The sequence below is a fragment of the Rhizobium sp. 10N427 genome (assembly GCF_056394605.1).
Genome location: NZ_JBFTID010000023.1, coordinates 1 through 56339 on the forward strand (window position 1 = coordinate 1; position 56339 = coordinate 56339).

Annotated in this window: 55 protein-coding genes; 32 read left to right on the forward strand and 23 right to left on the reverse strand. The window is 57.3% G+C overall.

The features are described 5' to 3' along the window. Positions 1-177: 177 nt before the first annotated feature. Positions 178-1080, reverse strand: coding sequence for a LysR family transcriptional regulator (locus tag AC1DIJ_RS28895; RefSeq protein ID WP_112390664.1), 903 nt, complete (start codon positions 1078-1080; stop codon positions 178-180). Positions 1081-1169: 89 nt separating this feature from the next. Here AC1DIJ_RS28895 and AC1DIJ_RS28900 point away from each other — a divergent pair, with 89 nt between their 5' ends. From AC1DIJ_RS28900 to AC1DIJ_RS28920, 5 genes are all read left to right on the forward strand, one after another. Further along, positions 1170-2186, forward strand: a complete 1017-nt coding sequence (locus AC1DIJ_RS28900; RefSeq protein WP_112390663.1) for an NADP-dependent oxidoreductase — start codon at positions 1170-1172, stop codon at positions 2184-2186. A 384-nt stretch (positions 2187-2570) separates the two neighbouring features. Next, the gene (locus AC1DIJ_RS28905) at positions 2571-3686 is read left to right on the forward strand and encodes a FecR family protein (protein ID WP_162698778.1); all 1116 of its coding nucleotides are present in this window, start codon (positions 2571-2573) and stop codon (positions 3684-3686) included. 80 nt (positions 3687-3766) lie between these two features. Next, complete coding sequence (locus AC1DIJ_RS28910) at positions 3767-6442, forward strand: EAL domain-containing protein (RefSeq protein WP_442208329.1); 2676 nt, start codon at positions 3767-3769, stop codon at positions 6440-6442. 95 nt (positions 6443-6537) lie between these two features. Beyond that, positions 6538-6894 (forward strand): response regulator, encoded by a 357-nt coding sequence (locus AC1DIJ_RS28915; protein ID WP_112390661.1) that lies wholly within the window; start codon positions 6538-6540, stop codon positions 6892-6894. Positions 6895-7377: 483 nt separating this feature from the next. After that, on the forward strand, positions 7378-7818 hold the full coding sequence (locus AC1DIJ_RS28920; RefSeq protein WP_442208328.1) for a hypothetical protein: 441 nt from the start codon (positions 7378-7380) through the stop codon (positions 7816-7818). Here the strand turns inward: AC1DIJ_RS28920 and AC1DIJ_RS28925 are convergent. From AC1DIJ_RS28925 to AC1DIJ_RS28935, 3 genes are all read right to left on the reverse strand, one after another. Continuing rightward, on the reverse strand, positions 7815-8438 hold the full coding sequence (locus AC1DIJ_RS28925; RefSeq protein ID WP_112390659.1) for a response regulator: 624 nt from the start codon (positions 8436-8438) through the stop codon (positions 7815-7817). The two genes, AC1DIJ_RS28920 and AC1DIJ_RS28925, sit on opposite strands and share 4 nt — an antisense overlap. Continuing rightward, the gene (locus AC1DIJ_RS28930) at positions 8435-9829 is read right to left on the reverse strand and encodes a sensor histidine kinase (protein WP_112390670.1); all 1395 of its coding nucleotides are present in this window, start codon (positions 9827-9829) and stop codon (positions 8435-8437) included. The genes AC1DIJ_RS28925 and AC1DIJ_RS28930 overlap by 4 nt, the downstream gene beginning before the upstream one ends. An 83-nt stretch (positions 9830-9912) precedes the next feature. Continuing rightward, complete coding sequence (locus AC1DIJ_RS28935) at positions 9913-10092, reverse strand: hypothetical protein (protein ID WP_112390658.1); 180 nt, start codon at positions 10090-10092, stop codon at positions 9913-9915. A 171-nt stretch (positions 10093-10263) separates the two neighbouring features. Here AC1DIJ_RS28935 and AC1DIJ_RS28940 point away from each other — a divergent pair, with 171 nt between their 5' ends. The 4 genes from AC1DIJ_RS28940 (at position 10264) to AC1DIJ_RS28955 (ending at position 11799) form a co-directional block, all read left to right on the forward strand. Then, the gene (locus tag AC1DIJ_RS28940; protein ID WP_112390657.1) at positions 10264-10662 is read left to right on the forward strand and encodes a DUF1236 domain-containing protein; all 399 of its coding nucleotides are present in this window, start codon (positions 10264-10266) and stop codon (positions 10660-10662) included. A 110-nt stretch (positions 10663-10772) separates the two neighbouring features. Beyond that, the gene (locus tag AC1DIJ_RS28945; protein WP_148194376.1) at positions 10773-10979 is read left to right on the forward strand and encodes a hypothetical protein; all 207 of its coding nucleotides are present in this window, start codon (positions 10773-10775) and stop codon (positions 10977-10979) included. Between the two features lie 44 nt (positions 10980-11023). Then, positions 11024-11188 carry a hypothetical protein gene (locus AC1DIJ_RS28950; RefSeq protein WP_162698779.1) on the forward strand — a complete coding sequence of 55 codons (165 nt, stop codon included), beginning with the start codon at positions 11024-11026 and terminating at the stop codon, positions 11186-11188. Next, positions 11185-11799 carry a BA14K family protein gene (locus AC1DIJ_RS28955; protein WP_112390655.1) on the forward strand — a complete coding sequence of 205 codons (615 nt, stop codon included), beginning with the start codon at positions 11185-11187 and terminating at the stop codon, positions 11797-11799. Before AC1DIJ_RS28950 ends, AC1DIJ_RS28955 begins: the two co-directional genes overlap by 4 nt. An 887-nt stretch (positions 11800-12686) precedes the next feature. Here AC1DIJ_RS28955 and AC1DIJ_RS28960 read toward each other — a convergent pair. Next, positions 12687-12932, reverse strand: a complete 246-nt coding sequence (locus AC1DIJ_RS28960; protein WP_148194377.1) for a hypothetical protein — start codon at positions 12930-12932, stop codon at positions 12687-12689. Positions 12933-12937: 5 nt separating this feature from the next. Then, positions 12938-13159: a hypothetical protein gene (locus AC1DIJ_RS28965; protein ID WP_112539142.1), complete on the reverse strand. Its 222-nt coding sequence runs from the start codon at positions 13157-13159 to the stop codon at positions 12938-12940. Positions 13160-13381: 222 nt separating this feature from the next. On the opposite strand from AC1DIJ_RS28965, the gene AC1DIJ_RS28970 reads away from it, so the two are divergent. From AC1DIJ_RS28970 to AC1DIJ_RS28985, 4 genes are all read left to right on the forward strand, one after another. Next, a complete protein-coding gene (locus tag AC1DIJ_RS28970) occupies positions 13382-15199 on the forward strand; it encodes a PAS domain S-box protein (RefSeq protein ID WP_112390653.1) in 1818 nt (605 codons plus the stop codon). A gap of 61 nt (positions 15200-15260) precedes the next feature. Further along, complete coding sequence (locus tag AC1DIJ_RS28975; RefSeq protein ID WP_112390652.1) at positions 15261-16388, forward strand: PAS domain-containing protein; 1128 nt, start codon at positions 15261-15263, stop codon at positions 16386-16388. After that, positions 16385-16810, forward strand: coding sequence for a response regulator (locus tag AC1DIJ_RS28980; RefSeq protein ID WP_112390651.1), 426 nt, complete (start codon positions 16385-16387; stop codon positions 16808-16810). Before AC1DIJ_RS28975 ends, AC1DIJ_RS28980 begins: the two co-directional genes overlap by 4 nt. A 48-nt stretch (positions 16811-16858) precedes the next feature. Then, positions 16859-17068, forward strand: coding sequence for a hypothetical protein (locus tag AC1DIJ_RS28985; protein WP_112390650.1), 210 nt, complete (start codon positions 16859-16861; stop codon positions 17066-17068). 41 nt (positions 17069-17109) lie between these two features. On the opposite strand, the gene tkt is transcribed toward AC1DIJ_RS28985, so the two are convergent. After that, positions 17110-19137 (reverse strand): transketolase, encoded by a 2028-nt coding sequence (tkt, locus tag AC1DIJ_RS28990; protein ID WP_112390669.1) that lies wholly within the window; start codon positions 19135-19137, stop codon positions 17110-17112. A 484-nt stretch (positions 19138-19621) separates the two neighbouring features. On the opposite strand from tkt, the gene AC1DIJ_RS28995 reads away from it, so the two are divergent. The 3 genes from AC1DIJ_RS28995 to AC1DIJ_RS29005 all read left to right on the forward strand — a co-directional run bounded on the left by AC1DIJ_RS28995 (position 19622) and on the right by AC1DIJ_RS29005 (position 21517). After that, positions 19622-20152 (forward strand): TetR/AcrR family transcriptional regulator, encoded by a 531-nt coding sequence (locus AC1DIJ_RS28995; RefSeq protein WP_310300704.1) that lies wholly within the window; start codon positions 19622-19624, stop codon positions 20150-20152. 71 nt (positions 20153-20223) lie between these two features. After that, entirely contained in the window at positions 20224-20955 is a 732-nt protein-coding gene (locus tag AC1DIJ_RS29000) for an SDR family NAD(P)-dependent oxidoreductase (RefSeq protein ID WP_112390648.1), read from the forward strand. Between the two features lie 157 nt (positions 20956-21112). Further along, the gene (locus AC1DIJ_RS29005; RefSeq protein WP_112390647.1) at positions 21113-21517 is read left to right on the forward strand and encodes a VOC family protein; all 405 of its coding nucleotides are present in this window, start codon (positions 21113-21115) and stop codon (positions 21515-21517) included. 47 nt (positions 21518-21564) lie between these two features. Here the strand turns inward: AC1DIJ_RS29005 and AC1DIJ_RS29010 are convergent, their stop codons facing one another. Continuing rightward, positions 21565-22110: a CGNR zinc finger domain-containing protein gene (locus AC1DIJ_RS29010; protein ID WP_310300772.1), complete on the reverse strand. Its 546-nt coding sequence runs from the start codon at positions 22108-22110 to the stop codon at positions 21565-21567. Between AC1DIJ_RS29010 and AC1DIJ_RS29015 the strand changes: the two genes are divergently transcribed. The 3 genes from AC1DIJ_RS29015 (at position 22009) to AC1DIJ_RS29025 (ending at position 24388) form a co-directional block, all read left to right on the forward strand. Further along, positions 22009-22230: a hypothetical protein gene (locus tag AC1DIJ_RS29015; RefSeq protein WP_442208366.1), complete on the forward strand. Its 222-nt coding sequence runs from the start codon at positions 22009-22011 to the stop codon at positions 22228-22230. The genes AC1DIJ_RS29010 and AC1DIJ_RS29015 overlap by 102 nt on opposite strands. 80 nt (positions 22231-22310) lie before the next feature. After that, positions 22311-23216: a DMT family transporter gene (locus AC1DIJ_RS29020; RefSeq protein ID WP_477831734.1), complete on the forward strand. Its 906-nt coding sequence runs from the start codon at positions 22311-22313 to the stop codon at positions 23214-23216. Positions 23217-24139: 923 nt separating this feature from the next. Beyond that, positions 24140-24388: a YMGG-like glycine zipper-containing protein gene (locus AC1DIJ_RS29025; protein ID WP_112390668.1), complete on the forward strand. Its 249-nt coding sequence runs from the start codon at positions 24140-24142 to the stop codon at positions 24386-24388. A gap of 490 nt (positions 24389-24878) precedes the next feature. On the opposite strand, the gene rpsU is transcribed toward AC1DIJ_RS29025, so the two are convergent. Together rpsU and AC1DIJ_RS29035 are read right to left on the reverse strand one after the other, a co-directional pair. Further along, on the reverse strand, positions 24879-25112 hold the full coding sequence (gene rpsU / locus AC1DIJ_RS29030; RefSeq protein ID WP_112390644.1) for a 30S ribosomal protein S21: 234 nt from the start codon (positions 25110-25112) through the stop codon (positions 24879-24881). Positions 25113-25663: 551 nt separating this feature from the next. Continuing rightward, positions 25664-26551 (reverse strand): LysR family transcriptional regulator, encoded by an 888-nt coding sequence (locus tag AC1DIJ_RS29035; RefSeq protein WP_112390643.1) that lies wholly within the window; start codon positions 26549-26551, stop codon positions 25664-25666. 121 nt (positions 26552-26672) lie between these two features. On the opposite strand from AC1DIJ_RS29035, the gene AC1DIJ_RS29040 reads away from it, so the two are divergent. The 5 genes from AC1DIJ_RS29040 (at position 26673) to AC1DIJ_RS29060 (ending at position 31236) form a co-directional block, all read left to right on the forward strand. Then, complete coding sequence (locus AC1DIJ_RS29040; protein WP_112390642.1) at positions 26673-27551, forward strand: NmrA/HSCARG family protein; 879 nt, start codon at positions 26673-26675, stop codon at positions 27549-27551. A 40-nt stretch (positions 27552-27591) separates the two neighbouring features. After that, entirely contained in the window at positions 27592-28548 is a 957-nt protein-coding gene (locus AC1DIJ_RS29045; RefSeq protein WP_112390641.1) for an alpha/beta hydrolase, read from the forward strand. A 2-nt stretch (positions 28549-28550) separates the two neighbouring features. Further along, a complete protein-coding gene (locus tag AC1DIJ_RS29050; protein WP_112390640.1) occupies positions 28551-28937 on the forward strand; it encodes a hypothetical protein in 387 nt (128 codons plus the stop codon). Positions 28938-29001: 64 nt separating this feature from the next. Continuing rightward, positions 29002-29631, forward strand: coding sequence for an NAD(P)-dependent oxidoreductase (locus tag AC1DIJ_RS29055; RefSeq protein WP_112390639.1), 630 nt, complete (start codon positions 29002-29004; stop codon positions 29629-29631). Positions 29632-30879: 1248 nt separating this feature from the next. After that, entirely contained in the window at positions 30880-31236 is a 357-nt protein-coding gene (locus AC1DIJ_RS29060) for a hypothetical protein (protein WP_112390636.1), read from the forward strand. 105 nt (positions 31237-31341) lie between these two features. Here AC1DIJ_RS29060 and AC1DIJ_RS29065 read toward each other — a convergent pair whose 3' ends face one another. Next, positions 31342-32634, reverse strand: a complete 1293-nt coding sequence (locus tag AC1DIJ_RS29065; RefSeq protein WP_112390667.1) for a TadE/TadG family type IV pilus assembly protein — start codon at positions 32632-32634, stop codon at positions 31342-31344. Positions 32635-32970: 336 nt separating this feature from the next. Between AC1DIJ_RS29065 and AC1DIJ_RS29070 the strand changes: the two genes are divergently transcribed. The 3 genes from AC1DIJ_RS29070 to AC1DIJ_RS29080 all read left to right on the forward strand — a co-directional run bounded on the left by AC1DIJ_RS29070 (position 32971) and on the right by AC1DIJ_RS29080 (position 34990). Further along, positions 32971-33165: a hypothetical protein gene (locus AC1DIJ_RS29070; protein ID WP_148194378.1), complete on the forward strand. Its 195-nt coding sequence runs from the start codon at positions 32971-32973 to the stop codon at positions 33163-33165. Positions 33166-33186: 21 nt separating this feature from the next. Next, positions 33187-33669: a pyridoxamine 5'-phosphate oxidase family protein gene (locus AC1DIJ_RS29075; protein ID WP_477831731.1), complete on the forward strand. Its 483-nt coding sequence runs from the start codon at positions 33187-33189 to the stop codon at positions 33667-33669. 580 nt (positions 33670-34249) lie between these two features. Continuing rightward, complete coding sequence (locus AC1DIJ_RS29080; protein ID WP_112390633.1) at positions 34250-34990, forward strand: outer membrane protein; 741 nt, start codon at positions 34250-34252, stop codon at positions 34988-34990. A gap of 753 nt (positions 34991-35743) precedes the next feature. On the opposite strand, the gene AC1DIJ_RS29085 is transcribed toward AC1DIJ_RS29080, so the two are convergent. Next, positions 35744-35911, reverse strand: coding sequence for a Thivi_2564 family membrane protein (locus tag AC1DIJ_RS29085; RefSeq protein ID WP_112390632.1), 168 nt, complete (start codon positions 35909-35911; stop codon positions 35744-35746). Between the two features lie 901 nt (positions 35912-36812). On the opposite strand from AC1DIJ_RS29085, the gene AC1DIJ_RS29090 reads away from it, so the two are divergent. Further along, positions 36813-37346 (forward strand): DUF992 domain-containing protein, encoded by a 534-nt coding sequence (locus AC1DIJ_RS29090; protein ID WP_112390631.1) that lies wholly within the window; start codon positions 36813-36815, stop codon positions 37344-37346. A 610-nt stretch (positions 37347-37956) separates the two neighbouring features. Here AC1DIJ_RS29090 and AC1DIJ_RS29095 read toward each other — a convergent pair. The 4 genes from AC1DIJ_RS29095 to folE form a co-directional block, all read right to left on the reverse strand. Further along, positions 37957-38502: a response regulator transcription factor gene (locus AC1DIJ_RS29095; protein WP_112390630.1), complete on the reverse strand. Its 546-nt coding sequence runs from the start codon at positions 38500-38502 to the stop codon at positions 37957-37959. A 64-nt stretch (positions 38503-38566) separates the two neighbouring features. After that, positions 38567-39259, reverse strand: coding sequence for an SDR family NAD(P)-dependent oxidoreductase (locus tag AC1DIJ_RS29100; protein WP_112390629.1), 693 nt, complete (start codon positions 39257-39259; stop codon positions 38567-38569). A gap of 21 nt (positions 39260-39280) precedes the next feature. Further along, entirely contained in the window at positions 39281-40828 is a 1548-nt protein-coding gene (locus AC1DIJ_RS29105) for a cryptochrome/photolyase family protein (protein ID WP_112390628.1), read from the reverse strand. 4 nt (positions 40829-40832) lie between these two features. After that, on the reverse strand, positions 40833-41435 hold the full coding sequence (gene folE / locus AC1DIJ_RS29110) for a GTP cyclohydrolase I FolE (protein WP_112390627.1): 603 nt from the start codon (positions 41433-41435) through the stop codon (positions 40833-40835). 236 nt (positions 41436-41671) lie between these two features. On the opposite strand from folE, the gene AC1DIJ_RS29115 reads away from it, so the two are divergent. From AC1DIJ_RS29115 to AC1DIJ_RS29125, 3 genes are all read left to right on the forward strand, one after another. Then, entirely contained in the window at positions 41672-42193 is a 522-nt protein-coding gene (locus tag AC1DIJ_RS29115; protein ID WP_442208325.1) for a sigma-70 family RNA polymerase sigma factor, read from the forward strand. Further along, complete coding sequence (locus tag AC1DIJ_RS29120) at positions 42166-42852, forward strand: ChrR family anti-sigma-E factor (RefSeq protein ID WP_442208324.1); 687 nt, start codon at positions 42166-42168, stop codon at positions 42850-42852. The genes AC1DIJ_RS29115 and AC1DIJ_RS29120 overlap by 28 nt, the downstream gene beginning before the upstream one ends. A 135-nt stretch (positions 42853-42987) precedes the next feature. Then, positions 42988-43542 carry a fasciclin domain-containing protein gene (locus tag AC1DIJ_RS29125; RefSeq protein WP_112390625.1) on the forward strand — a complete coding sequence of 185 codons (555 nt, stop codon included), beginning with the start codon at positions 42988-42990 and terminating at the stop codon, positions 43540-43542. Between the two features lie 531 nt (positions 43543-44073). On the opposite strand, the gene AC1DIJ_RS29130 is transcribed toward AC1DIJ_RS29125, so the two are convergent. After that, entirely contained in the window at positions 44074-47178 is a 3105-nt protein-coding gene (locus AC1DIJ_RS29130) for a response regulator (RefSeq protein WP_112390665.1), read from the reverse strand. Positions 47179-47340: 162 nt separating this feature from the next. Between AC1DIJ_RS29130 and AC1DIJ_RS29135 the strand changes: the two genes are divergently transcribed. After that, on the forward strand, positions 47341-48342 hold the full coding sequence (locus tag AC1DIJ_RS29135) for a sensor histidine kinase (protein WP_112390624.1): 1002 nt from the start codon (positions 47341-47343) through the stop codon (positions 48340-48342). Between the two features lie 17 nt (positions 48343-48359). On the opposite strand, the gene AC1DIJ_RS29140 is transcribed toward AC1DIJ_RS29135, so the two are convergent. The 6 genes from AC1DIJ_RS29140 to AC1DIJ_RS29165 form a co-directional block, all read right to left on the reverse strand. Then, positions 48360-49520 (reverse strand): GAF domain-containing protein, encoded by a 1161-nt coding sequence (locus tag AC1DIJ_RS29140; RefSeq protein WP_162698780.1) that lies wholly within the window; start codon positions 49518-49520, stop codon positions 48360-48362. Positions 49521-49715: 195 nt separating this feature from the next. Continuing rightward, the gene (locus tag AC1DIJ_RS29145) at positions 49716-50618 is read right to left on the reverse strand and encodes a PhnA-like protein (protein WP_112390622.1); all 903 of its coding nucleotides are present in this window, start codon (positions 50616-50618) and stop codon (positions 49716-49718) included. A gap of 64 nt (positions 50619-50682) precedes the next feature. Continuing rightward, the gene (locus AC1DIJ_RS29150) at positions 50683-50898 is read right to left on the reverse strand and encodes a CsbD family protein (protein ID WP_112390621.1); all 216 of its coding nucleotides are present in this window, start codon (positions 50896-50898) and stop codon (positions 50683-50685) included. A gap of 123 nt (positions 50899-51021) precedes the next feature. Next, complete coding sequence (locus AC1DIJ_RS29155; protein WP_112390620.1) at positions 51022-51285, reverse strand: BON domain-containing protein; 264 nt, start codon at positions 51283-51285, stop codon at positions 51022-51024. Positions 51286-51574: 289 nt separating this feature from the next. Next, a complete protein-coding gene (locus tag AC1DIJ_RS29160) occupies positions 51575-53083 on the reverse strand; it encodes a helix-turn-helix transcriptional regulator (RefSeq protein WP_112390619.1) in 1509 nt (502 codons plus the stop codon). Positions 53084-53121: 38 nt separating this feature from the next. Further along, the gene (locus AC1DIJ_RS29165; RefSeq protein WP_477831732.1) at positions 53122-56235 is read right to left on the reverse strand and encodes a type II toxin-antitoxin system ParD family antitoxin; all 3114 of its coding nucleotides are present in this window, start codon (positions 56233-56235) and stop codon (positions 53122-53124) included. Positions 56236-56339 lie beyond the last annotated feature (104 nt).

Here is a 56339-nt window from a genome sequence, read left to right on the forward strand (position 1 = left end):
TATAAATTGTTTCGCCATCCACAACCGAGTTACACACATTTAGCCTCCTAGAAAGGCATTACGATATCTCGGCGGGCGTTCGTGTCACGGACGCTAATTTCTAAGGGGATAGATGAGATGCTCACCACCAATAGTTTTTCAACAGTATCCGCCAGTAGCGGGCATTCACTGCCAGTGTCACGACAACTCCACTAAGGTATCGACGAAAGCGCGCACGGCCGGGTTCGACCTTCGGCTTTCTGGCCACAGCGCCGTGATATCGTGCCGGTTCACTGCATAGTTGGCCAGAACCGGAACAAGCGCCCCACGGCTCACCCAGGCGCTGGCCATAAAACTGGTTGCCATTCCTATGCCGGCACCCGCCGCAATCGCGGCAATCACGGCTTCACTTGCGTCCACGATGATGGCGCAGGAAGGCACAATCTCCACCTCCCTGTCCCCGACGCGGAAAGGCCAGCGGAACAGCTGGCCGCTGCTCTGGTAGCGCAGGTTGACCGTCTGGTGCTCTTCCAATTGGTCCGGATGGGTCGGCGGGCTGCGCCGCGCCACATATTCGGGTGAGGCATAGCAGCACAAACGATGCGGTAGGAGGCGGCGCGAGAGCAGGCGCGAGTCTGACAGATCGCCGATGCGCACCGCCAGATCGAAGCCGCCTTCGATGAGATCCACTATGTGATCGCTCAAACGCAGATCGATGTTCACCTTGGGATAGAGACTGCGAAAACGAGGAAGCAGGGGCGCGATGATATGCAGACCGATCGGCAGTGAGGCAGCAATCCGCAATGTGCCGGCGGGCTCGGTGCGCACTGCTTTTGCCGCCTGTTCGATGTCTTCGGCGTCGTGCAGCAGCCTTAGCGCACGCTCATGCAGATCGTGCCCTTCTGCCGTCAGCGTCAGGGAACGCGTCGTGCGCGCAAAGAGCGAGACGCCAAGCTGCTTCTCCAGCCGCTGAATGCTTTTACTGACCGCCGATGGTGAGATGGACAAGGAACGTGCGGCAGCGGTGTAGCTTCCGAGCGATCCGGCGCGGGCGAACGCGATCAGCCCTGTCAGCCGATCAATTCCTATTTGTTCCTTCATGGCACTATTAAAGCGAATAATCTCACCATTATCAATGCAGCCAACTAGTCATATCTTCAGTCATGGAAACGACATCCAAAGAGGTAGCGATGACTGACATGATGAAAGCCGTGCGTTTGCACGAATTCGGAGGACCAGATGTCCTTCGCTATGAGGATGCACCCCGACCGGAAATCTCGGCGGACGACGTGCTCGTTCGCGTCCATGCCGCGAGCCTCAACCCGCCGGATCTCTATCTGCGCGACGGCTATCGGGTTCTGCCGCCAGAGTGGCACCCCAGTCCACGCTTTCCGCTGATCCTTGGCACCGACGTTTCCGGCGAGATCTCGGCTGTCGGTGAAAACGTGACGCAGTTCAAGGTCGGCGACGAGGTCTATGCGATGGTCCGGTTCCCGCATGACTTGATGACGGGAAGCAACGCCTATGCAGAATACGTTCGCGTTCCCACATCGGATTTGGCACTGAAACCTTCGGGGGTCGATCATATCCAAGCGGCCGGCGCGCCGATGTCGCTTCTGACCGCCTGGCAATTCTTGGTCGATCTGGGACATGATGAGCCGAACCCGTTCCAGATCTTCGCGCATGCGCCGGAACCGCTCGACGGCAAGACGGTGCTGGTGAACGGCGCGGGCGGCGGGGTTGGCCATCTCGCAGTCCAGATCGCGAAATGGCAAGGCGCAAAGGTGATTGCCGTTGCTTCCAGCAAGCATGAGGCGCTTCTCAATGATCTCGGTGCCGATATTATCCTCGACTACACGAAGGCGGCTGCCGAAACCGTGGCGAAGGATGTTGATCTGGTGCTCGATGCCGTCGGTGGCGCGGGCATGGAACGATTTCTCCCCTGCATCAGGCAGCATGGCGCCCTGTTTCTTGTAAACCCGCTGGGCTTTTCAGGCCATCATGAAGCTGCCCGACGAAAGATCACCGTCTCGACGACGCAGGTGCGTTCGAACGGAGCGCAACTGGCGGAGGCTGGCCGTCTGCTCGATAATGGCTCCGTTCGGGTAGTGATCGACAGTACCTATCCGCTGGCCCAGGCGTCGGCCGCTCATCGTCGGGCTTCCGAAGGGAGCATCCAGGGTAAAATCGTGCTGGACGTCGCCTGATTACAACGTGACCAGTCAAAGCTCAGGCCGCCGCGAACAGGCGGTTGAAGCGCTGATTCGGGAATATCCTATGTTGATCATAACGGGGCAACATCCACGTCGATCTGGCCGACCTGGCAAGTTCATGAAAGAACTGAATGCGCTGGCCCCACAACGCGGCAGCGTCCGGGAAGCGTCCGATACTGCCGTGGACGACCCACAATCCAGGATGATCGCTTCATCCATCGTGAGTTCCGGGATCAGATCTTGGTCCGGGGTGTCCGCAGCATTGAAAACCTAGTCGCCAGGCCAAAGCCTCAATTGGACAACGTCGTTGTATTGGGAGAGCTGTCCACTCGATCGGCGTAACCCGATGTTGGACTGAATTGGCAAGAGCATGCCAACATGGCATTGACGAATTCCTCGATAATTGACCGTCGCGAGAATTTAGCCGGTTTTTTAAAACCATTCTTAAGTGAGAAATGCATTAATGACCCCAAACCAAATGGGGCATCAATGCGCGTTCTTCTTCATCTTTTCGCTCTCGTCACACTTCTTCTTCCTTTGACCGCCTATGCCTCTGGTGACGATGATTGGCATGTTGCCAAGGCGAGCAGCCAGGTACGCTATACGACCGACCAGTCAATGTGGAAGGACTTGCAGACAGGCGACGTCGTTCCAAACAGCGCCTGGATCTCGACGGGCCCTCGCGGAAGGGTACAGCTTGTGCGCGGTGTTGAAAGTATCGGCTTCCAGCCAAGCACCCTGGCTGCAATAACAACGAAGTCGGGCGGACTGTTCAGCGCGCGCAAGACCAACATCCTCCAGCAGATCGGCGAACTCGATCTTGAGATCGAAAAGCGCAGCCAGCCTCATACAACCGTGCAGACACCTTATCTGGCTGCTGTTGTGAAGGGCACAATTTTCCATGTCAGCGTCGGCAAGACAAACGCTTCAGTGTCCGTTGATCGTGGCCTGGTACAGGTAACCTCATTCGCGAGCGGCCAGCTGGCCAATGTCGGCCCCCGTCAGCGTGCCACCGTCGACCGGAAGTCGGGAATGAAGGTATCTGGCGCGAACTCGCGGCCCACAATTAGCCCGGTTGCGCCGTCTGTTGCAGTTGTGCCTGCCGTGGGGACGACAGCGCTCGCAGGTCAGGCTGAAGTCACGACAGATGACAAGGGCAAGTCGTCCAAGGCGAGCAATGATGCAAACGCGAAGAACGCCGCGCAAAGCAACGGGAAGTCCGGCAAGGGCAGCTCCGGAAGCAACGACAGTGGAAAGAGCGGCAACGGCAACAACGGTAACGGGGGTGGCAACGGCAGCAGCAACGGCAACTCTGGAAGCAACGGGAATGGAGGCAGTTCCGGTGCCGGAAGCAGCGGCAATAACGGCAATGGGAACAGCGGAAACGGTGGCGGAAACAGCGGAAACGCTGGGGGCAACGGCAAAGGCAACAACGGTAACGGGGGTGGCAATGGCGGCGGCAAGGGCAATAGCGGCAAGGGCAACAACAAGTGACGAGCTTTGGCTCTTCCCTGCGGAGAATGTGCTCCGCAATTGCCGGGCCGATCGCCTTGCGTGGGGGGCTCATAGCCGCGATGCTCGCGCTTCCGGTCGTCGCGCCTGCGCTCAACGCAATCACCGCTCTTAATGACGGCCTGATTGCCCAACGCTTCGAGTGGGCGCCACGAGAAGCCTCGGGAAAAATCGTCTTCATTGCCATCGACAAGAAAACGCTTGACGAGGTCGGCGTCTGGCCTTGGCCACGCGGCATCTATGCAAAGCTTCTAGCAAAGCTTATCGCGGCGGATGCAGCAGATATCTTTTTGGATATCGATTTCTCAACGCCATCAAACGCGGCCGAAGATGGCGCGCTCTCATCTGCCCTCGAACAAGCCGGCAGCGGGGTCTTGCTGCCGGTCTTTCGCCAGCAAATCGCTGCGGCATCGATTAACACCAGCGTCACCAAGCCGATTCCCAGTCTGCTATCCAATGCCTGGCCAGTCTTTGCCAACGTCACCACGGATGCCGATGGCGTTGTGCGCAAGTTCGACTTCGGCAGCGAATTCAATGGCGCAGCAACGCCGTCTGCCGCTTCCGCCCTTGCCAGAAGCGCTGAGACTTCAGGACGACGGCTGATTGATTTTTCCATCAAACCCACCAGCGTGCCGACCTATTCTATGGCGGATGTAATTTCCGGGAAGGTTGCGGCCGGCCAACTTTCAGGGCGTTCGGTCGTGGTCGGTGCGTCTGCGACCGAGCTTAAAGATATCTTCCCGGTACCGGTGAATGCAGCACTGGCTGGTCCGCTCATTCATGTGCTTGCAGCGGAGACACTGATCCAAGACCGTCTTCTGACAGCGTTTAATCAGACGCCGCTGGAGCTACTCCTTGCGGCCGCGCTCATCGTCGCCATCTTGTTATCGCGTTCGGTAGGCCTGGCGAATCTTTGCCTTCTCGCCGTTGCCGCGGGAATGGCCGGCGAAGTCGCTGCTTTCATTCTCCAGAAGGATTTTGCAATCATCACCGGGACGGTAGTGCCGTGGCTGCAGCTTATTCTGGCAGGCGGTCTGGCGCTGACCGAGCGGATCGATCTCGGCCAGATGCTGGCCGCCCTTGCTAATATTGAAGCACGCAATACCCGCCGCCTGATGCGGCGGATTATCGCCGACAGCTCGGATGGGATTGTTGCCTTCACCAGCGACATGGTCATCGCTGAAATCAGTGAATCTGCCAAATCGATTCTGCGCGTGGGCGCCGGAGCACATCTGCTGGCAAGTTCAGAGCATTCCGTTGCTGCCGCAGTTCGTGGTCTTACAGCTCTATACAATTGCGAGCCAGGCAGGATCCACAGCACCGTCATCGAGTTCGTCAGGCATAAAGATGACTGCAATTCGATAACCTACGAAGTGGCCATCACCCTTTCACCAGTCGAGGAACAGGGGAGGCTAGGTAGAGGCTCATTCGGTGGCTGCATGATTATCCGCGACGTTACGTCTCGCAGGGCGTACGAGGCAAAGCTCAAGCGGATGGCAGAGCGCGATGAACTTACGGGGCTTCTGAACCGGCGTGAATTCCTTGCACGTTTCGAAGGGCGCAACGGCGTAGTGGCCGTCCTGAACATTGAGCGCTTCTCGGACATCTGCGCGACACTGGGTCGCGATGTCGGCGACACCTTTCTAAAGGCTGTCGCTACACGGCTCTCCGCCACTTTTCCCTGTGAATTGCTTGCGCGCATAGATGGTGACCTGTTCGCTGTCCTCAGTGCCGGGGAAGATGCCAACCCGGCTCTTCATGCGGGCTTGCTCCTCGCCGCCTTCGAATCGCCTGTTGTATTCGACGAGATATCAGCGTCGGTGGCTGTTCGCGTCGGTGTCGCAAGGGTTGGTCTGGAAAGTGCCGAGAGTTCATTACGGGCTGCCGAGTCCGCGCTCGACGGTGCGAAAAAAACGTCGGAGCGATGGTCGATGTACGATCCGGCGGTGGCACTGCAGCAGGTGCGCTCCAGACGTCTCGAAGCCGACATGAGCAATGCGCTGCGAGACGGACAGTTTTTTCTTCTTTACCAGCCGCAGGTCGATCTCGTGACTGGCCGCTTCGTGGGTGCAGAAGCGCTGCTGCGCTGGCGCCATTCGGAGCTTGGGCTCATCGCACCAACGGAATTTATTCCCATTGCAGAATCTTCGGGAATGATCTGCGATATCGGACGATGGGTTATGATGGAGGCCTGCGCGGAGGCCATGCTGTGGCCGGAAGGGATCGTGTCGGTCAATGTGTCGCCGATTCAGTTCGAAAGAGCGGATGTCGAGGCGGACGTACGTCGAGCGCTTTTTGCAAGCGGGTTGCCCCCGTCCCGACTCTGCGTCGAGCTTACGGAATCTGTATTCCTAAGCGATGGTGGCCGGTCGATATCGACGATGGCTGCCGTTAGCGCGACCGGCGTATCACTTGCGCTAGACGATTTCGGCACTGGCTATTCCTCGATGAGCTACCTGGCCGACCTGCCGCTCAACAAACTCAAAATTGATCAATCCTTCGTTCGAAGGATGACCGAGGATCAGAACGTTTTCGAGATCGTAAAAGCGATCGTCTTGCTTGCCCATGGCCTGAATCTTGAGATCGTCGCAGAGGGGGTCGAGGGTCCTGCCGAACACGTACTCCTTCGCAAACTACAGTGCGAGACGGGACAGGGATATCTATTCGGTAGACCACAGCACGGTGCCGAAATGCTGGCAAGCCTTGCAGGGAATGAGGCATCAATATTCGTTGCATAGCAATGAAAATCCTTCAGTCATAAGACCTTGTGCCGTGGTGCGACGCTGCTTGCTGGTGTTAGGATCCAAAGTCTGGTCACAGTCTGGAGTCTCGTATGCGCGTACTTATTGTCGAGGATGAGCCGGATGTGGCTCTTGTCATCGAAGACATTGCTCTGGCTGAAGGATTTGAAGTCGTCGGTATCGCGACAAGAGCGACCGAGGCTATGGAGCTGGCCCGTGAAGCGGATTTGGCAATCGTTGATGTCCGACTTGCGGATGGTCTATCAGGCCCGAAAATTGCCCGTTCCCTTGCGACAGGGTTCGACGTTGCAGTCGTGTTTCTCACTGGCAACCCGGAGCTGGTCGATGGGCTCCCTGATATTCATATCGTCGATAAGAAGGACGGTGCCGAGGGTATTGCTGAGGCGTTGCGGTTGGCTGCGAGGTCTCGTACGAAACGCTCGGTATAAGTTCGGCGCTTAAAACAGTGGCGGTTGTTGGTGGTGCCCTATTAGTGTCGATCCTGGATCATCTGCCGGTCGACCCGGGAACAGCAGCGTCGTCGTCATACGTCGCGTGCGATCTTCTTTTCTCACTTGGGGCGAGATCCAAGATCGGAGGCCATCAATTCCAATGGCGCGTTGCTCAATGCGTGATCAAGAGCCTTACGCAATCAATTGAATGAAGAGAGCGTGCATGTGTCTCGGCGATCATAGTGTGTCATGACCGGTTTCGTTACGCGTCAGCCGGGGCTAACATTAGCGCTTGAGGAAACCGAAGATGGGTCAACGGCGTCGAGACCTTTCGATGTCCGTCGCAATCCTGGTCCGTGTTTGGCGCCGAAATTGTCTAGCCGGCTTGGATTTTTTCGGAGGAGGCAGAAATCTCATAAGTCCTGTCCTGCGTAGTATCCTGAGAAGGAGGCTCAAATTATGAGTTGCTCGAGACGAAACATGTTGAAAATCGTTGCTGGTGCGGGATTGGCCAGCGCTTTTTTTCCGCTTGAAGGCGCGTCCTTACTCACGCTCGATGCCTTCGCAAAGAGCGGCAACAATGGAAATGGCGGCGGTAACGGCAAGGGCGGTGGGAACAGCGGCGGAAATGGAAATTCCAGCGCGGGCAGCGGGAATGGCAATGGCAATAGCGGGAATGGCAAGGGTAATGGCGGTCCGGCAACTTCAGCTGAGCCCGCTGACGGGGGGATGACCAGTGCGGCTAATGGTGTGCAGGCAACACGCAGCGCGGATGGCTCAATCCGGATTCGACACCGAAACGGAATTATCGAGACCATTGTGTCGAACCGTTATGTCATGAAAGATCCGAAGGGTCGGACGATCAGCAACAGGATCGCGACGCAGGCAGATGTTACGCGCCTCTCGCGTTTTCTTCACTAGGCTAGATCCCGCCATTTAATGGCGGCCTCTGTTCGATTTGTGACACCGAGCTTCAGCAGGATTTGCGTCATGTGATGCTTAACGGTTTTTTCCTGCAGATCGAGCCGCAATCCAATATGCTTGTTGGAAAGACCTTCAGCGACGAGTCCCATTACTTCGCGCTCACGCGGCGTCAGCGAGGCCTTGGGCGAGGAATGCGCTCCAAGGGAGCGCTCTATCACTTTGGCAGACATTACGGGTGAGACGAACTTCGACCCGCGCATCACCACCCGGATCGCTTCGGCAAGTCCGCGCGATCCAATTCCCTTCAGTACATATCCGGCCGCGCCGCGCTGCAAGGCTGCAGAAAGCGTCTCGACTTCCTCGGATGCTGTTAGCATCAGCACCCGCGTTTCCGGACTTCGTGACAAAACCGAACTGATTGTCTGCAGGCCACCACCGGGCATCGAAACGTCGAGTAGGAGCACGCAGGGGCGATCCGAGGCCGCCAGCCTGATCGCGTCATCGCTGCTCGCGCCTTCGCCGATCACCACAAAATCAGCGACCTCCGAAAGGCTACGGCTGACGCCCTCGCGGAACAGCGGGTGATCGTCCACGATCCCGATTGTGATAGCCGTCATCTTACCGCCTCCAATTCCATCAACCGAAGCGTCATCGACACGACAGTGCCTGCGCTGCCCGTCTTGATATCGAAATCGCCCCCCAGACTGTCGACGCGTTCGCGAAGTCCCGCAAGCCCGAGACTTGTCGGCCGCACCTCATTCGGATCGAAGCCATCCCCTTGATCGCGGACTTCGATCCGGACCTCGCTGCCACGCGCTTGTGCGGTTACCGATTGTTCGATGCCGCCGCCGTGACGATAGGCATTGTTGAGGGCTTCTTGTACGAAGCGATAGACACAGATCTTCACGGCGGCCGATAAGTCTGAATGATCATCCTCGACGTTGCGCGCAACCGCGCTGGCTGTTCTTGTTTCGTGGGCAGAGACAACCCGCTCGATGATTTCTTCGAACGAGACACCTTCGATCTCCGGCAGGACGAGACCGCGACAGATCGTGCGGATCTCCCTCATGGCCTCGGCGAGGCTCGAACGGATCCAGGCCAGTTCCTTTTCTCGCATAGCAGGGTCTGTTGTGGCGTCGACCAGCATTTCGCTGTCGAGCCGCAAGGAGGCATAGGCTATATGCTGAGCGGGTCCATCATGAAGGTCGGCGCCGACGCTTCGGAGGTAGGTTTCGTTGAGGGTTGCCGCCCGCAAGGAAGATCGCTGCAAGCGACGCTGTAGCGCGAGCTTCTCGGAGAGCAACGCGGAGAGCTCCTTTACCTTGTTCCGGAGATCGGTCCGCTGTGCCTCAATCAGCCGGCTACCACGGAAAACGAGCGCCGAAAGCGTTAAAAAGAAGATTGCCGTCAGCCCAGCGACCGATGCCCAGCTCCATCGTCTTGCGCGAGCGATGCTGTCCGCAAGTCCCTGAGCCGTTTCATAGAACTCGACGACTGCGACGGGCTGACCGGACCATGGCTGCAGCACCGGATTGTAGATTTCCATCAGCGGCTTGCCGAGCTGCCGCTCCTTTTCGCTCTCCGGATCGCTCGCGACCTCGTATCGGGCGACGAGCAAACCTGAAAATGCCTGGCGAAGCTTGTCGCTGACCGGGAATTTGTGGCCGATCAGCTCCGGTTCGTTGGAATAGAGGATAGTGCCGTCGCTGCTCCAGAGCTTGAACGAGACGAGGCGCTTTCCGAGCGCGCCTTGCGACAGCGTCTCGTTTAGTGCCTGGGCGCTTCCTTCGTCGAGAAGCGTTTCTGTTTGCATGTCTGGAAGAAGTGGAGCAACGACGCTATCGACATAAAGCGCGGTCGCTGCCCCGGAATTGTGGATCACCGCATCCTCGATCAGCCGTGTCAGCAGAATGCCAATCAGCAGCATCGCCATGATCGACACAACGCCCCCGGTTATGAAAAACTGGGAGGCTAACGAGCGGGCATTCCAACGGCTGAGCCAATGCATCTGCGACCTGTCGACTGCGTGTCCGACAGACATGGTACTACCCTAGAAGAATTCCAGATAGCTGCGTGACATCTCGGGTGCCTTTAGTTCGGAACATCGCGTGTATCGATGATGTCCGCGCCGACAACACTCCTGGTGATCTGCGTATCGCCCGACATGGCCGCGCCGAAGAAGTAGAGTGCGCCGCACAGGAATGCAACAAAGGCGACGACTGACGCATTGATCGCGACCGGGCCGGCGGAGGGTCTATGGATGATGCTCATAATTGCACTCCTTCATCGCTGTAGCAACGAGGCAAAATGGTCGCGGTTCCCGACCCCCGACTATGGTCCGTGTTGCCCCGGACTGAGGTCCGATATCGGGAACAAGCGATACCTTTGGCGGATTGTGGGGCCGCGGTCATAAGGGCCGCTCAGCGACAAGGAGAAATAAAAATGCTCTCTAAGGTTATGGTAGGCGTGGCTACGGCCGCGACCCTCATGTCGGGCGTCGCACTCGCTCAGTCGTCCACCGTCAATGGCGCTGCAGGCGGAGCCGTAACCGGCGCGATCGTCGGCGGACCTGTCGGCGCTGCAGTCGGTGGTGTGGCCGGTGCCGTCGTTGGAACGGTTATCGATCCGCCGCCGCAGAAGGTCGTAACCTATGTGCGGGAAGCACCGGCACCTTCAGCTACAGTCGTCGTTAAGGAAAGGGTGGTTGTCGGCCAGCCGCTTCCCGAGACCGTCGTTGTAACGCCGGTCCCCGAAAATCCGAAATATGCCTATGCGGTCGTGAATGATGAGCGCGTCATCGTAGAGCCGACGTCCCGCAAGGTGATCCAGGTCATCAACTGACCTGATCCCGGACGCGGCTGATGCCGCGTCCTTTCTTGGTCAATACGAAACGAAATCCAGCCGCACTTGTGAGGTATGGCCGCGTGCGGCCTGAACCCAGAGAGATGGTCATGAAAAAGAAGTCCCTTGCCATGCTGGTGGCGGCGCTGTCGATCGGTGTTTCGTCTATGGGCCTCATGTCCGCCACTGCCAAGGATGCCGCGATCATCAAAAAGAAGGGTGCAGCCCAGACCGATCAGTCCGGTGGTTCTGCGCAGCAACAGCCGCACGCCAGTGGCGCCCAAGTGGCGCAGCCTGAAGCCGGTACCGTAACCTAAGCTGGTGGCGTTCGCTCCACCGTTTTTTTCTTATGGAGAGACAGATGAACTACGGGGAAACGAAATCGGCAAGCGTCGTTCTTCCGATCGTCGCAATACTAATGGCAATGGCCGGCTGCATCCTCGTTCTGCTTTCAAATGTCGATCGCGGTGACGAAAAGCAGGGCAGGGTATTCGTTCCAATCGAGCAGCGGGAGCCTGGCAAATGAACGCGGTCGCATCACTGACATTCGGTATCGTGACGTCCGTCGCCGTCTGTGTCGTGCCGGCATCTCTGGCCTCCATCGTCATGGCGAAATCGGAAACGCGTCAGCTCGCCGATCTTTCCGCGCCCGACCTTTGGACGACAGGTCTGGTTCGCGTCGATCCGGGTAAACAGAATTATCAGCGAATCGCGCCAGCTTATTCGAGTTACGTGACCGGTGCGCCGAAGGTCATCGTGGCCGCGCGCACGCAGGATCCAGAACCTGTCGCGGATTCTGCGGCAGAACCGGCCATTCCGGCAGAGCACCTCGCTTGGTGCTCGCATCGCTACCGCTCCTACAATCCCTCCACCAATAACTACCGCGCCTTCAGCGGCGAGATGCGCAGTTGCACCTCACCCTTTGCAGAGCAGGCTGGCAGCAGCCGCGAAGAGGTTGCCACACAAAATGCAATGGCCGGTGCTGGTCGTGCAGGAGGAAATGAAACCGCATCAGGTTGGTGTGTCGAACACTACCAGTCCTACCGTGCGCAAGACAACAGCTATCAGCCTTTCGAAGGACCACGCAGGCAGTGTGAAGCACCGTCGCGGGATGTCCTCGTTACGGCCTCGTATTAATCGGCGTTCGAATAAAACACTCGATTTTGACGTCACGCCTGACCATCGTGAATTTTATTCCTTTTGGCTCAAGGCGCACATTCCGCCAAGTGCGCCCACTTTTGTGGGAGTGCGGGACCAAATTCCGCAGGCTATTGCGGTCCATCCTACTCGATGAGGTCAAAAGCGCGAGGAACGCGATATTCGCCAGCAGGTCTGGTGTTCCGGCAACCGCTTGGCGAGTGACTTTTTGGGTCCAGGACGAATTATCCACTCGCTGTTGGTCGCGAGACCATCTCTAGAAAGTCGAATTCTTCAAGCATTGAATGTGCTTCGTTGCCGAAACGAGCGACGGTCCAATATTCCCGCTCCTTGCCGAATACTGTGGAGACGTAAACGACTTCGACAATGGCATCAGGGGTTGTCTTAATTGCCCAGTAGTGCTGTTCTGGCTCGATTAGCGACGGATCCAACACGATTTAACCTCTTCTAAGTACTGCATTGGATTAGCCCGGAAGGTTCCTGGAAGGATACCCCGGACCTTGGTCCAATATGTGCTGGAATCGAAGTGCGTCCGCCCATTCGCTCTAAGTGACAATAACGGGTACAACACCGATGGGGGCTAGCCCTCGGCGTCGTGTTCGACGCTATGTCAGACTAAGGTCTGAGCAATGTCGGACTGAAGTCCGACCTCGGAACCTGGAGCAATTAGAGCCGTTTTTCATCTCAATGAAGAAGGAATGATTATGCCTTTCACAGTTCCTGTGGCTGCGCTCGCAGCCGGACCCTTCGCGTTTAATAAACCATGCTACATCTGCGAGATCATGTAAGTGGACTATGCTTCACCACTGAACGCTTCACGCAATGTCGCTGACTTGAGCAGTCAAACGCGGCGGCGCTTTGACCCATTATTCTTCCTGCAAGAGATCGACATAATTGCCGATGATCTTGCCAAGCTGCCCCCATCGATCGATAGAACTGTAGTTGAGCTTCGCCTTGCCCAAATGCGGCAAGCAGTTGAATTTTGTTCGCAAAATGCAGGCTTCTGTTGTCTTGCTGAACAATGGACCTGAAACAGCGATGACGAAAGACGCGCCGTCACCAAGCCGTTTGAAACGTTCAATGTTCTCAAACCTAAAGTTGCACAAGAGCATTGGCGCTAACCGGCAAGATCACTCAGCCCGCGATGCTTAGACATGGCCATCTCCAGAGCCGACTGGGTATCGTGGCCCTCCCGATAAAGGGTGATTATGATCGCTGCGGCGAGCTCGGCTTCCGGGCTGCCTTTTAGGACTTGGTGCGCGTCCAGCCAATTTTGGAAAGCCTCATCAATTGTCTCGAGCTCCATTGGTCCGAATGCTGTTTCCAGAAACGCGCGCATAGCCTTCCCCCTTCTTTGCGGCGCCCATATGGGAAATGGGGCGTGCGGGGTCAAGACCAATCAGAGTTGGTAAACGGACGAGAAACCTTACGCCTAAGCTGGCATCTCACGCTGATTTCATTGAGGAAAGGCCTTGCAGGGAATTGGTTGCGCCATAAATCTGCCAGCTGGAAGATCGGAAACAAGGTGCGGTGGCGCAATGGGAATGTAGAGCGGATACCAATGAGGAGCGAAGCGGGGAAGATTTTCGAAGGGACCGACGAGATCTCTCGCCTTATCGAGAGCGGAAACTGGGACGATTCCATCCTGGGGCCGCCGTCAAAATGGTCTGTCTGCCTCAAATCCACCGTCGACATCATGCTGCCAGCGATGGCTCAGATCGTGATGTTCTGGGGACCCGGCCTTGTCGCGCTTTACAACGAACCCTACGCTCCGACGATTGGCCAACGGCACCCCAAGGCGTTTGGCCGGCCCGCACGAGAGAACTGGGCCGAACTTTGGGATGATCTTGAGCCACTTTTGCGCCGGGTCTTGGAGACCGGAGAAACGGTGGCTGCAAAGGATCGTCCCTTCTACATCGAGCGGCACGGCTACCCGGAAACGGTCTATTTCGACATCTCCTATTCGGCCATTCGCGATGAACACGGCACAGTTTGCGGGGTCTTCTGCATCGTCAACGAAACAACTGATCGCGTCCGCGCTGACCAGGCGTTGCAGGCAAGCGAGGAACGGCTCCGGGCGGTTGTCTCCCAATCTACAGCCGGTATTGGTCAGGGCAGCCTGGAAGGCAAGATCCTGCACGTCAACCGCCGGTTCTGTGAGATCGTCGGATATGAAGAGGAGGAACTCGTCGGGAAGGACACCGCCGACATCACCTTTGCCGCTGACATGCCCGAGCAAACCCGTTTGTTCAACCGGCTTGCCGAGACCGGCCAAAGCTTCGACATGGAGAAGCGCTATGTTCGTAAGGACGGTAGCCTCGTCTGGGTGAACAATACGGTTTCCGCTTTGCGGGATGACGAGGGGAAGATCCATCAGGTTGCCGTTGTCTCGGTTGATATCACGGAACGCAAGCAGGCTCAGGAAGCCGAGCGGCGCCTGGCCTCTATCATTGCATCCTCTAACGACGCGATCCTTGCGATCGACTTGGACATGACGATTACGGCCTGGAACCGTGGTGCCGAGCAGCTTTACGGCTACACTGCTGAGGAGATTGTGGGTCAGTCTGTCCTGGTGCTTGTACCAAAAGACAGGCGTGACGAAGAGCCGGGCTTGCTCCAGCAGATCAAAGCCGGTTTCGTGATAGAGGCCTACGAAACACAGCGTCGCCGCAAGGACGGCCATCTGGTTGACATTTTGCTCAGTGTCTCACCGGTCTATGGCCCGGCTGGCAAGATCATTGGTGCCTCGAAAATTGCCCATGATATCTCCGCAAAAATAGAAGCCGCCCGGCTTCAGGCGGTTCTGATCGGTGAGTTGCATCACCGCGTGAAGAATGTTTTAGCAACGGTGATTGCCATTGCGCGTCAGACCGTCGCGCAGGCGACTGACATACAAGCTGCGATCGCTGCGTTCGAAGCGCGCCTCTCGGCAATGGCCCACGCTCATGATCTGCTTGCCGAAGGTGACTGGCAGAGCGCGGACCTCGTCGCGGTGGTCGAGCAGGCCACTGCGCCTTACCCGCCGAAGCGATTCACCGTTTCCGGTCCATCCGTTCTCCTGCCTCAAAAGGCAGTTGCGACATTGTCGCTCGCCTTGCACGAGCTCGGAACGAATGCCGCCAAATATGGAGCCCTATCTACTCCAACCGGACGGGTGTCGATCATCTGGAGCTATGACCCCGAAACCTCGGCTCTCAGCCACCGCTGGCAGGAAAAGGGCGGGCCGACGGTCGCTCAACCGAACAAGAAGGGCTTTGGATCCCGCCTGGTCGAGCGCTTGCTGGCGGCGGAGCTCAACGGAACGTCGGCAATCATTTATGACGCTGCCGGTGTCGTGTGTGAGATCGGGGCGGTGTTGCTACCGCACCCTATAAAATGACTGGCAGGAACGAATTCATCCGCCGCGACTTCTGTTGTCGGTTAACACAATCAGGATCACAATGCAGGAAAAGGATCAAAATCGGCGGGATGCGCGCAGCGCCGGAGACCGCCTGGTCGCCGGGCACGTCAGCGAAGACCCGTTTGCGGCGGCGTTCAAGGCTACGCGCATGCCAATGATCGTCACGGATCCCAGCCAGCCTGATAATCCGATCATCTTCTGCAACGATGCATTCAGGAAGCTGACCGGTTACAGCGACGACGAAATCATCGGCCGGAATTGTCGCTTTCTGCAAGGGTCGGAAACGGACCGGGAGACAGTCGCAAAAATCCGCGACAGCATCGTGGCGGGTCGGGATGTGGCTGTCGACATTCTGAACTATCGAAAGGATGGCAGCACGTTCTGGAACGCCGTCTTCATCAGCCCTGTGCGGGATGAGGCTGGGACAATCATCTATTTCTTCGCCTCCCAGCTGGATTTCACAACGGTCAAGAGCCGCGAGGCGGACTTGGCGGCGGCTCGTCACGAGGCCGAGGCGGAGGTTGCAAAACACACGGCCAATCTTCGCGCAGCCTTGGAGGCCCGTACCCTGCTCGTTCACGAGGTCGACCACCGGGTGAAGAACAACCTCTTGACCATGGCCTCGATCGTCAAGATGCAGGCGCGTATAGCGACGGACGATCGGCAGAGGAAAACGCTTATGTCGGTCCTTAACCGCATCGAGGCTCTCAGCACGGTCCAACGCAAGCTATTCACGCTCGACGACGTCTCGAAATTCGACATGTCGGAGTTCACCCGTGAGCTGGTGACCGATCTGGTCGATGCAACCGGTCGAAAGGACATTCGTCTATCTCTGGATCTCTCCCCGCTCCTCGTGCCGGCTGTGAAGGCGACGCCGCTGTCCCTGATCGTCAACGAGCTGGTCGGGGACGCCGTTCGCCGTGGTTTGAGCGACGGTGGCGGAGATATTCATGTTGTCGTCCGGCGCCTAAACGGTCATTTCCTGATCCGCGTCGAAGACACGTCGGAACCGGTCGAGCCGGATCGTGAGAGCGCTCAGCTCGGAAAACTGTTGCTGGAAGCATCAGCCTTGCAGCTGGGCGCTGAGATCCAACGGAAACAGGACGGCCGCAAAACGGTCGTCGATGTGGTGCTGCTTGTCGGCGACCATCAGGAGAGTGCGCATTGAAAGTCATGATCGTGGAAGATGAGATGTTGCTCGCCATGGAGCTCGAAAGCGAAGTGGAGATGGCGGGTCACCAGGTCACGGGGCTCGCCATGAGCAGCGCCCAGGCCCGAGACCAGATCGGCAAGGCGAAGCCAGATTTCGCTTTCGTCGACATTCACCTGATGGATGGGCCAACCGGAATTGATGTTGGGCGCGAGCTGGCGGCGGCCGGCATCCCCTACGTCTTCGTCAGCGGCAACATCAAGCGAATCCCACCAGACTTTGCCGGTGCCCTTGGAGCAATCGAAAAGCCTTACACGATGAACGGCATGAAGAATGCGCTGGTCTATGTCTCGGCAATCATCCAAGGGGACGACAGCGGTGCACCGCCAGCGAGCCTGGTCCTGGCGGAGGATGCGAATGCCGGAAAGAGCTTTGGCTAAGATGCTGAGAAGTATCTGCTAAATGCCGATAGCACGTGGGAGGAAACAATGAGCCAAAATCAAAACATTTTAAAAGAGGTCAAGCCAAAGCTTCTTGCTCTGGTCGAGGAGCTCGTCGCCAAGGGCGCCGAGCGATCCGCGGTGATCTACATGATCGAAAAGGAATCCACCCAGCTTCGTGATCCTGTGGACGACAGGTCCGATCGTCAGATCGACGAGCCCTCGGACGATTGGCCGGCGGCAGGCAGGTCCCAGTAGGTCTTGCCTGCCATTCAACCTCGGCGTTGTGGCCTGGACAGTCAGACGCGGGCCAATGTTTTCCTGGCTGCGCGTATGACGGCATCTGTGGTGATATCGAACTTCTTGTAGACGTCGCCGATTTTGCCCGATGCGCCGAACTCATGCATGCCGACAAATTCGCCATCAAGGCCAAGATAGCGGTCCCAGGAATCGCGGACAGCCGCTTCGACCGCGACACGCGCTCGCGTCACGCCAAGGACTTGATGCTGATAACTCGGATCTTGTCGCTCGAACACGAGACGGCAGGGCATCGAAACGACAGCTGTCCTTATCCCGTCTTTTTGCAGGACTTCCCTTGCCTCGACCGCCAAATGAAGCTCGGACCCTGTTGCGAAAATTGTCAGCTGCCGCTGTCCACCTTCCGCCTCAAGCAGGACGTAACCGCCCTTCACCGCATGGTTTTGTGAGGACGGGTCCCGCCGCAGGAGGGGCATAGGCTGGCGCGAGAGTGCGATCAGCGCCGCTTCGCGCGGCGTATCGAGGATTGCCTCCCAGCATTCTGCCGTTTCGATCGGATCTCCTGGTCGATAGACGGCAAGCCGCGGGATCGCCCTGAGTGCGCTGAGATGCTCGATCGGCTGATGGGTCGGCCCGTCCTCGCCAAGCCCGATAGAATCGTGGGTCATGACGAAGATCGAACGGATTTCCATCATCGCAGCCAAGCGGATCGAAGGACGGCAATAGTCGGAAAATGTCAGAAACGTCCCGCCATACGGGATGAGACCGCCATGGAGCGCCAAACCATTCATTGCGGCCGCCATGCCGTGCTCGCGTACGCCGTAATGAATATATGAACCATCGAAATTGCCGGGCGTGATTTCCGCCTGGTTTTTTGCCCTGGTGTTGTTGGATGGGGTAAGATCCGCCGAACCGCCAAGCAGTTCAGGAATCGCATCGAACAGGTGGTTCAACACAATCCCGCTTGCCTGGCGGGTTGCCAGATCTTTCTCGGATGCGACGAGCTCATCCTTGGCGGCGGAGATGGCCGAGCGCCAATTCTGCGATAGTTCGCCCTTCATCCGCCGCTCAAAATCGCGGTTTGCACTTTCCTCAACCCGCTTTGCCCAGGCCGCCCGCTCCGTGCGACCCTTCGCACCGATCTTGCGCCAGGCGGCGAGCAAACCGTTAGGGATCTGGAAAGGCGGCGCTTTCCAGCCGAGAATGTCGCGGGCGCCGGCGATCTCCTCTTCACCGGGTGCGTCGCTATGGGCCTTCTGGGTGCCTGCCTTGGTGGGAAACCCGAACCCGATGACGGTCTTGCAGGCAATCAGCGACGGGCGGTCTTTCACTTTCTGTGCCTCAATGATCGCGGCGCGAATGGCATCGGTATCATGACCGTCGATCTCCTGGACATGCCAGTTGGCTGCCCGAAAGCGTGCTGGCTGGTTTTCGGATTCGGCAAGGCTTGTCGCACCATCGATCGATATGGAGTTGTCGTCCCAGAAAGCGATGAGCTTACCGAGCTTCAGATGACCGGCCAGCGATATCGCCTCATGGCTGATCCCTTCCATCAGGCAGCCATCACCCACAAAAACATAAGTGTTGTGGTCAACAAGATCGTCGCCGAAAGTAGCGTTCAGGAGCCGCTCGCCAAGCGCCAGTCCAACCGAATTGGCTAGCCCTTGGCCAAGCGGTCCGGTCGTGGTCTCGATACCGGTCGCATGATGATACTCCGGGTGGCCAGCGGTCCGACTATCGATCTGACGGAAGCGCCTGATCTCCTCGATCTTCATATCTTCATAGCCTGTCAGGTAGAGCAGACTGTAAAGCAGCATCGACCCATGGCCGTTGGAGATGAGAAAGCGATCCCGGTCGAACCAATGCGGATCGGCGGCGTCAAACTTCAAGAAATCGGAAAACAGCACCGTTGCGATATCCGCCATGCCCATCGGCATGCCGGGGTGACCGCTCTTGGCCGCCTGAACCGCATCCATCGACAGAAAGCGGATGCAATCGGCCATATCGCGCAAATGCTGATCTTTGGGTGCGGGGACGGTTTTGCGGGACTGGTCAGTGATGTCTGACATGATCATTCCTCTTGCGTGCCTGTCCCTGCAAGCGTGCGAGCCGCAGTTCAAAGGCATCTTTTTTGGAAGGGTTTTGACGGTACGTGTCGGAAAACGACCGGATAAGCGGCAAGTTCCATGACCAATAGGGCTGCCCCGCACACCAGCCAGCGCTAATGGTCTATATCAGGTTACGGTTGTGCGGTTCGAAGCTTTAACGTCCATGTTGAGCGCGATTGGCATTCACTGCCGGTCCGACGTCGGCTTTCGCGAATTCCCCTTCCAGCGAAATGGATTCGGGCGGGTTCGCCTCATGGCAAGCGGGCGCTACTTGTGCGCGCTGACAGGCCAGCCGTTTGCAATCCTGGTCGGATGGCATTGCTGGAGACTGAAGACAAGCGGCGATCCTGCAGTAGTGTTATTGACAGGGTAGTCCATAATAGCTAATTATCACGCCATGGCGAGACCTAGAGAATTTGACCGCGACGCGGCATTAGAAAAAGCAATGCAGGTGTTTTGGGCGAAGGGGTTCGCTTCAACGTCCACCGACGATCTACGTGAAGCGATGGGCATTGGCAGGCAGAGCCTATATGGCGCGTTTGGTGATAAGCGGACACTTTACCTTGAAGCGTTCGATTCCTACCTGGAGCGGATAGGGTCGGCTCATTTGATCAGGCTTTCCTACGGCAGTCCGATTGAAGGAATAGAAAATCTCTTGGCAGGTCTTGCGCCAGAAGACGATCGGGAACGGGCGCTGGGCTGCATGGGCGTAGGATCAGTGGGTGAATTTGGAACAACGGATCCAGACCTCAACCTTCGTCGGAAGGCGTCGGGCGAAATGCTCATGAGACATGTCGCGCAGAGGATTGTCGAAGGCCAAGAGCGCGGGGAGATTGCTCGCAAGCTCGATCCCGCCGAGACGTCCGCCTTCGTTGTTATGACAATGACGGGATTGCAGATTGCCGCGCGTGGCGGTGCATCGGCAAAGGAGTTAAAAGCGATGGCGCGGTTCGCAACCTACCGACTGATGCCATAAGACCCGCTTTGTAATCGGAGCGGGTACTTTTCCGGATAATTATGGACTGATCTATCAAAAATGGAGAACCTATGACGGTCAACGAACCCAGATCCGCTCTCGTCTTCGGAGGCGCGCGCGGAATAGGTGCTGCTTCGGCCCGCAAACTTGCCAAGGATGGCTTTGACGTTGCCTTTACCTATGTGTCGCGGCCAGACACCGCCTCAGAACTCGTTTCGGAGATCGAAGCGGACGGACACCGTGCCATCGCGATCCAGGCGGACAGTGCGGACCCACAGGCCATTGAAGCAGCGGTACGTACTACCGTGGAAAGGCTGGGCGCTATTGACGCCGTCGTTGTGAACGCTGGCATTCTTCGCACTAACACGGTCCACAAAGTTTCGCTTGAGGAGCTTGATCTCATGATCGATGTCAATATCCGCGGGGTGTTTCTCGCCATCCAGGCCGCGGCGGCGAGAATGAAGGATGGTGGCCGGATTATTACGATCGGCTCCAATACCGCCGAGCGGACCGGTATGCAGGGAACAAGCGTGTACCAGTTCACAAAGGCGGCTGTCGCGGCAATGGTCAAAGGATTGGCGCTTGATCTCGCACCGCGACGCATCACCGTGAACAACGTGCAGCCCGGCCCGACCGACACTGACATGAATGCTGGCGCTTTGGAGTACCTGTCCGAGCGTAGCCCCATGAAGCGCGTTGCTCATCCGTCCGAAATCGCGGAGCTCGTAGCCTATCTCGCCGGCCCTGGCTCCTCCTACATGACCGGTTCCAGCTTGACGATAGATGGCGGCTGGGTGCTCTAGCGCGACACCTACGATGGGGGCGATGCAGCCAGGTGGCAGCATCGCCATGCCTTACCAGAGCCACTCAGCCGCCAAGGCATCCGCCAGCTCTGGGGAACCGTCAAAGGATTTAAGGCTTACCACTTAGTATTTGATTTGCGGTCGCGGGAGAATTGCGATGTATCATTTGGGTCGGGTAATCGATCATATTCATCTTCGGGTCTCAGATCTCCAGGCCAGCCGGAGGTTCTATCGCGCGATCTGTGATGCGCTTCATCTTGAGGGCGTTTTCGGGGAGGGGGCAGACCACTTTGTGATCGATGAAATCTATGTGGATGCTGCCGACGATTTCGTGTCGCGAATCCACCTGGCGTTTCAGGCTCGCTCGCGAGAAGACGTCGAAGCGTTTCACCGGCTGGCGCTCGAAGCCGGCGGGCGTTCCAATGGAGGGCCCGGTCTGCGGCCATACCACGACAGATACTATGCAGCTTTCGTGCTCGATCCAGATGGGAACAACATTGAAGCCGTCTGTGATGCCCCAAGTTTGCGCAGCGCAGATTCCGTCGTGGTCGAACGAATATAATCGGTCAACGGCCAACAGCTTCAGCTGCCAGTTAATGGCGTGGCTCGTTAATCGACGCGCTCTGCCCGGAATTTCCGCACTCTGGCAGCCGAGCCACAAGTCTTGTCCGAACACCACCGCCGGTGACCGCCGCGAGACTGATCTAGAAATAGCCAACCGCAGTTTCTTCCCTGACATATCCGTACCGCGCGGCGCTGCTGCCGCGATATCAGGAGATCCGCTGCCAAAGGCGCGATCCGCTCTGCGATGGCAGTCATCGACATGGCAGGTGCGTTGCTCCAGATAACGCCGTCCTTCCCTTTTCGCAGGCTTCGTTGCCCGGCTGCGAGTCGACAAGCGGAGCTCAGGTGGTCGAGATCGTGTTGATCACAAGGCGTCTCCTGGGCCTCCGCGCTGAATATACGGTGAAGGGATTCCCTTAGGACTTTGGCTTTCTCAAGTTCTGCGTCCGCCACACCAGGGTTGTTTGCCGCCTTGTCTAGCAAGACATTATGTTCAGATCGATCCACCAGACCGGCGCGAAGAGCCCAACCGACCAGATCCCCGAACGACGTGAGAAAATCTGGGCCCCACCTCTCGCCGCGACTGTCTATCGTATTGACGAAGTCGAGCGCTGCGTGGCCGCCGAGCAGACTGATGTCGTCAATGGTTTTCAACGTCTCCATAGCGCTAATATCGTATCGGGGAACGATTTGGGCAAGGGCGTGTTGTAACGGTATAAAAAGCTTTTAACCGTTACAGGTGAGGACGCGCGATGGTCGCCGGTCTAGACACGAACAAGGTCCGATTCCTTATGCTCTGCCTCATTTGGGGGAGTACTTGGATTGGTATGAAAGCTGGTATCGAGGTCGTGCCGCCGCTGGTGTTTGCGGGGACACGCTTTACCGCGGCTGGTGGTTTGCTCCTCATTTATGCTCTGGCAAAAGGCGAAGGCGCCCTTGTCCGGAGCAAGGACTTTATTCGGCTTTTCGCGGTGAGCATCTTTATGATTACCCTATGCTACGGGCCACTGTTCTGGGGCATGCAGTATATAGATACAGGCACTGCAGCGGTCTTGGAAATGTCACTTACGCCAATTGCCCTTCTGTGCTTTGCCCTGTTTCTTCGTGAAGAGGCTCTGAGTGTACGGCGCATCATCGCCCTAGGGCTGGGAGTTGCCGGCCTACTCGTCCTGTTCTGGCCATCCACCACAGTTGCTGCATTGCCTGAGCCGGAGGCCTTTCCAGGCGCAAATCTGTTAGGTGGCATGGGGGTGGCGTCGGCGGCGTTCACCTACGGCTATGGATCGGTCCTCGCCCGCCCGCTCCTGCGCGCCTATCCAGCGTTGTTGATCGCAGGGATCACGACATTTGTTGGGGGGCTGGGCCTCGTCGTCATGGCGCTGATCTTTGAAACCGGTGCATTGGGGGCGCTCTCAGGAGATTGGGGCTCGGTCGCCTGGATGAGCTGGCTTCTCCTAGTCGTCTTTGGTTCGCTGATTGGTTATACCACCTACATGCGGCTGTTAAGGGATGTCGGAGCTTCAAGGGCAGGAAGCTATGCGTTTGTCTCGCCTGTTATCGCCGTGGCGCTTTCAGCGATATTGTTCGCCGAGGAGGTTACACTGCTAGATATCATTGGTATCATGGTGATGCTCAGCGGCGCCTATCTCGCTATGGCGGACGCACCTACCGCGGTCGCAAAAACTTGCACCGAATAATTGGCCGTTTCTGTCATGGAGGCTGCTCAGCCATGTCGAATACGACGGCGTTGTCCTGAATCTCTCAAGCCTTCATAGGTTACATGGCTAAAGTTGCCGTTGTCCGTCCACCCAGGAAACGGCGCAAAAGGATCGCGCCTGCGAGCATGGATGGATAGCCGCGTTCGCCAGGAATTTTCAGAGCGGGTTATACCGATCGATGGTGCTATCGCTACGCGTTGTGCCCACCTATATAATCCTGATCGCAATGAGGCTGATGCGATCACTGCCGCCACGGCGTGCGTTCACGGATTCGCAGTTGTGACGCGCGAGATTCAGAATTTCAGGGAACCGGTGTTATCCTTGCGGATCCATGTCAGTCCTGAGGTCGATACCGTCCGGAGCGAATGGCCAAGTGTGACACGTCATCACATACAGCCCTATGGTGTTTACATTATATAGATTGTGACAGAGGCGCGTTAGAGCAAATGGTCGTGAGGGCGGGCGATTGGGTCGCATAGCTGACGGAGAGCTTGATCCGAAAAGGCCCCGGCAGCCAACTGGGGGAGGCGCACCGGAGCCCTAGATCGCAGCGTGCATGATGAGGCGCTGCAGCTGACAAACCGTTCGGCGGTCAAGTTGTTCCGCTTGGAGGAAGAAGCCGCGCGAGCTGCTGGAGAAACGCTCCCATAAGAAAGTGAGATTTATAGAAGGATGGCAGTGAGCCGCTCCTATGTTCCGGTTGCCAATCTGACGGCTTGCAGGCCGCAGCCGTTATGGCTGCCGCGGGCCGCTCGCAGACCCGCAAGTGCAGGTGATGACGCTTTATTTCTCATGAAATTGGAACAAATGCCGAGCGAGAATCTTTTCGAGGGACTTCGACCTTTTCGATTTCCTTCAAAGGCGAAGCAACAGGGGAGTTCAGAATGTCCAGAGCGATCTCAATGGCTGTTATTGCCATTTCATCGGCATCTATGCTCGCAGCGTGCACGCCAACCGAAAGAGGCACGGCAATCGGCGCCGGAACCGGAGCAATCATCGGCGGTGCAGTCACCAACAGTTGGGGAGGCGCGGCAGTGGGTGCTGTAGCTGGCGGCGTCGCCGGCGCGCTCATAGGACGGTCGACGGAGCGCCGCGGCTACTGCATCTATCGTGATCAGTACGGCCGCAAATACGAAGCAAGGTGCCGTTAAGCCGCATAAGCCCAAAGCGATGCTTCCGACAGAAGTCTGACCTTCAGGGCCGGTTCTTTGAGCCGGCCTGTTGGCGGATATGCGTCGCGACAATCTCGGACATTGTGCGGACCGTGCGAAAACAGGCCCTTGATCACCGCAGCCGGAAGGCCCTTGCGGATACCTGCCCGTTTCGCGGTTAGTACAAAGCCCGCTTCGGCGGCGAAGCCGCTACTTGCTCTGAAGGCAGCGAATGGTCAGCTTGACGGTACAAAGTCGCTGGCTAACGCGTCTTCCAACGCGCTGTAGCGACCGAGCGGTTTTGCGCGTGGTCACCGCATCATTACACCGCCCGTCACCTAAACCATGTGTGTCCAGGCAGAATCTGGTGAGGCGGGAGATATACGAGTAGAAACTAGCGCTGCTTCGCGGTTTACTGGAAGTCAGTGCCGGAAGGTTGATATTTGCTGATCAGCGCCTGTAGATTCCGCTCCACATAGCGCACTTGCGACTATTTAGCAGGCCGCTTCTTCACTGGTACAACGCCCATTTCTCGATCCAGCTTTTTCTTGGCGAGCTTGCGCGAGCGACGGACACCTTCCGCCTTTTCACGGGCGCGCTTGACCGATGGCTTCTCATAATGTTCCCGTTGGCGCATTTCGCGAAGGATACCTTCCCGCTGCAGCTTCTTTTTGAGAAGGCGAAGCGCCTGATCGACATTGTTGTCGCGGACAAGTATTTGCACGGATATCCCTCAAGACAGGAGAATGTGGTTGGCGCGAGGCTTTGCCTGATTGTCGCCGGCTTGGCAAGACGACTCATGGCCGCGCGCGAGGATTTTGTCTTCGCTCGATGAATGATGCGATCCTGCCCGAGCTGCTTTGACGAACGATAGAGAGACCTATGATTGCATCATTGCTGGAGTCGCTAGTTCCAGTGAAATTGATTCACGAATTTCGCTTGTAGGGCCGCTTCAGCAGATGTTGAAGCCGATTGAAAATGAAGGCGAGACTTGAGAGTCTTGCTGCCGCAGCTTTTTTCTTATGGCTGCCTTTTTTGCCGAAGTCGCACTTGATGACAGCGTGACACCTGTCGGCAAATTACGGTTCACACATGTCGGGCCACGGCAGTATTCGACCTTCACCTGTGCCTCCGTTTGGATCGAGAATTCTCGCAGATTCGCCATCCAACCAGATTTATCACTTGAAACCGGCCCTTTTCACAGGTCAGTCCGTCCCGGCAACGTGCGCGACGCATTGGCGGTAGTGGATTGAAACACGATACCCGCTTCGCCGCTCAGACGAAGATCTTCTCCGGAAATGCGCTCCCGACCACCTCGAGAAATGCCCGCACCTTGGCGCCGATCAGGCGGCGGGAACTCTGGAGCGCCCAGATCTCCACAGGCGGCCCGGTGCGCGTTCCCCAATAGGCAAGCCTTCCGGCTTCGATGTCTTCGGCAACGAGAAGTTTGGGCAGCAAAGCAGCACCGGCACCCGCCAGCACGGCATCGCGCACCATTAGCAAGGAAGAGAGGCGAAGAACCGGGTCCGGCCGCAAGACGATGTCGGCGTCTGTTTCGGAGCCTATCGGCCAGAGGATCCCGGGCGGTGTTGCGGAGAGCAGAACGGCCCTCACGATAGTTTCCTCGCCATCCGCACCGGCAACAGGGCGCGGCATGCCGGGCGGCGCCACGATCAGGCGTTCATCGTTGAGGAAGCGGCGGCCGACGAGGCGTTCGTCCGGAGACGGGTCGATCCGGATGATCAGATCGTAACCATCCTCGACCGGATCGACCTTGCGGTCCTCGGCGACGATTTCGAGCTGGACTTCTGGATAGGCCAAGGCGAACCGCACGCCGATCCGGGGCAGAGCGACATGAGCAAAGACCACCGGCGCGCTCACCCGTAGCCTGCCTCTCGGCGTGGATGCGCCAAGCACGACAGCCTCACCGGCTTCCGCGATTTCACTCAGCAGTCCATGCGTGCGCTCATGCAGCGCCCGTCCTTCATCCGTCAGTCGCAAAGTCTGCGACCCGCGCTCGATCAGCCTTACGCCGAGGCTTTCCTCCAGTTCGGCGACCCGCCGCGACAGCGTGGCTTTGGAGCGACCGGAAACGCGAGAGGCGCGGCCGAACCCGCCGTTGGTAGCGACGAGGTCGAAGTCCGACAAGGCTTGAAGATCCATAGACGTGTTCCGTATTCGAGACAGAGGATCTCGATATTGGCATCTTCTGCACGGCAATGAAACGGCTATCTTCTTCACAGACGTAACGCACACCAACCTGACGAACAAGGAGATTTTCGACATGAGCATTCTCGTTACAGGCAGCACAGGAACTATCGGGGCGCAGGTCCTGGCCCATCTTCAAACGCGCGACGTCGATGTTCGCGCCCTGACACGTTCGCCCGAGACCGCGCAGCTTCCCGCCGGCGTGACGGCAGTTCGCGGTGATCTCGCCGATCCGGACTCGGTGCGCACGGCACTCGAAGGCGTCAGCACGCTGTTCGTGCTCGCCCCGAATGTCGCCGATGAACTGACCCAGGCAATGTTGACGCTTTCGGTCGCCCGTGAGGCGGGCGTCAAGGGCATCGTCTATCTCTCGGTCTTCGGCGGCGACGCCTATGCCGACGTGCCGCATTTTGCCGGCAAGTACACGGTCGAGCGCATGATTGAGGCGCATGATCTCCCCGTGACGGTTCTGCGTCCCGCCTATTTCATCCAGAACGATCTTCGTCAGAAAGACGGACTTTTGAAAGCCGGCGTCTATGCCTCTCCAATCGGCGGCAATGGCGTGTCGATGGTCGATATCCGCGACATCGGCGAGGCCGCGGCGATCGAGCTGGTCCGCCGTGAACAGGCCCCGACCCCGCTTGGCCGCGAGACCTATGCTCTGGTCGGTCCGGACAGTCTAACCGGCGAAGGGATCGCCACCATCTGGAGCGAGGCGCTCGGCCGCACGATCCGTTACGGCGGCGACGATCTCGTCACCATGGAGCAGCGCGCAAAGGCCATGCTGCCCGCCTGGCACGCGCTTGACCTGCGCCTGATGTTCAGCCGCTATCAGACAGAAGGTGCGGTGGCGACAACTGATGATCTGGCACGCCTTAGCAAGCTGCTCGGCCGCGCTCCTCGCTCGTATTCCGCCTTTGCCAGGGATGCCGCTGCCCAGTGGGCGAAGGGATAATCCCGGATCGCACTCCATAATCGAACGAAGGAGACCAGCCATGATGACGATCCACCCCCTTGCGCCTGAAGATGCTCCAGCTGTCGCGGCAATGCGACAGGCCGCCTCCGCCCATAAGGGCGAGCCGCTTGGGCCCGAGGCGCGGCCGATGTTCGACGCCATGTTTGCCGCAACACCTGCTGCGGCAGATGTCCGGGTAGAGGCCGCGACAGTCGGCGGCATCGCCGGCTTCTGGCTCCGCGTGCCAAACGCACGGCAAGGTGCGCGCATCCTCTATCTCCACGGTGGCGGCTATGTGCTCGGCTCGGCTCAGGCGCTGAGCAATTTTGCAAGCCAGATCGCCGCCCGCGTTGGCGCCGATGCCTTCCTCCCCGACTACCGGCTTGCGCCCGAGCATCCGTTTCCGGCCGCCATCAACGATGCGGTTGCCGTCCATCGCGGCCTCGTCGCCGAGGGTGGCGAACGGATCGTGCTTGCGGGCGACTCGGCCGGCGGCGGTCTGGCGCTTGCTCTGCTGTCGATCCTCGCCTCTGACACGACCGAGGGCATGGTGCTACCAGTCGGCGCAGCAGTGATGTCGCCGTGGACTGACCTGGCGTTGACCGGCGAGAGCTTCAAAACCAGGGCCGAGGCAGACCCTATCTTTACGCGCGGCGTACTCCAGGGTTTCGCAGATATGTATCTTCAAGGCCAGGATGCTAAGAACCCCGGGGCATCGCCGATCTATGCAAGGCTCGACGGTCTGCCGCCTGTTCGCATCGATGTCGGTGACGATGAGGCGCTATTCTCCGATTCCATCCGCTACACCGAGCGGGCGCAAGCGGCAGGCGGGGAGGTCACTCTGTCGGTTTGGAAGGGCATGCCGCATGTCTTCCAATCCTCCCTGGGCCAGTTTCGTTCAGCCGAGATATCTCTGAACGCCATCGCTGGTTTCCTCATCATGCGGCTCGACGCCCCCGTCGATACTATCTTCTCTAACTCACCCCATGGAGCTTGATCATGACACGCGTATTGTTTGTAGGCCAAAAGCCGGAAACGGTCGACTTTTCCGATCCCTCCCTGCCACCGGGATTTGACGCCAAGCAAATCCAGGCAGGCATCGATATTGCCGAGGCGACCATGACCGACCGCGGTTGGGATGCCGATATCTGCATGATCGCGCCGGATGACGGCGGCATCGAAACACTGGCGGCGCAACTGGCAAATGTGGATTACGATTGCGTCGTGATCGGTGGTGGCATGCGCATTCCGCCCAAGGGGTTGCCGTTCTTCGAGAAGGTCGTCAACGCGATCCACCAAAATGCACCGAGGGCAGCGATCGCATTCAACACCCGTCCAGAGGATACGGCGGAGGCTGCGGCGCGGTGGATCGCCGAACACGATTAGTAACTTCCCTCATCAGTGGCGCGTGGATGCGTCCCATCGATCAGCACAACTTCGGAGGTTTAATATGAAAATTCTGGTATTGGGCGCAACAGGCGCCACGGGCCGGCTGATCGTCGGCAGGGCCCTTGCAAAGGGATACGAGGTCGTCGCCCTCGTTCGCTCCAAGGAAAAGGCCTCGGGCCTGAAGGGCGCAGAGCTGATCGAAGGGGATGCCCGCGATCCCGGGGTGCTATCCCGCGCCATTGCTGGCTGTGATGCGGTCGTCAGTTCGCTGGGCACGGCCATGAGCCCGTTCAAGGAAGTCACCCTCCTCTCGACGGCGACCCGCGCGCTGGTCGCCGTGATGGAGCAGCAAAAGGTCCGTCGTCTGGTCTGCATCACTGGGCTGGGTGCCGGCGACAGCCGCGGTCATGGCGGTTTTTTCTTCGACCGGCTACTGCTGCCGCTTATGCTGCGCAAGGTCTATGAAGACAAGGATCGCCAGGAAGATGCGATCCGCGCAACCACACTCGACTGGACCATCGTTCGGCCGACGGTGCTCAACGACAAGCCAGCACGCGGCGGCATCAAGGCGTTGACCGACCTGTCCGGCATCCATGGTGGCACTATTGCCCGATCCGATGTGGCCGARTTCGTCGTGCAGCAACTCGCCGTAGATAGCTGGCTGCGCAAGGCACCACTGATTACGTGGTAGCCTTGGGACGAGTTAGAGACATGGTTTGGGACTATAACGTTACCACTTAGCATCTGCCGGCTGAAGGAGCGCATGCCAGAGCGCTACCAATTCTTTGTCACCAGCCTCACCTGTCGGCTTCAGTCGGGCGGCGGTGTGCACCAAGACGAGGTGGGTTGCCGCATATCTAAAAATGCGCAGTCCTTCAACGCCTTCCATGACGAACGTTCGCTGTGGTGCAGCCATCAGCCAGACCAGATAGCCGGAGCCTCAGGGATGTGTGCCTTGGTCGATGGCTAAAGGCGAGCCAGCCGTCACCGGCTGTGTGGCGTCGAGCGCCCATTGCGTTGGCACGATTTGCTTGTCATTCCAAGTCCCGGTGGTCGAGGAGACGAATTTGTCTATTGGCTCAGATCGCCTCCCCTGACACGGCCGCTCCACTCACATCAAGTAGAGGGACAAACTTCTCTTTTGAATTAATGGTGCGTCGGTAGCTGCGTTAGCGCGAGCTATTGGTACACCACAGCTTATCTCTACATAAGCAATTCGCGTACAACCACTGCCGCCCAATGGCCATCGGAACGGTGATTATCCTGATTAGTCCCCAGAGCTCAAACCCAGCACCCGGGCCATTAAATGCAAAGGCATGCCAGAGAGCCGGATTCGGATCCTCCATGGCATCCGCGGCTGCAGCCTCGGCCACAACATCCTGAGCATGATCAGTGAAATGGAGGCCGTCATTTTCAATATCTGCCTTCATCACCATGTGAAATGTGATGGCACCGGATATCCGGAGAGGCGATCTCGACTGTGGCCAGACTTGCAGATTGATGTTTAGATCTGTCGTAACGCGGAGATATTTCAATGAGTTCGATCAGTGTTTTCTATCTCGCGACCGGCAAGCAAGTAAAGAAGCACTAGCCCGAAAATTAGCATGAAGCGGTAGTGTTGCGCAGCAAAACCGCGCTCTCTTGGTGCTATGCTCTGAAGACGTTTATCGTTGCAAGCCATACGGCGGAACTTTTGCGGAAGTCCTAGCTGTGGGGGTGAGAGAACGTCGCGGGACCGAACAACCCTTGGCCCTAGGCAGGTGAGCCAAGTCCATCTGTCGTGATTTTAGGATGTTCGGAAGCGGTCGTGATGTCATTCTGACAGATCTCTTAACAGGGCGTTCAGCCGACATTCAGCGCATAATGCCATAATGCCATTCATTCCGGAATGACCATCGCACTGAGCTTGGGTCCGACCCGGTCTATGGAGAGCAGATCAATGTTCAGGAAAGTTATCGTCTCGACACTTCTCCTCGCCGCGATAACCGCTCCCGTGTCGCTGGCTGCTGGGACAGCGGGGGCACAGGAGTACTACGGGCGGGGCTGGCATGACGATCGAGATTGGGGAGGTCCACCGCCGGAGCGGCACCGCCATCATCACCATCGCGACTACGGCGGACTGATTGCGGGCGGTATTGCTGCAGGCCTTGTCGGTGGCCTCATCGGCAGCGCAATCGATAATGACGTGCCACGCTACTATTCACCGCCGCCGCCACAGTGCTGGTATCAGCGCCAGTCTGTCCCGGACAGCTATGACGACGGGTACCACACCGAGAGCGTACGCGTCTGCCGTTGAAGCGCAGGACATCGGAATGTGGCGCGTAGCCTGACGCTGCCACTCCTACCTACTGGCAGCGCGGTGGCGGATCGGCATCGGCTTGTCGATGAAGTGTGGCAGGTTCTAAGATGTCAGACGCGGTTGCTTAACGACCCTTAGGAACAAAGCCTTCATCGCATCCGCGATACCGTCAGTCGGCGTCACTTCGAAGTAAAGTCCGGGTGAGGCGCATTCCGCCATCTTGGTGGAAATCTGGGTTTGGAAGGGGGAAATCCAAGTATTGTACCAGCTGTTCTTTGGAAGCGGCAAGTAGGTCGTGTAGAGGACGGCGATCTTCACACCGCGTGCCTTCAACGGAGCGCAGAAACTCGTATCGATAGGTTCCTGGCAGCGGCCACCGGTCGTTTTCTTCGTGCAAGTGGATGGCTTGTAGCTGTCACCGACGCCATCGGCTACGAAGAACAGGATCTTCTGGGGGTCCGCAGAGGTGTTCCCGCTCCCCGGGAGCGTGATGATCGTGTTCATCTGCGTCAGGGCACTGTCGAAGCTCGTAGTTTGGTCGCTGTTGTATCCCTGGCTCGGGATAGTCATGAGGTCAACAGCATCGGTGTAGGATCGAACTTGATCCAGATCGTAGGTCGGGTTCGAAATGGTGGTGAGTTTAGCATCCTCGGCTTTAGTGCCAAATGTGTAGACACCCATTCGGAATTGGTTACTGGCAACGCGTGTGCTCTTTGCGGTTGTTGTCAACTGCTGGGTCGCCTGGCGAACAGTGTCTATACGCATCGTTACCCCGAGTGTCTTCGCGAGATTGTAATAGCTCTTGTTGCCGCTCGCGATATCGTGACAGGCGAATGCGCAGCTGTCGGTCGTGTTGGCTTGCATCTTGGCGACATCAGCCGCGGTGGCGCCAACACCCATCGACGGAGTGTTGTCGATAAGGATATAGAAATCCATAAATGATGCCGTCTGATATTCCGCGCTAGCGGTCCCCGAGATGTCGATGCTCGTTTTACCAAACATGGCCATGAAGGACGTGGGTATCGACGTCTTGAAGGCTATGTTTGAGGTCACCTTATTCAGATTGCGCGTCACCGTCACAGACAGATCCATTGGAAGCGTAGCAGCCTCCCCAGACATCTGGCCGGCGAAAAGTTTGCGTGCTTCGCTTTCGCCAACCGATATGGAGCCGTCAGCCGGCATCGCCATGGCTTGGGTGACCGCCAGGGATTTCTCCGCTACCGCTCCGACGGCAGCCGCGTCGGCCGCGTCAAAGAGTTGCGTGCGGATTTCCAACGCATGCGAGAAGTCGATAGCCATCCCCGCCGCGCCGACCAGGGGAATGAAAAGAACTGCCGTGAGCAACCCGAAATTGCCGGAGCGGCATGAAAGAATGCGCTTGATTGTCGTTATCATGCCGGACGGTACCAAGAGGAACATGTGCGAGTTTTAGCAGTCGCCTTTTAAGCTCTAGCTAACTAGCTTGGTAAAACAAAATCAAATGCTTACAGCTAAAACGCGAGCGATAGGCGTTGCTCAGCCCATGATGGTAGTTGTTTTCGGCGTCGCTGGGGCATGTGTAGGCATGCTTCGATGCCGATCGCGGTATGTTGTCTGGCGATGATCCAGCCGACGACTACGAGTGTATCAACCTTCGCCCAAGGATAAATTGCGGGCCGGATTTCAGCCGCTTTTTGAGAGAACATGGTTCGCTACAGTTGAACCCGCAGGGATGTTCCATTGCGGATAAAGGTGGTCGAAGACCACGATATTCTCGGATCGGCTTTTTTGAAAAAGGCGCTTGAGAAGGTCGCCCTGGTGGCCTTGTCAGATAGCGATTACGACGCGCTTGTGTTCATTTCAATCGCTTGCCCGTCATCGTGCATCGATCGGATGAACGCAAAAGCGCACGGTGTGGAACTTCACCCGGTATCGGCCGTTTTCTAAGACCGTTTAGGAGAAACACGCATGGYGAATATCGAACACGACAACGAGAAGGTATGGGACCTCGCCGAAAAAATCGGCTTCTGCATGCTGACGACACAATCCGGCGCTGACTTAAAGGCGAGGCCGATGTCAGCCCATGGCGAGCGAGTTGAAAACGCCTTCTACTTCCTAACTGATGTCGAGAGCCACAAGGACGAGGAAGTCGAGCAGCACCCTGATGTCTGCTTGGCATTTGCTGACGCAAAGGGGCAGAAATATGTGTCTATCTCCGGGGTCGCCCGGGTGCTGAACGATCGCGACAAGATCCATGACCTGTGGTCGACGCCCGCGAAGGCATGGTGGGATAGTGCTGACGATCCGTCGATCCGCATCCTGAAGGTCACGCCTAGCTCGGCTGAGTACTGGGATAGTCCAGGGACTTTGATTAGCTATATCAAGATGGCGGCTGCAGCCATTAGCAATACCAGACCTGATCTGGGTGACCACAACAAAGTGGAGATGTAAGCGCATATGGCGGGCCAAAGCCCGCCATTTTTCTGCTCTACCAGAGCATCGAGGGTTACTCAGGCCCGGAACGTTCAAACCGACATCTGCAGTTGCAGAGCAGGCGGCGAAAGGGTTGAAGCTCCGCGAAAAATTCAAGCCAGTCGGAACAAATTGGCGTGGCGCGGTAGGCTATCATTGTGGGGCTGCAGTTGTTGCCCCTCCATAAGCTCTCAGATCGCAAGGGCCATCCTATTAGCTTGCACTACTGCTGCAACTGTGAGGAGGGCGCTGTCGCAGCCTCAGTAGCCAGCGGCCGACAGCAATGTCTCCCTCTGTCATCCTCAGCGTGGACATCGCTCCCCGACCAGGCCATCGAGATTCAGCCGGCGGGATCGTTTGGGTATCGTTGCAGTGGTCTTCCTGCACAAAAGTGCGGCAGAGAACGTCGCGTCCCGGCGTATTCAGCGTTGCCTTTTTGTCACGGCCACTTCCGAAGGACGAACACTTAACCTCGGTGATCTGGTCGGGGACCGCGTCTCACCTAGTTGTTGCGTCAGGAGCTATCGATTTTTTCGATGGCATGGAGCGCAGGTCTACCATGAAATTTTCAGCCGCACTTTTCGCCGTTATGGTTTCTTCAACGTCTTCGGTTTTCGCTGCGGATTTGGTTGCGCCCGCTGAGCAGGCCGTTTCGGTTCAGTCGACCTCTGGATTTTACATCGGTTCGCTGAGTTCCGTGAATTTTCTGGACGACACAAGTTTCGATTTCGCCGGCGGGACGGTCAGAACGGACTACGATGTTGGCTATTACAGCGCACTTCGTGCAGGCTATGACTTCGGATCTTATGGTTTTGTATCCCCCCGACTCGAGCTTGAACTAGGTTATGGCACTGCCAGCGTCGACGAACATAGCGTCGGCGGCGTCGGGTTGGGTGGCATCAACTCATACGGCGATGCAAGGACATTTCAGGGTTATGTCAACGGGTACATCGATGTTCCGCTCGCTACCGACGGGGCTTTGAGCGCTTTTACCCCATATGTCGGCGGCGGCGTCGGCTTCATAAACCTGGATCTGCGCAAGCAAGGCGTCGGGGGTGTCGGAACATTGATGGATGACAGCGACACGGCCTTTGCATATCACCTCGATGCCGGGGTTGGCATCAATTTGCAGGGACTTGGCTTGTTTTCGAACGTCTCGCTATTCGACAACACGACGCTCGATATCGGGTACAGGTTCACGGCTGCGGACAACTTCGACTTCACAGCTCGAGATGGAACGTCTTCCACTACCGATTTCCGGAGCGATGCTGTTACGTTCGGTTTCCGGAAGAGCTTCTAAGCCAGCCAAGCCACCCTGTACCGGAGAAAACTCCCGCTCACGCCACTGCACGAGTGTTTACATTTGGTGTGGGCGGCATCCACCACAGCTGCGAGATCGTTGATGAATGCGCGGGTCGATGGACGATCAAAGCGTGAAAGATATACGTCGTGTCGAGCAGATGCAGCTCACGATGACATCGCGGACCTTCGACTGACGGCTGGCCCGCTTTGCGTAAGTAGCGATGCAGTTTACACCGTGCAGAGGGCGTGCCAGGACCTGGTTCCAGCCGACACCACTAGTGAACTATGTGCTCGGGGAGAAATATAAACGAGGTTGAGGCGCTTTGTCTCAAGCTCCCCGCGTCCCGAAAACGGGCGCTTACCGTCTAGCCGTCAGCTGGACTGTTGTTGCGTTCCAACGCGATAGACGGCGAGGACAACGGACAACGCTGCTAGCGGGTGCGCGTAGAGCTCCGCGCCTCGGTCTTCCCAAGGAATTGAGGCAAATAGTTCTCTTGCTTCTCCGTATGCCTTTGCGATGCCGGCATGATGTTTTCCAAACATGACACCTAGAGTGAAGACGATTGTTTCCATGAGTTGCCTAGCTTCGTCAGCTTAATTGACGATGCAGTTCGTCCGAAGTGGATTTGAGAAATTAAAAGCCCGCCGACGCGAGATCGACGAGCTGATGCCTGATGGGCCAGCGGTATATGGCTACGAGACCGTTAGATAGAGATAACCATATGCATCATGTTGACAACGATTCCCGGCGCTACCAGACCGCGAGGTACTTCAGGAGCGATACGATGCCGATAATGATAACGATGATCTGAACGATTTGGCGCATTCGGCCGTCTATGCGCAAACGCTGGACCAGGTACAGTACGAGAATAATAACAAGAAACGTGATCCGAATTCCGATTAAAACAGATGCACCCATTTAACGGCGCCATTCATCGATGTCAGCTTCCAGGAATCCCCTTAGCAGCTTGGTTGATCGACGAACTGAGGGTGAGGGAGGACATCACTGGCACCATGTACAATCATGCACTTGGCATGCCTCACGATTGGCATTTCGCCTTGATAGCGATCGACGACTAGAACGTGTCATCTCACGCGTTGGGCGTCAAGCTGAGGCCCGATGGCGCGCCCGTATTGAGGAGTGTTTCGAAGAGAGAGCTCGGTGTCGCTCATGGTGCCTGAGTGACTTCGGTTTGTACAGCCTGCGAGTGCCACCACGATTAGCAAGAAGACCAAATTCAACTTCATGAGGATCATCCGAATAGGAGCACCCCAGCGTAAGGGAGAACGAGGGGGTCAGTAGATGCACCACTTGATGGATGCGTTTGAAACTGAATRACCAACGTCAACGATCTTGGTTCCCACTGGATGTCGGAATTCGGTCAGGGAAACGGGCGCTCAATTTCAAAGCCTTGACTGCCTCATCTCACGGTCAACACTCAAGACGGCCATCATTGCCTGCGACGCCGGTCTAATCGAGTGCGAGGATGAGACGACGAAGCCAATGTGTAAGCTTACGTCAGCAGGGCTGGGGTACCGCCGCGCCCGCGGTCTCAGGTTCCAGGTTTGGGATGGAAGTAGCGTCGAAATGCAACCCACAAAGAAGCCATGGGGAAGGACCTTTTGCACCTGCACACTGCGGCCAAAGATGAGCTAGGAACGTGCGCTCAACTCGGAAGCTGAACGCCAAGGCTGCGAGAGATCACAGCTGTCTCACCTGGCTCATCCTGAATATATCTTTGGGTGCGCGCCAAAACATTGAACTATTGCGCATTCGGCGCGTTACGGCGCTGATAGATCAAAATCCACAGGAGCTTTAGATGAAACGTACTCTCGCAACGTTCGCCGCATTTACATTGGCTTTCGCAGGATCCGCGGGAGCGGTCACCAAGCATCATGCGCCGCAACACTCAAAGCAGCTTGTCGCGCAGGAGCCCAAAGAGCGGTTGGGGACACTCTCCTGCGAAGTCGCCGGCGCGGTCGGCCTCGTCATCGGATCAAGCCGTACGCTTGAGTGCTCGTTCAAGCAACGTACCGGAAAGGTCGAGCGCTACACTGGATCGATCGGCAGGCTCGGGATCGATGTTGGTATCACCGGCAAGCGCTACATGAGTTGGCTGGTTGTTAATACGGCCCCGACCCGCATCGGCGATGGTGCCCTTGCCGGAACTTACGTCGGCGCCTCTGCCAGCGCGTCTGTAGGATTGGGTCTTGGCGCAAATGCGCTCGTCGGTGGCAATGCCAAAAACTTTGCGCTTCAGCCGCTGAGCGCCGAAGCTGGCACCGGACTGAACGTCGCCGCCGGAATTTCGCAGTTGAAGCTGCGCAAGGCTACGAGAAACACCCGAGGCTGACATAACCTTACTGACCCGAAAGGCGCTTTCAAATGATCATACACTTCGACGCATTCGACAGTCGGCATTCCGGTTCCCACGGTGCTGGTCTTTCGAGCCTCAGTACCAAAGCGTCTGTAGAGGCTGCGATCTCGGCGGATCGGCGAATTTCCGGCGCGCGGATCACAGCGTCTATTCTCGGACCTTATGTCGTCCTCGAAGGATGCGTGTCGACTCGCGCCGACGAGGGCGTCGCGCTGGAGCTCGCCCGCTCAATCGCATCCGGTTGCCAGGTCATATCCAGAATGATGCTCCGCCCGGCATCGTGAAGCTGCTTGATCCCGGCTCATGACATGCCGGAATAATCGAAAAATGTCGCGTTTGTGTGTACGCTTGACGGACACCATAACTGATAACTCGAAAATTGCGCCGTGGATACGTTGAGACATATAGTCTGAACATCAGACGCCGGCCGCTCCGAGAAGAGATGCGGCCGGCTATGCCTTGACATAAAGCTCCACGTCGTTTCAGTGCGAGCCCGCCGCTAGCGGCTCGCAGGCCATCGTTCTGCGATTAATCTGGCGCTCGGATCAGCCTCATCTCACAGCAATCCCATTATCTCAACTGCGCTTCATGTTTTCGGCTTTCCCCGAATAAGGAGACGCTGCAGAGTGCGCCGATGCATATTGAGCTGCCGTGCTGTTTTCGAGACGTTCTTCCCCGTCGATTCATATACGCTCACGATGTGGTGCCAGCGCATCATATCCGGAGAAGAGAATGTCGCATCTCCTTCATCGCGTTTGCGTTCAAGAAGGCCTAGTACCTCGAGTATTTCATCAGTGTCCGCTGGTTTGCTCAGAAACTCAGTTGCGCCGAGTTTCACGGCGCTCACCGCGACCGGAACACTGCCGTACCCGGTAAGCACTAGGATCTTTGACTGCGGGAATTTACGCTGCATGGCCTTGACGAGTTCAAGACCACTGTCGTCGGCGATGCGCAAGTCGGTTATCAGCACGTCAAATCTTCCGGTTGCTAGTGCGGCGTACGCAGTCTTTAAGGTGGTTGCAGTTTCTGTTTGGAAACCTCGTGTTGACAATGCGAGTGCAAGCCTTCGCGCAAAGATTTCGTCATCGTCGACGATGAGAAAGTGAGCTGACGTGTCGGGCTTAAAGTCCATGGAAGACCTCGCTGATTTTGGTCGATGCGTAGCACGCCTGCACCCTTCCCCATGCCGATTGCTGCTACCAGACGATCTCGCTGCCGTCGTAGGCGATGAATGATCCACTCTGTTCGGCTGAAAGGTTATCTACGGTCCTGAGGATAAGGCGCGATACTTGCCATGGCTCAAACGGCTGGTGTCCGTTACGGAAGGGAGCTGAAAGCGCTGTAGCCACTGTGCCCGGGTGAACCGCGACGATCACACACTTCGGATGTGTCCTAGCAAGCTCGATCGACGTGGTCTTCACGATCTGATTCAACGCTGCTTTAGAACTGCGGTAGGAGATCCATCCGCCCAGGCGGTTGTCGCCTATCGATCCGACCCTTGCAGATAGAATGACGAAGAGCGAGCGGTCTTTCCTATCAAGCAGTGGAACGAAGTGCTTGAGTATCAGCGCGGGTCCGACCGCGTTGGTCGAGAACTGTTTCAGCATGGCGTCGCGATCGATTTGCCTGATGGTTTTTTCCGGTCCCCGAGTGTCGATTGTCAATGCCCCAGTAGCGCACACGATCATGTTAAAGGACTTGCCTGTCAGTCTTGTCGCGTGCGCATGCAGCGTCCATTCCTTTTCCAGCTCCAGTCCGTCAACCGATCGAGATAGGCCAACCACCTCGCCAGCTCTCGTATCATGTCTCAGAGCCTCAACCAGACTTTCGCCAATGCCGCCCGATGCACCGATGACGAGGCCTCGATATCCAGCAGGAAGGGATTTCATAGATGTCACGACCATCCTCCCTCAGTAACCTTGGAGAGCCGCTAAAAACCGGGCGGCGGTTTCCACGATGTCGCGGCGCACGGCGCCGTCCATCCGGTCCCAGGTCGCATACTGTCTCGCGAGACGCCTATTGCCCGCCAGCAATCTACGGTTGCGCGAGAGAAAGTCCCAGTAGAGGTGATTGAACGGACAGGCGGCAGGCCCCGTCCGCTCTTTGACATTGAAGCCGCAGCCGTCGCAGTAGTCCGACATTCTTGAAATGTAATTTCCGGAGGCGGCGTACGGCTTCGTGCCTACAATGCCGCCGTCGGCAAACTGGCTCATTCCTATGACGTTGGGCATCTCGACCCATTCATAGGCGTCTGCATAGACCTCGAGATACCATTGATGCACCTGCTTCGGATCGATACCGGCGATCAGCGCGAAGTTGCCAGTGACCATCAGACGCTGGATGTGATGCGCGTAAGCGTTCGACCTGGTTTCCCCGACGACCGTCGCGACGCAATTCATATCTGTCATCCCCGTCCAGTAGAAGTCGGGAAGCGGTCGTGTATTGCCAAAGAAGTTGGCATCGCCGTATCCGGGCATCTTCAACCAATAGATTCCGCGCATATATTCGCGCCAACCTATGATCTGTCTGATGAAACCCTCCACCGCGTTCAGCGGCGCGTTGCCCTCAAAGTATGCCCTTTCTGCCCGTCGGCAAACGTCAAGCGGGTCGACCAGCCCCACATTGATGTAGAAGGACAGGAGCGAGTGATTGAGAACCGGATCTCCTGACAGCATAGCGTCCTGGGTCGCACCAAATTTTGAAAGGTGGACGTCTACGAAATCGTCCGCAATGCGTGACGCGTCTTCAGAGCTAACCGCAAAGCGGAAGTCGCGCAGTTCGCCAAAATTATCGGGAAAGAGCTTGCCGACGAGCTCGATGACCTCGCAAGTTATTGCGTCATTTTCAATCGCACGGCGTTCTGCGCGAAACATGTCCGGGCGCGCGGGCTTTCTGTTTTCTGCATCGAAGTTCCAGCGTCCTCCGACAGGCTGGTCCCGATTCATCAATAGTCCAGTCTTGCGCCGCATCTCGCGGTAGAAGAACTCCATGACGAGGTCCTCGCGCCCTGCAGCCCAGTCGGCGAATTCCGATCGACTGCATATAAACCTGCTATCATCGATCACCTCGATTGGCGCTTCGACAGAGGATTGCGATCGGCTGACCATTTCCAGCACGCGCCATTCGCCAGGCTCGGTCAGTCGAACTCTTGTCGGAGAGAGGTCTGCTATCGCCCGTCGGAGCTCGCCGTCAAATGACCCCGTGTTGCGCGGATCGTCGATCGTGACGTATCGAACGCGGAAACCCTTGTTTTGCAGTTCCTGAGCGAAGTGCCGCATTGCACTGAAAATGAATGCTATCTTCTTCTTGTGATGGCGTACGTATGTTGCCTCGTCCATCACCTCGCACATGAGGATCACATCAGTGTCCGGATCAAACACTTCCAGGCTGGAGATCGAGTGAGACAGCTGGTCGCCGAGAATGAAGACCATCGTGTCGACAGAGGGAGCTTCTCCCATGGCGCTAGCCCCTCAGGTCACTGAAAAAGCGCGCCTGGAGTGATGTGTCCGTTCGCAAAACTCCCCTGAACGTTGTTGTAAGAGTCTTCGATCCGCTTTTTGCGATGCCGCGCATCGACATGCACATGTGCTCAGCCTCGACAAAGACGGCGACACCCTGCGGCTGCAGCCGCTCTTGCGGCGCGTCCGCGATCTGACTGGTCATGCGTTCCTGGATCTGCAGGCGCCGGGCATACAGCTCGACAAGGCGGGCAATTTTGGAAAGACCGACGACACAGTTGCTTGGCACATATGCCACATGCGCGACGCCGCGGAATGGCAGCATGTGATGCTCGCAAAGCGAGTAGAACGGAATATCACGCATGAGCACGGCATCGCTGTAACCACCGACCTCTTCGAATGTCGTACTGGGGAAACTGCCTGGCTGTTCCCGGTACCCGGCGAAGAGTTCCCGGTACGCTCGTGCAACACGCGCAGGGGTGTCGTGAAGGCCTTCCCTTTTGTGGTCGTCGCCTGCCCATGCGAGAAGGATTCGGACCGCATTTTGAGCGTCGTCCACAATCTGAAGATGTGCGTCCTGCCCGGGTGCCATCTCGATCTGATCCATTTTCATATCTCCTTACGCCCGCTGCTACGCGAAGAACTGCCAGTTGGATCGACCGGAGAGTCCGAGATTTTATTGATCCAATGGAGATTGGCGCCGTAACAACCGCAAAAAACGTCCAGAGAGTGGCGACCATGCTTGCAGTAGCGGTTAGGAAGCAATTGCCTCGCGTGCATGCGGGGAATCAGATGATGGAAAAGGCGAGGCCTAAAACAGTTCAGATTAGGATGACAAGACTAATGGCCGCCGTCGCAGAGTTGCGCGACGCGGACGCCTTCGAGGAAATCTACGCTTACATTTTCCCGCGGCTCAGATCGCACATGAGGAAAATGACGAGAGATCCAACGATGGCTGACGAACTGTCGCAGGAGGTGATGCTGTTGGTCTGGCGTAAGGCCTACCAGTACGATCCCAATCGGGCGCAGGTCTCAACATGGATTTTCAGGATTGCTCGAAATCTTTACATCGACTCACTGCGCCGACGCATGCCAGAGTTTGACGAAAATGATCCGGCATTTGTTCGGGAAGCGGACCTCCCTGCAGATCGTCTGCTGGTCAATGCGCAGGACGCAGCGGCACTGACACGCGCTCTTGGTGAGTTGAAGGAAGAGCATCTCGAAGTCTTGCGTCTGTCATATTTCGAGGAAATGCCACATTCGGCGATAGCCTCTGCACTAGGGATCCCGTTGGGGACAGTTAAGTCAAGAATTCGAATGGCCTGTGAGAAATTAAGATGGGTATTGCAGCATACAACCCGATGATCCGACATCATATCGACGATGAGATGCTGATGCGATATGCAGCTGGCAAGCTTAGCGAAGGGTGGAGCGTCGCCGTCGCGACCCATCTCGCTTTGTGCCCTTCATGCCGTAACAGTCTGGGCGTCTATGAAGCGATAGGCGGCCATTTTCTGGAAAGCGAGAAGCCGGACAGCGATGTCGAGGTGGCGCCGAGTTGGGACCAGCTGAAAGCGCGGATTGATGCCGGAGAAAGCGATAAGGTCATCCCGTTCAGGCAGTCTGCTGGTGCTGGAGATACCCTGTTACCGGAACCACTCAGATCCTATGTCGATCACGCGGGTGGACTAGTGTGGCGTCGGCTTGGAGCTGGTGGTGCAGCCCAGATGATCGTTGCTACGGGAGACGAGACGACGACCATGCGGCTGTTGCGAATTCCGAAGGGACAACCTGTGCCAGAGCACACACACACGGGTGTGGAGCTTACGCTAGTGCTTGCTGGTTCGTTCTCCGACGAGATTTCCACATTCCGCCGTGGAGACGTCGAGATGGCGGACACGGAAATTCTTCACACACCCCGCGCCGGGGATGATGAGAATTGTATTTGTCTCGCTGTCACAGATGCGCCGCTGAGATTTTCCAGCAAGCTTATGCGGTTTCTCCAGCCTTTGTTGAAAATCTGACGGCGCGGAACAGTTACGGGCGGCCATCACGCAACGGTTTTTATTCCGCTTGTGTGGCAACTATTTTCGATCCAGCCGGATTCCGCCTCGTAAACGTTGATGCCTGTAACGGCATCATTATCAGAGGAGAAACCCATGGAGAGCACGACCAAAGCACTGTTCGTCGGCGCGTCACTGATCCTTGCCGCTGGCGTAGCACAGGCTAAGAACCCCGAGGTCGGCGGGGCGGCCATGTACGAAAACAAGAACATCGTTGAAAACGCGGCTAACTCCAAGGACCATACGACCTTGGTGGCTGCTGTCAAAGCGGCTGGGCTGGTAAAGACGTTGGAAGGCAAGGGGCCGTTCACGGTTTTCGCTCCCACCAATGAAGCGTTTGACGCACTTCCGAAAGGTACAGTTGACACTCTGCTGAAGCCCGAAAACAAGGACAAGCTTGCGAAGATCTTGACCTGTCACGTCGTCGCCGCCGACGTTATGTCGAAGGCGCTGTCTGAAATGATCAAGAAGGACGGCGGCGAGCACGATATCAAGACAGTAGGAGGATGCGTTCTTAAGGCAAAGGCTTCAATGGGCAAGATCACGCTCACAGACGAGTCGGGAGGCGTTGCTGACGTCACGATTGCTGACGTAAAGCAGTCGAACGGTGTCATCCACGTCGTGGACAAGGTACTGCTCCCCAAAAGCTGAGCAGAGCGCGAGGGCGCATTGGAAGGCGCCCTCGCAACCTTTTATCGCTGTGACTGAGCGAGATTCCGGTCCGCCCTTTGCTGGGAGGCTTTAGACGCTACAGCCTTGGCGTGTTTCAAGGACGATCGCGCTGATCGACGCAGGTTTCAACGTGATCAAGGCTGGATATGTACTGGAGGCGGTTCGTACCCTCGGTGTGACGCCGTACATCAGGGAAGTGTTCACGGATGCCGATATGCCGGGCTCTGAAGACAGCCTTGATCTTGCCAGACATATGCGAGCGGGTGGCCACCGGTCGCAATCCTAGTCACGTCAGGCGATCGGCGAGTTTCGCAAAGTGACTTGCCAACTGATGGCCGATTTCTCATGAAACCTTACAGCTCAGCGGAAGCTCTAGCCAATCTGACTGAAGTAAGAAATGATGGCACCATACCGTCGCACGGACACCGCCTTCGTGTCGGGCCGACTACGCGATTTTGATTTGATCCTACATAGGTGCAAACTCGTATGCCACCAAGCAGTATAAGGTTGTCATTTCCGAGAGCGCGCCTGGGCGAGAATAGCCTTCAGTTGCTCCAGTGCGAACGGTTTGGGCAGCTGAAGCGCGTCCTCCAAGCCCGAAATGGACTTCGCATTGCTATCGCCGCTGGCAAAAACGATCTGCACTTCCGGCCGACGCTCCCGTATCGTTCGGGCCAAGTCGGTACCCGACATACCCGGCAATCCGACATCGGTAAATAGGACATCGATCGTTTCTGTTTCAAATATCGAAAGCGCAACTTCCGCCGAACTTGCCTCAAGGACCGTGTAGCCCAGTTCTTCGACCATATCGACCGTCGACATCAGGATGAGCGGCTCATCCTCAACCACGAGGACCGTCCCGGTTTCGCTAGCTATCGGTTCGCTAGCCTGATCTTGACGGTTAAGACGCTCCAACGCGATCCGGTGTTGCTGTGCATTGGCGAGGACATGCCGCACTTTGCGCGCCAGTGCCTCGCGCGTGTACGGCTTGGACAGGAGCTCGACTCCGGCGTCCAGCCTGCCGCCGTGGACGATCGAATTCTCTGTATAGCCCGAGGTGTAGAGGACTGCCATACCCGGAAGAAGCGCCTTTGCCTTTCGGGCGAGCTCTACGCTGCGCATGGGTCCTGGCATCACTACATCGGTAAACAAAAGGTCGATTTTCATGCCGGTGTTCACAATAGCGAACGCCGACTGTGCGTCATGGGCCTTGAGGACGCGGTACCCCAGGTCGCTAAGCAGCGCCACCGAAGTATCACGAACACCGTCGTCATCTTCGACGACAAGAACGGTCTCCGTGCCTCCGGTAGGCGGGATTGCGCTCGCATCTGTCAGCGTGTCCTCGACTTGCATCGTGCGTGGCATATAGAGCTTCATAGTGGTCCCATGGCCCACTTCGCTGTAGATTTTCAAATGCCCCCCGGACTGCTTCAAAAAGCCATAGACCATTGAAAGTCCCAGACCGGTCCGCTTGCCGTCCGACTTCGTGCTGAAAAATGGTTCGAGCACATGATCTATTATCTCGGGCGAAATGCCGGATCCGGTATCGGTTACCGCAACCAGGACGTACTGTCCTGGCCGCACGTCATCGTGTGCGCGCGCGTAGTCCTCATCGAGGACGGAGTTTGCCGTCTCGATCGTCAAACGCCCTCGGCCACCCATTGCGTCTCGTGCGTTGATCGCCAGGTTTAGTATTGCATTCTCCAGCTGGCTGGGATCGATCAGACTGTTCCAAAGGCCGCCTGAGACAATTGTTTCGAGTTCGATTTCTTCACCCAGCGCCCTCCGCAGCATGTCGTCCATGTTCTGAACCAATCTGCGAACATTGATAACCTTCGGCTCCAGCGGCTGTCGCCGGCCAAATGCGAGAAGCTGCGACGCAAGTTTTGCGCCTCGCTCGACACCGGCCAGCGCATTTTCGAGCCGCTGTAAAGCACGAGGATTGCCGTCTACATCCTTCGACAGCAGCTGGAGATTGCCACTCACGACTTGGAGAAGATTGTTGAAATCATGTGCGACGCCGCCTGTGAGATTGCCCAGCGCCTCCATTTTCTGTGCCTGTCTCAACGCGACCTGTGCATTCTCGCGTTCGACCGTTTCTTTTTCGAGATCGAGAAGAGCGGTCCTCAGCTCCTGGGTGCGCTGCTCAACCCTTTGCTCAAGGGTGTTATTGAGGCTGTGGAGCTGCTCCTCGGCGCGTTTCTGGTGCGTGACATCGAAGCCATCGACAAAAATTCCGGTGACCAGCCCGTCGTGATCGAATATTGGCTGGTAGATCAGGTTCATGAACCGCTGGTCCGGTTTCTCGCCCTCACGCTGTAGCAAGACCGGGAGATAACGGCCGATGTACGGCCTCCCTGTCTTGTAAACACCGTCTAGTAATTCGAAAAAGCCTTGACCGGCAACTTCCGGCAAGGCGTCTCTCACCTTTAAGCCCACGAGCGGTCTGTGTCCTACGAGTTGTAGGTAGGCATCGTTGGCGAGCTCGAATACGTGATCAGGGCCGCTCAAAATACACATGAAGCTCGGGGCTTGCTGAAACAAACCGCGCATGCGATCCCGTTCAGTGGTGCGAAGTTCGACTTCCGAGGCAAGCTGGCGGTTCAGCTGTTCAAGGGCAGCGGCCGCCCTTTCCCGCATTTCTGCCGCTTCGGCCAAAGCCGCCGCCCGCCGCCGCTCTGTTTCGAAAGCTTCCGCACTCGCCAAGCGAGACGTTATCTGGCCGGCGATCAATTTCAAGAAGTCGAGATATTCGTCGGTTGCAATTCGATGCGGATTAAGTCCGCTGATCAGGATCCCCTTTGGACCGTTGTTGCCCTGTCCGATCAGCGGCAGGACCATGGCCTGAGACGGCGGCTTGTGCCATGGTCCAGAGGGGACATTGCTGATCGCCGAAAGGTCCACCATCTCGGCGACCTGTTTCGTCCAGGCTTGCTCAGGGTTCCAGATGTCACTGCCGCGATTTATACACGCGGGCAAAAGACCGTCGCCGTCGGTCGTGCCACAAACCCATTGCCGTATCGCATTTCCATCTGCGTCGAAAATATAAAGCGCGCTGAAAGGGAGGTCACGCAGGTTCTCCGATAGGGTGCAATGCGAGGCCGTGAAGACCTCATCTTGCGTGTTCGCAGCCGCAAGCCCGGAAGCGAGTGCACGCATTGTCGACATACGACGTTCGCTGATAACCCTCTCGGTCTCTTCCGTAACAGCGCAAAAGACGCCCTCCACCTTGCCGCTATCGCCAATGAGCGGACTGTAGGAGAATGTGTGGTAGGTCTCCTCGGTGTAGCCGTTGCGCTCCAGCAGGAGAGGAAGCGCCTTGTCCCATGTTGACTGGCCGTCCTTGTAAACTGTGTCGAGGCGTCCTTCGATATCGTTCCAGATTTCCGACCAGAGGATCTTTGTCGGGACGGCGAGTGCATTCGGATGCTTGTTCCCAAGTGTCGGCCGGTAGGCATCGTTGTAGAAGAATGCGATGTCTGGCCCCCATCCGAGCCACATTTCAAACTTGGATGTCAGCAGGAGCCGTATGGCGACCTTGAGCGCTTCCGGCCATTTGTCCGGCAGGCCGAGTGAGCTGCTCGCCCAGTCGTGACGACGCATCATCTGGGCCATCTCGCCGTTGCCAACGAAAATATCGTGCAATTGATTGGAGGCTTGTACGTTCATAGCATTTCCATCGCAGGGTCGCAGACGCCACTTAGGCTATTGATAACACTTGTCCAGCCCGCTAGTTCTGGATCGGGGCGAGTTTTTGCATCTGGTGGAAAATTTACGATGAGCCAAGCGAAATCACAGCCAGATTGGAGCGCCGACGAGCTTAGGCGCGCTGTCAAGTCTGCCGGCGTGGCGCTGTGGACCTGGATTGTCGATGACGACGCATTCTTCATGGACGCGAAGGCATACGAGCTGTGGGATATCCCTGTCGAGGAAGACCTGACCTTCGAGCATCTATCCGCTAAGGTGCATCCTGCGGATCGGGACCGGGTAAGGGCGGCGTTCGTCGCGACCCGAGCCATTGATGGTGCCTTCGAGATCGATTTCCGTATCCTGACCGGTGGATCGGATGTCAGGTGGATTTCCGCGCGAGGCCAGGGCAATGAAGGGGATGCAGCGACCAACAAGATGACCGGAATTTTCCTCGACGTGACAGGCCGCAAACAGGCGGAGGAAGGTCACGAACTGCTCGCTGGAGAGATGAGCCATCGCGTCAAAAACCTGTTGGCGCTGGCGGCAGGTCTTACAAACATCACGTCCCGCTCGACGGAAACGAAGGAGGAAATGGTTCTGCAGTTGATGCAGCGCCTGACGGCACTCGGCCGGGCCCATGAACTCGTGCGCCCGCTAGCGGACGGGCAGGGGAGCGCCGCCTTGCTGGGCGATCTGTTCACTGTGCTGCTCGCGCCTTATGACGACGTAGGTGCCTTTGCCGGTCGCATCCGCGTGGCGGTGCCGCGTATGGGGTTGGGGGAAAGGGCGGCGACAAGCCTCGCCCTCGTCATCCATGAACTGGCGACAAATTCGCTGAAGTACGGCGCATTGTCGAATGACACGGGGTTGCTCGATATCTCCGGGACGCTGAGTGAGGAAGATCTCGAGATCGTCTGGAGCGAGCATCGGGAGAGTGGGGTCAACACTGGTTCGACCACAGAAGGATATGGCAGCAAGCTTTTACAGCGCACCATCTCTGGACAGCTGGGCGGTGCGATCGACTACGAATGGGTTGAACACGGTTTGGTGGTGACGTTGCGCCTCAAGGCAAGCCGACTTGCCGGGTGAGTTCGCCTGCCCAGAAACTACCTGCCGATGGCCGATAGCGGAATTTCGAGGGCGACCAACAAACCATCGCTCGCGAAATCTCGCGTGATCGTTCCCATGAGCTGCGCTTCCACGGTCCGGGCCACCATTCTGGTCCCGAAACCTTTCCTCGACGGGTTTTGCGTGATCGGTGGCCCGCCGATTTCCCGCCAAGTGATCTTTAACGTGTCACCTAAGCTGTTACATTCCAAATGGATGTAGCCATCGCCAGTCGATAGTGCGCCATACTTGGCTGCATTAGTTGCAAGTTCGTGGATTACCAATGCGAGGGCAGCCGCGGTCTTCTCGCCGACGGTGATGCTCTGGCAAGAGACGATAGCCTGCTTTTCATCTCGTTTGAAAGGCGCTAGCAAGGCTTCCATCAAGCCCGCGAGACCGCATGCAACACCGGTCCCATCAGGCCTCGAATCGATGATGAAATCGTTGGCTCTGCTCAGCGCCTGTATCCGTCCAGTGACGCTGCGCACAAATCCATCTAGATTGCTCTCGGTCCTCGACGAGACGAGGAGCAGGCTGGATATGACCGAGAAGATATTCTTGATACGATGCGCCAACTCGCCCTGGATCAGAAGACGCTGCTCATCGAACTGCGCCAGTCTTGCGACGCGTTCTCGCAGGGAAATTTGCTCTTCCACCAGTTTGGCAAAATCAGCGAGTATCTCTTGCTCACGAGCCGTCCATTTGTGCGGCTCGGCATCAATGGCGCAAAGCGAACCCAGGACATGACCATCTTGGTCCAGAAGCGGGATGCCAAGGTACGCGCGCACGTTCAGATCCGGAATAGCAAGATTGTCGCAAACAAGAGGGTCGAGTGTTGAATCTTCGATAACGAGGGGAGCAGCTCTTGCAACGACATGCTGGCAAAACGAATGTGTCAGAGGTGTTTCTCGATCGGTCTTCCAGGGTTCAGGAAGACCAAACGAACTCTTGAAGAACTGCCTCTTTGTGTCGACCAATGAAACGAGCGCCACCGGGACCGACAAGGTCGCAGCAACGAGCCGTGTCAAGCGATCGAAGCGTTCCTCTGGCCCACTGTCCATCAATTCGGTCTGATAGAGCGCGTTAAGTCGGTCTGGTCCGATGTCCAACGAGGTTGGGACGGTATCGTGGTTTGACAGGGTGTCGTGAGTTCGGGTCAAGTCGCATCCTTGCATCGTCGAAACCGATGGTCACCGTATTGAAGACAGGTTCTTCAGTTCCTGTAGCCAACTAGACACCCCTCACGTCGGAAGCAAGTCAAAAGGCTGGAAACGAAGTCGGACAGCTTGGTAAAATGCTGAATGGCGCCGATCGATTTCAAGCTGGCGCCATTCTCATAGCTTACTGATCTGAGTTTACCGGTGCTCGATTGCCGCACGCAAAGTTGTTTTCTGAGTTCCTGCGGACCCGCCGATCCAGGCGGCCGCTGCGCCGAGCAGTAACGCAATGAATGCCAGTATCGCGCCGGCGGATACGACCGTGGCTGTCTTCTGCGCCGCTTCGCTCGCCTTCTGCTTTGCCGTGTCCACCGACTGCTTGTACTGCGCCTCATACTGCGCAATCTCGGTCTTTGCCTGATCGACAGGAATGCTCTGCGCCCGCGCTAGAGCCTCGGCAGCCCTATTACGCGCGTTGTCGGCTTTGGCATGGTCGCCTGAAACAACAGCCTGAACGGCGCTCACTGCCGCATCGCGCAGAGCCTGAGGATCGTTGCCGCCCGTTGTGGATCGGATCTGCTGCTCAATGTCCGCGAACGGGTTGCTTGCATTTGCAACAACCGGGGTAGCAGCGGTCACGGCCGTCGTCGCAGTCTGTCCGACGCCGCCGATCAACGACCCAATCCCACTGAATGCGCCGCCGATAACAGCACCAACCGACGTGGTAAGAAGGTATAGTACAACAATTGTCGTGGCCGCCCACGTCGTCAGACCATGATACCCACCTGTAGATCTACTCGGGCGGCCGGAGAGCCGGCTAGACACATATCCACCCACAAAGGATGCGAAGATTCCGGCTGCGACGAACCAGATTGCACTGACAATCGAAAATGTGCTCGCAGCCGGATTGTCAGAGGTTGTGGGGTCTATCACGGCGGCGCCGATCCCGACGCCCAGAAGGTTGAGAAGAAACTGCATCGCGAGTGCAAGAGCGATGCCGGCAAAAATAGCGCCCCACGAAATCTTGTTGAAATAGGCGCCATCAGCAGCGTCGGCATAAGGAATGACTTCGCGGTGGGACACACCAACGGGTTCGATCATCACGATTTTCCTGTGCGGGAAGTGGGAGGGACACAGCCGTCACGGCTGTGTCCTCGTTGGGATGCTAGAGCTTCTTGTTGATGTAATCGGAAGCTGAATTGGCACCCTTCTTGGTTGCGTCCTTGGCGTCGCCCATAGCCTGCTGGGCCTCACCCTTGATTTCCTGAACCTTACCTTCGGCTTGCAGCTTTTCGCTTCCGACGAGCTTGCCGACGCCCTGCTTGATGTTGCCGATGGCTTCATTTGCAAGACCTGATGCTTTATCACCTGTGCTGCTCATAACGTATTCCTTTCGCTTACGTTTTTCCGTTTGCTTAAATTCGCGATGGAACGTTTTGTTCCAACGTAGGTTTGGAGGCGTTTATCTTTTGCATTGAACTGGCAGCGTATCGATCGGCCAGTATCAAATCGACGGTTTCGGCGGGCGCACTTGCAGGTTGCGGATGACCCTGCCCGTCGCGAAGTCGGTAGCGATCGCCACTGCTTCACTCGCGGCCCTCTCTGACGATGCCACGCCGTTGAGCAATATGTCGCCGCCTGCGATTTCGACTTCAATCTGGCAGTCTTCGAGGCCACGCGCGTAAGCTAGCAGGGCGCTGAGTGCTGCACCCGCACCACAGTAATCTGCGGAGATGGTCGCCGTACCTGCATAAAATGGGAAAAGCATCTCAATAACCTCCTGGAAGGATCAGTAACCGAAGCTTGCCAAACGGCGGTTAGCCGTTCGGTGCAGCGCCGCGGCCCGAGGGCCTCGCTGTGTCTTCCTACGGCCCGAATTTTTGCCGACGACTTATCCATCATGCAGCCCTTTTCACCTATGGTGCGTCGATCATCCGACCCCGGCAAAGCCGGTGGCATGACTTTGAAACTAGCGCTGGAGCATGAGAATTTTCAGAGCGAAAAATACTAGATCGCCTAGTATCAAACGACCTTTTTAGCAGGTACACGTCGTAAAATTACTTTTTCTTCTTCTTGTGATCTAAGGCCTTGCCAGTGGCAGCGCCTGTGAAGCCACGTTCTCGCGCCCATATCACTGCTGCCGCGCGGCGATTGACGCCGATCTTTCCATAAAGAGAGGTGACGTGATTGCGGATCGTGTTCCTCGACAGGTGCAGGGTTTGAGCCATATCGGCGTCACTTTGTCCGACGCAGATAAGACCTAAAATCTCGCGCTCCCTGTCACTCAACTCCATCAGTGTCGCCGTGGGCACCGCTGTTGACGCTTGTTTGAGTGTCGCAAGCCGCTCGACGATGGAGCGGCTGAACCATGAAGTGTCCGCCATGACGCTCTCGATCGCTTCGACCAATTGCGTCTCGCTACGCCGGCGCTCGGTCACATCCTGAAGAGCCCAGATCACGCATTGCTCGTCGTTGATCTCGACCCTTTCCGCAGACACAAGACAGTCCGCCATTGCACCGTCTTTTTGCTTCAAGCGTGTCGGCTCGTTACGCACGAAGATGTTGTCACGCAGCTTTTGCTCCAGCGCCCGCCGGGCTGCCACGTCTTCCCAGAGGTGAAGTTCAGCGGCTGTTCGGCCGACGACCTCTGTGAGGCCATATCCCGAAATCTGCAGGAAGGCATCGTTCGCCTCTGTGAAAACGAAATCGGCGAGGCGCGATATGGCGGCCGGCGCAGGCGATAGACGGAAGGATTTCGAAAATCGCTCCTCGCTTTGACGCAGGGCGTTCTGGGCTTTCCTGCGGGCATCGAGGTCCGCAAAGGTAAAAAGCATACACGGCTCTTCGACCACGGAAATCGGCTCGCCGGCGACAATCACAAGCCGGTCACCACCGTCCGGGAGAGGAATTAGCGACTCGCGGTGGCGGATTACCCGCCCTTCGCTGAGCTTCAGAAGCGCGTCATCCCCAGTTTCACAGTTTGAGAACAACCCGACAGCGTCGACAGTCTTGCCGATCACGTCCTCCTTGCTGAAACCCGTCATTTCAAGAAAGCCCTGATTGACGCGAATGAACCGATTGTCCTCCAGGCGGCAGATAAGGCCTGGAGCGGGATTGGCGTTGAAGGACCGTTCGAATCGTTCCTCGGCTTCAAAGCGCGGCGTTTCATCTCGCAAGATCAGCGCGAGCACATCCGCTTTACCCCCGGCGTCGGAGATGACCATGCTCCGAACGGTGTGCACCCAGACCAGATCGAGGTTATCGCTGGGCGAGACTTCGACCGTCATATCGTCGATCGTCTCGCCGGCCAGCAGCCGTTCGAGCGGGTACTGTCCTTCTTCCAGCGGATGGTTGTTGCGATATCGCAAAGTGAATCGACGTCGGTAGCCCGCTGCATCCCTTCCGAGGTCGTCAATTGCCTTTGCACGATGCATGACGATCGCCGCATCATTCGCCCAGGCAATCGCGCCCGCCTGATCAATGAGTATGATGCCATCGCTGAGGCCGCCTATTAGTTCCTGCAGGCTGCCCCGGTTGATGCGTGGAGGCTCGAGTCTGTCGTTCATTAAAGGATCCTTGGACGTCACGCCGCGCGCCGTGAAATCTATTTCGTCGCGTCCACTTCGTCTTCCTGGTCAAGCGACTTGGAGATTGCGTCTCTTGGCAGGATCGCCCGGTTGAGTTGCTCGGCATCGTAGGGCTTGCTGAGAACGACCCCGTCGGAAGCCCGCACGGCCGAGGCGTCACCGGTCGCGAATATGATCCTCGACCAAGGCCGCAAGGTGCGCGCCCGCTCCGCAAGAACCTTGCCCGAGGCGCCTGGAAGGCTGATGTCCGTGACCAGGACGTCGAAGGGAACCGTTTCTAGCGCGGCCATAGCTTCCTCGGCGCTTCCCGCGTCGACCACGATGTGGCCTGCTTCCTTGAGGATATCGGACGTGTTCATCCGGATCAGCGGATCGTCTTCGACCAGGATGATCGTTAGCTGTGCAGATGGTTCGGGCAACGAAGTCTCAGGGGCTTTTGGAGCCGGGGAGGGCGCAGCACCCGACTTTTGTCGCTGATTGTTGATGACGTGCCTGAACTTTTTTGCCAGGGCATCCCGGGTGTACGGCTTCGAAAGAAGCTCGACGCCGGCGTCGAGCTTGCCGCCGTGGACGATGGAATTCTCGGTATATCCCGATGTGAACAGCACGGCGATCTCGGGGAGGCGCTCTTTGGCCTTGCGCGCCAGCTCAGGGCTTTTCAAATTGCCGGGCATGACAACATCCGTGAACAGGATGTCGATGGGTATGCCGCTATCGATCACGTTGAGCGCGCTGGCCGCATCGACCGCCTTCAGCACACGATAGCCGAGGTCTGCAAGGAGGGCGACAACGGTCTCCCGCACCTCTTCGTCATCCTCGACGACGAGGACGGTTTCAGTGCCACCTGCTATCGGGCCGTTGTCGACGTTCACTTCCATGTCTTCGGCCTGGAGGGCTCTGGGAAGATAAAGCTTGATCGTCGTGCCGTGACCGACTTCGGAATAGATCTTAACATGACCGCCTGATTGCTTGACGAAGCCGTAGACCATCGAAAGCCCGAGGCCGGAACCCTTGCCCTCGGCTTTCGTCGAAAAGAACGGTTCGAAAACCTTGTCAATGATCTCCGGCGACATGCCGGTTCCCGTATCTGTGACGGCCAGCAGCACGTATTGACCGGGCGTTACTTCATCGTGCGTTCGCGCATAAAGCTCGTCGAGATGCGCGTTTGACAGTTCGATGGTGAGCTTGCCCTGGCCGTCCATCGCATCACGCGCATTGATGGCGAGGTTGAGGAGCGCATTCTCGATCTGGGCAGGATCGATAAACGTGTTCCACAGCCCACCCGCCACGACGGTTTCGACCTCGACAGCCTCGCCAATCGCCCGGCGCAGCATGTCGTCCATGCCTTGTACGAAGCGGCTGATGTTCACGACCTTGGGCTCAAGTGCCTGACGCCGACCAAAGGCAAGGAGCTGGCTTGCGAGCTTGGCGCCGCGGCTGACACCCGCCATTGCGTTCGACACGCGTTTCTCGGCACGCTCATTGCCGGCGATGTCTTTCGCAAGCAGTGCAAGATTTCCCGATACCACCTGCAGCAAATTGTTGAAGTCGTGAGCCACGCCGCCCGTCAGTTTGCCAACGGTCTCCATCTTCTGAGATTGCGCAAGCTTGACTTCCGCCTGCCGGCGCTCGGCGATTTCCGCGATAACGCGGGCCTCAAGCGTTTCGTTCAGCTGCCGTAGTTGATCCTCAGCTCGTTCGCGATGCCGGACCTGCTGCGCCAATGTATCTGCCTGCTCCCGCAGCGCAGCTTCGGCTGCCCTTTGATGCGTGATGTCGGTGTGCACGCCGACCCATTCGACGATCTCGCCGGTCTTGTCGAGAATAGGCAGGGCGCGTACCGCAAACTGGCGCCAAGCGCCATCATGCCTGCGCACCCGGTGCTCGTATAAAAACATGGTCTTCGTCGCGACCGCCCGCTGCCAGGCCTCCACACTTCCAGCAGAATCGTCCGGGTGGACCGCCCTCGACCAGCCGTATCCCTGATACTCATCCTGCGTCTGCCCGGTGAGGGCGGCCCATCCGGGTTGTTCCCCGACCATGCGGCCATCGGCGCTATTGGTCCATAGGATCCCGTGGACCGCGTCCATGGCGGTGCGGAAGCGCCCATTGCTGAATGCGATGGCGGCCTCGCGGGTCGCACGCTCCTCCACATCGATGCCGAGAATATGGACGCCCGGTATCGAACCATCGGGCTCGACATGCGGTACATACCGCACTTCCAGGCGCCGCACTGTACCGTCGGCACGCGGCATAGTCGTTTCAGCTGAAAATGTCTCGCCCGATAATCCACGATCGATCGAGGCTTTTCGGTCGGCGTAAGCCTGCTTGCCTATCATACTTTCTACGTGCTGTCCGACCATCGACTGAGGATCGATATCAAACCAGTCTCGGTAAGCGGCGTTTGCAAAGCGATAGATGTGGTCGCGATCCACGTAGGAGATCAGCATTGGAACGGCGTCTGTGACCCGACGCAGCTCGGCCTCGCGTGCAGCAAGCTTGGTCTCCGCGGTAACCTTCGCACTGTTATCGACGATCGTGCACATAACCCCGCCCACCGAACCGTTTGCGTCGTAGACAGGCGTGTAGAACAGGTCGAGCATCATTGTCTGAGGACCATCCGGTCGTTGAAAAACGATCGGTTGATCACGATGAACCACGGTTTTGCCGTTCAGGCCGACTTGCAGAATCGCCTGGTTCCAGTCCCAGACCTCGGGAAAGGCGGTTGCAACGGGCGTGCCCAATGCCATCGGATGACGCTCCCCTGCGATCTCCCGGTAGGCATCGTTGTAAAGCATGATGTGATCAGCGCCCCACATGAGCACCTTGGCGACCGGTGAATTTACAATATTGGCGACTGTCGCCCGTAATTCCGCAGACCATTCCTCAACCGCACCAAGGATATGATTGGCCCAGTTCTTGGATCGCATGAGGTTGCCACATTCCCCGCCGCCAATGGGCCAGCCGGTAGCAGGGGTTGGCTTCGGCTTTCCATCCACGTCCCTAAGGGCGCGAAGGCCCGCGCGCACGACCTCGCTGGCATTGGCAAAGTTGCCGGATGCGAGACATTGGTTGATGAAACCCTCAAGTTCGGGCGTAAGTGAAACGTTGCGGGATTGACGATTGATCATGGCTGTACGTGCCATTGCGAACTGACTGTGTCAACTGATGTCACGGTCCAGGAAATTTTGCGGATTGGTATAAAACTGACTTGCCAGATCCCCGCTCTATAGGG

Coding starts and splice junctions, on each gene's coding strand:
- AC1DIJ_RS28895 (WP_112390664.1), bottom strand. CDS start 1,080: ATGAAGGAACAAATAGGAATTGATCGGCTGACAGGGCTGATCGCGTTC.
- AC1DIJ_RS28900 (WP_112390663.1), top strand. CDS start 1,170: ATGACTGACATGATGAAAGCCGTGCGTTTGCACGAATTCGGAGGACCA.
- AC1DIJ_RS28905 (WP_162698778.1), top strand. CDS start 2,571: ATGGCATTGACGAATTCCTCGATAATTGACCGTCGCGAGAATTTAGCC.
- AC1DIJ_RS28910 (WP_442208329.1), top strand. CDS start 3,767: ATGCTCGCGCTTCCGGTCGTCGCGCCTGCGCTCAACGCAATCACCGCT.
- AC1DIJ_RS28915 (WP_112390661.1), top strand. CDS start 6,538: ATGCGCGTACTTATTGTCGAGGATGAGCCGGATGTGGCTCTTGTCATC.
- AC1DIJ_RS28920 (WP_442208328.1), top strand. CDS start 7,378: ATGTTGAAAATCGTTGCTGGTGCGGGATTGGCCAGCGCTTTTTTTCCG.
- AC1DIJ_RS28925 (WP_112390659.1), bottom strand. CDS start 8,438: ATGACGGCTATCACAATCGGGATCGTGGACGATCACCCGCTGTTCCGC.
- AC1DIJ_RS28930 (WP_112390670.1), bottom strand. CDS start 9,829: ATGCATTGGCTCAGCCGTTGGAATGCCCGCTCGTTAGCCTCCCAGTTT.
- AC1DIJ_RS28935 (WP_112390658.1), bottom strand. CDS start 10,092: ATGAGCATCATCCATAGACCCTCCGCCGGCCCGGTCGCGATCAATGCG.
- AC1DIJ_RS28940 (WP_112390657.1), top strand. CDS start 10,264: ATGCTCTCTAAGGTTATGGTAGGCGTGGCTACGGCCGCGACCCTCATG.
- AC1DIJ_RS28945 (WP_148194376.1), top strand. CDS start 10,773: ATGAAAAAGAAGTCCCTTGCCATGCTGGTGGCGGCGCTGTCGATCGGT.
- AC1DIJ_RS28950 (WP_162698779.1), top strand. CDS start 11,024: ATGAACTACGGGGAAACGAAATCGGCAAGCGTCGTTCTTCCGATCGTC.
- AC1DIJ_RS28955 (WP_112390655.1), top strand. CDS start 11,185: ATGAACGCGGTCGCATCACTGACATTCGGTATCGTGACGTCCGTCGCC.
- AC1DIJ_RS28960 (WP_148194377.1), bottom strand. CDS start 12,932: ATGCTCTTGTGCAACTTTAGGTTTGAGAACATTGAACGTTTCAAACGG.
- AC1DIJ_RS28965 (WP_112539142.1), bottom strand. CDS start 13,159: ATGCGCGCGTTTCTGGAAACAGCATTCGGACCAATGGAGCTCGAGACA.
- AC1DIJ_RS28970 (WP_112390653.1), top strand. CDS start 13,382: ATGAGGAGCGAAGCGGGGAAGATTTTCGAAGGGACCGACGAGATCTCT.
- AC1DIJ_RS28975 (WP_112390652.1), top strand. CDS start 15,261: ATGCAGGAAAAGGATCAAAATCGGCGGGATGCGCGCAGCGCCGGAGAC.
- AC1DIJ_RS28985 (WP_112390650.1), top strand. CDS start 16,859: ATGAGCCAAAATCAAAACATTTTAAAAGAGGTCAAGCCAAAGCTTCTT.
- tkt (WP_112390669.1), bottom strand. CDS start 19,137: ATGTCAGACATCACTGACCAGTCCCGCAAAACCGTCCCCGCACCCAAA.
- AC1DIJ_RS28995 (WP_310300704.1), top strand. CDS start 19,622: ATGCAGGTGTTTTGGGCGAAGGGGTTCGCTTCAACGTCCACCGACGAT.
- AC1DIJ_RS29000 (WP_112390648.1), top strand. CDS start 20,224: ATGACGGTCAACGAACCCAGATCCGCTCTCGTCTTCGGAGGCGCGCGC.
- AC1DIJ_RS29005 (WP_112390647.1), top strand. CDS start 21,113: ATGTATCATTTGGGTCGGGTAATCGATCATATTCATCTTCGGGTCTCA.
- AC1DIJ_RS29015 (WP_442208366.1), top strand. CDS start 22,009: ATGTTCAGATCGATCCACCAGACCGGCGCGAAGAGCCCAACCGACCAG.
- AC1DIJ_RS29020 (WP_477831734.1), top strand. CDS start 22,311: ATGCTCTGCCTCATTTGGGGGAGTACTTGGATTGGTATGAAAGCTGGT.
- AC1DIJ_RS29025 (WP_112390668.1), top strand. CDS start 24,140: ATGGCTGTTATTGCCATTTCATCGGCATCTATGCTCGCAGCGTGCACG.
- AC1DIJ_RS29035 (WP_112390643.1), bottom strand. CDS start 26,551: ATGGATCTTCAAGCCTTGTCGGACTTCGACCTCGTCGCTACCAACGGC.
- AC1DIJ_RS29040 (WP_112390642.1), top strand. CDS start 26,673: ATGAGCATTCTCGTTACAGGCAGCACAGGAACTATCGGGGCGCAGGTC.
- AC1DIJ_RS29045 (WP_112390641.1), top strand. CDS start 27,592: ATGATGACGATCCACCCCCTTGCGCCTGAAGATGCTCCAGCTGTCGCG.
- AC1DIJ_RS29050 (WP_112390640.1), top strand. CDS start 28,551: ATGACACGCGTATTGTTTGTAGGCCAAAAGCCGGAAACGGTCGACTTT.
- AC1DIJ_RS29060 (WP_112390636.1), top strand. CDS start 30,880: ATGTTCAGGAAAGTTATCGTCTCGACACTTCTCCTCGCCGCGATAACC.
- AC1DIJ_RS29065 (WP_112390667.1), bottom strand. CDS start 32,634: ATGATAACGACAATCAAGCGCATTCTTTCATGCCGCTCCGGCAATTTC.
- AC1DIJ_RS29080 (WP_112390633.1), top strand. CDS start 34,250: ATGAAATTTTCAGCCGCACTTTTCGCCGTTATGGTTTCTTCAACGTCT.
- AC1DIJ_RS29085 (WP_112390632.1), bottom strand. CDS start 35,911: ATGGGTGCATCTGTTTTAATCGGAATTCGGATCACGTTTCTTGTTATT.
- AC1DIJ_RS29090 (WP_112390631.1), top strand. CDS start 36,813: ATGAAACGTACTCTCGCAACGTTCGCCGCATTTACATTGGCTTTCGCA.
- AC1DIJ_RS29095 (WP_112390630.1), bottom strand. CDS start 38,502: ATGGACTTTAAGCCCGACACGTCAGCTCACTTTCTCATCGTCGACGAT.
- AC1DIJ_RS29100 (WP_112390629.1), bottom strand. CDS start 39,259: ATGAAATCCCTTCCTGCTGGATATCGAGGCCTCGTCATCGGTGCATCG.
- AC1DIJ_RS29105 (WP_112390628.1), bottom strand. CDS start 40,828: ATGGGAGAAGCTCCCTCTGTCGACACGATGGTCTTCATTCTCGGCGAC.
- folE (WP_112390627.1), bottom strand. CDS start 41,435: ATGGATCAGATCGAGATGGCACCCGGGCAGGACGCACATCTTCAGATT.
- AC1DIJ_RS29115 (WP_442208325.1), top strand. CDS start 41,672: ATGGCCGCCGTCGCAGAGTTGCGCGACGCGGACGCCTTCGAGGAAATC.
- AC1DIJ_RS29120 (WP_442208324.1), top strand. CDS start 42,166: ATGGGTATTGCAGCATACAACCCGATGATCCGACATCATATCGACGAT.
- AC1DIJ_RS29125 (WP_112390625.1), top strand. CDS start 42,988: ATGGAGAGCACGACCAAAGCACTGTTCGTCGGCGCGTCACTGATCCTT.
- AC1DIJ_RS29130 (WP_112390665.1), bottom strand. CDS start 47,178: ATGGCCCAGATGATGCGTCGTCACGACTGGGCGAGCAGCTCACTCGGC.
- AC1DIJ_RS29135 (WP_112390624.1), top strand. CDS start 47,341: ATGAGCCAAGCGAAATCACAGCCAGATTGGAGCGCCGACGAGCTTAGG.
- AC1DIJ_RS29145 (WP_112390622.1), bottom strand. CDS start 50,618: ATGATCGAACCCGTTGGTGTGTCCCACCGCGAAGTCATTCCTTATGCC.
- AC1DIJ_RS29150 (WP_112390621.1), bottom strand. CDS start 50,898: ATGAGCAGCACAGGTGATAAAGCATCAGGTCTTGCAAATGAAGCCATC.
- AC1DIJ_RS29155 (WP_112390620.1), bottom strand. CDS start 51,285: ATGCTTTTCCCATTTTATGCAGGTACGGCGACCATCTCCGCAGATTAC.
- AC1DIJ_RS29160 (WP_112390619.1), bottom strand. CDS start 53,083: ATGAACGACAGACTCGAGCCTCCACGCATCAACCGGGGCAGCCTGCAG.
- AC1DIJ_RS29165 (WP_477831732.1), bottom strand. CDS start 56,235: ATGATCAATCGTCAATCCCGCAACGTTTCACTTACGCCCGAACTTGAG.